Below are 44047 nucleotides of genomic sequence, written 5' to 3'. Positions count from 1 at the left end.
TAGCAATTATGGAGGGCTGTCCTTGTTTACGTTCATCTTAGCTAGAGTTCGGCGGGGGTGGGTCGGAGGGATTCCTTATGATCGTTCCGTAAATTCCATTAGGGACTTCCTCTTCCAGCAAGGCTATGGGGAAATTTGCTGTCTTTTTCAACCTTTTAGAGGAGTGTATCGGGGCTGCCGGGTTGCGTTTGAGGAAAGTACAGGATTTATTCGTACGCCTTGCTCCAGAACATCGTATTCCTTCCTAGCGGGAAAAAACAGAGGAGCGAGAGTGTGCTGATATCAACTTGCCAAACGAGAGCGCGCGTCCCAACGATAGCAGATTAGCCAAACGTAAGAGCGCATGCGAACCATAACCGCCTTGCGAAACGTGAAAGCACGTTCCAACCATAGCAGAGTAGCCAAACGTAAAACCGCATCCAGACTTTAGGCCGCCTTGCGGAACATGATAGGCCACATCCAAACCATAGCCGCCTTGCGAAATACGAAAGCGCGTCCCAACGATAGCGGACTAGCCAAACGTAAGACCGCATCCAGACTTCTGGCCGTCTTGCGAAACAAGACGGTGGCATCCACCTGGTCTGCCGCAAACAAGAAAAAGCCTGTCGACCCGCTTTTCAGGGATGGCCGGCAGGCCTCTTTTCTTCTTTTATAAATCGGCGGAACGTCGGCAGAGTTGAATGGCCATCACGATCTCGACCATGCTTGCATGATTGTCTCATGAAAGATCCACTGACTTAGTCGTCCCCCAGGCAGCAACTCCGCGAAGGCTCACTGCCATTCATCAACTCTAGCAGGTAACAACAGCTTTATGCAGCAACTCCATGAAGACCAACTGCGCCATCCGTCCGCCAGGCAGCAACTCCGCGAAGGACCACCGCTTATCCGTCAGCAAGGCAGCTTCTATAGGGAGTCACTGCCTCATCCGTCAGCAAGACTGCCTGTAAAGCACACGCTCTTGCGTCAGCCCAGCAGCTCCAGGATCACCCGGGCGCATTCGTCCGGGCTTTGGTCGGAGCGGCGTTCCCGCAGAGCTTCCCGTTTGGCGGCGAATTCGTGCCGCTCGGCGATCAGCCGCTTGAACCAGACGTCGATCGTATCCGGGGAGCTGATCGCTTCTCCGTACCCGTTGTCCACGAAATACTGCAAATTCTCCTCCTCCTGGCCGGGGAATGAGCTGTAAAACAGCATCGGGATTCCCTTCGCCAGCGCTTCCGAGCAGGTCATTCCGCCCGGCTTGGTGATGAGCAGGTCGGAGACGTCCATCAGTTTGCCGATTTCTTTTGTGTAGCCCAGGATATGAATGTTGGGATGATCCAGAAAAGGGTCCTCCGAAAGCTCTTCCCGCAGCTTCTCGTTGCTGCCGAGGCAGAGAATCAGCTGCACCCGATCGCGGTATGTACTGGCCCGGTAGATCAGTTCCTCGTTGCTGATCATTCCCCAGCCGCCGCCCATAATCAGCACGGTAGGCATGTCCGACAGGCCGAAGGCCGAACGGATCTCCTCCCGGTCGAAGGGCTGCCAGAAATCGGGGTGGACGGGCATGCCGGTCACCGTTACAATGCCGGGCGAGACGCCCTTGGCGATCAGTTTCGCCTTGACCTCCTCCGTTGAGACGAGGTATTGGTTCACCTCGGTGTCCATCCACGTTCCGTGCGCGTCGTAATCGGTGATTACGGTGATCAGCGGAATTTGCAGCCCGGCGCGTTTGAGCCGGGAGACCACGATGTTCGGAAACATGTGCGTGCAGACAATCAGGTCCGGACGGAGCTGCTCAATGATTTCTTCCGTCGCATTATAAAATATCCGGTGCAGGGCGAGCGAGGTTAACCGGTTAAGGGATTTTGCATATTGTTTTTTGTAGAGCTTGCCGAACAGCTTCGGCCGCGAGGTGACCGTCTTTCGGTAGGCGGAAAAAATCCACGGGGCCACGGTCGGATGCTGGAAGGCGCCGAGCTCGAGAACCCGGGTCCGAACCGACGTGGACAGCCGGCGAAGACCGAAGGAAATGGCGTGGGCCGCCTGCGTATGTCCTGAGCCAAATCCCTCGGACAGGATCAGAATTCTTTTTTTTCTCACAACAAGTTCACCTTGCCTTATCAGTCCAGCCTGCTTCCGTCTCATACCGTGTTCTATCATATCATGTTACTTGAACGGGAACAAAACAATTATGGCAAATAAATGGCGCTCCGGAAAGCGGAAGGGCCGAGCCTAAAAAAGGAAACCAAGCCCAAAGTGAAAAGACGTAGATTCAAAACCTATAACACTTTTTTATTCGTCTTTTTGCCGATTATAAATTGTAATCTACCCCTTGCGATGGTAAAATGAATAAAATATTTAATTACCTTCTGGCTTAGTTATTTCATAAAATTATCAATAGAAAGGTTGCGCGGGAATGAAATCGAATGGATTGCCCCCTCAGCAGGGACTGTACGACCCCCGGTATGAGCACGATGCATGCGGCATCGGCTTCGTTGCCAACATCAAGGGGAACCCGTCCCACGACATCGTCAGCCAGGCGCTTCAGGTTCTTTGCAATCTGGACCACCGCGGCGGCCAAGGATGCGAGACGAACACAGGCGACGGAGCAGGCATCCTGATGCAAATTCCGCATGCCTATCTGCAGCGTGAATGCGAGAAGGAAGGATTCCGTCTGCCCGAAGCCGGCCAATACGGCGTCGGCATGATTTTTATGCCCCAGGATAAGACGGCGCGCGAAGCTTGCGAAATCATCGTGGAGAAGATGGCCCAGGAAGCCGGACAAACCGTGCTCGGCTGGAGAACCGTCCCCACCGACAACAGCCTGCTTGGCGACACCGCGCGTTTGAACGAGCCGTTTGTGCGGCAGATCTTCATCGGCGCGAACGTGCCCGCGGGCAGCGACGAGCTTGCGTTCGAGCGCAAGCTGTACGTGATCCGCAAGCGCTCCGAGCATGCGATCCGCGAGATTCGGGAAGCCGGCGATTTTTACTACGCCAGCCTGTCCAGCCGCACGATTGTTTACAAAGGGATGCTCACGCCCGACCAGGTCGGCCAATATTACATGGAACTTCGCGATCCCGAGCTTGCCTCCGCGCTTGCGCTGGTTCACTCCCGGTTCAGCACGAACACGTTCCCGAGCTGGGAACGCGCGCACCCGTACCGCTACATGATCCACAACGGCGAAATCAACACGCTGCGCGGCAACGTCAACTGGATGAGAACGCGGCAGGTGCTGTGCGAAACCGACCTGTTCGGAGACGACTTCAAAAAATTGCTTCCTTTAATTGAGGAAGAAGGCAGCGACTCGCAGATTTTCGACAACGTCATGGAATTCCTGTCGCTGACCGGACGCTCTCTGCCGCATGCGGCCATGATGATGATTCCCGAGCCGTGGTCGAAGCACGAGAGCATGGACCCGCAAAAACGCGCGTTTTACCAATACCACAGCACCCTGATGGAACCGTGGGACGGCCCCGCGGCGATCTCGTTTACGGACGGCCGGATTATCGGAGCCGTGCTGGACCGCAACGGCCTGCGCCCCGCCCGCTATTACATCACCAAAGACGACATGATCGTCCTCGCTTCCGAAGTCGGCGTTATGGACATTGCGCCGGACCGTATCGTTCGCAAGGACCGGCTGCAGCCCGGCCGCATGCTCCTCGTGGATACCCGTGAAGGACGCATCGTGTCCGACGACGAAATCAAAAGCCGGATCATCAATGAGCATCCTTACCAGGAGTGGCTGGACCAAAACCTGGTTGCGCTCGAAGACCTCCCCGAAGCACCGGAGCAGCCCGTTGCCGAAACGGCGACGCTTACGGAACGCCAGCTTGCTTTCGGCTACAACTTCGAAACGCTGCGCAAGTTTCTTGAACCGATGGCCAAAAACGCCGTCGATCCGATCGGCTCGATGGGCAACGACGCCCCGCTGGCCGTTTTGTCCGACAAGCCGCAGCTCCTCTACAATTATTTTAAGCAGCTGTTTGCCCAAGTGACGAACCCTCCGATTGACGCCAACTTTGAGGAAATCATCACCGCCCAGGAAACGACGATCGGCGCGGAAGGGAACCTGATTCAGCCGACGCCCGAAAGCTGCCGCCAAATCCGGATCAAGACGCCGGTTTTAACCAACGCCGAACTCGCCAAGCTCAAATTTGCCGGCGAACGGGGCTTTAAGGCGGTAACGCTTCGCATGGCTTATCCGGCCGGCAGCGGAGAAGCGGGCATCGAGCAGGCCCTGGAGGAGCTGTTCGCGCACGCCGACCGCGCCATCGCGGAAGGCGCTTCGCTCCTGATTCTTTCCGACCGCGAGGTAGGCGCATCGCTGGCGCCGATTCCGGCGCTCCTGGCGACCTCCGGCCTGCACCACCATCTGATCCGCCAAGGCACCCGGACCAAGGTCGGCCTTGTGGTGGAATCGGGCGAGCCGCGCGAGGTGCATCACTTTGCGCTTCTGATCGGCTACGGCGCGGGCGCCATCAACCCGTATCTGGCGTTCGAGACGCTGGACGGCATGATCCGCGAAGGACTGCTGACCGACATCGACTCCGCCAAAGCGCATTACAATTACTCCAAAGCCGTCACGAAAGGCGTCGTCAAGGTGCTGGCGCGGATGGGCATTTCCACCATCCAGAGCTACCGGGGCGCGCAAATTTTCGAAGCCGTCGGCCTGAAAAAGGCGTTCGTTGACCGCTACTTCACCTGGACGCCATCGCGCGTCGAAGGCATCGGGCTCGACATCGTCGCCCGGGAAGTCGAAATGCGCCACAATCGCGCCTATTCCGAGCTGGAGGGCAAAGACCGGGTGCTGGATGCCGGCGGCGACCTTCAGTACCGGGCTAACGGGGAAGAGCACCTTTATTCCCCCGAAGCGATCCACGCGCTGCAAACCGCTGTCCGCAGCGGCAACTATGCGATGTACAAGAACTTCGTCAAATTCATCAACCGCGATTCGGAAAAGCAGTTCCATCTTCGCGGACTGCTGGAATTCAAGCCGGGCCGGCGTTCCGTGCCGCTCGACGAAGTGGAGCCGATTGAATCCATCTTCAAACGGTTCAAAACCGGCGCGATGTCCTTCGGGTCGATCAGCCAGGAGGCGCACGAAGCGCTGGCGATCGCGATGAACCGGATCGGCGGCCGCAGCAACACGGGCGAAGGCGGCGAGCATCCGGACCGCTTCCGGCCGGACGCGAACGGCGACCTGCGCCGCAGCTCGATCAAGCAGGTGGCCTCCGGCCGCTTCGGCGTGACGAGCAACTACCTCGTCAATGCCGACGAGATTCAAATCAAGATGGCGCAGGGCGCGAAGCCGGGCGAAGGCGGCCAGCTTCCGGGGCGGAAGGTATACCCCTGGGTGGCCGAGGTCCGCGGCGTCACGCCGGGCGTGGGCCTGATCTCCCCGCCTCCGCACCATGACATCTATTCCATCGAGGATCTGGCTGAGCTGATCCACGATTTGAAGAACGCCAACCCGAACGCCCGGATCAGCGTCAAGCTGGTATCCGAGGTCGGGGTCGGCACCATCGCCGCCGGCGTTGCCAAAGGCAAAGCCGACGTGGTCCTGATCAGCGGGTACGAAGGCGGCACCGGCGCTTCGCCGCAAACGAGCATCCGCCACGCCGGGCTCCCGTGGGAGCTGGGCCTTGCGGAGACGCACCAGACGCTGATCCTGAACAACCTGCGCAGCCGCATCACCGTGGAAACCGACGGCAAGCTGCTGACCGGCCGCGACGTCATTGTGGCGGCGCTGCTGGGAGCCGAGGAATTCGGCTTCGCGACCACGCCGCTGATCAGCCTGGGCTGCGTCATGATGCGCGTTTGCCACATGGATACCTGCCCGGTGGGCGTTGCCACCCAAAACCCCGAGCTGCGCAAGCGGTTCGCGGGCGACCCGGACCATGTCGTCAACCTGATGACGTTCATTGCCGAGGAAGTGCGCGAGATCATGGCCGAGCTCGGCTTCCGCTCCATCGCCGAAATGGTTGGACGGACCGATGTGCTGGAGCCGAAAAAAGCGGTCGACCACTGGAAAGCCAAAGGCGTGGACCTGACCCCGCTTCTGTATCAGCCGGAGGTGGCCGACAACGTGGGCCGCTCCTGTACCGAAGCCCAGGATCACGGCCTCGATCGTTCGCTGGACGTCACCCGCATCCTGTCGGTCTGCAAGCCGGCGCTGGATAACCGCGAGCACGTGCACGCGATCATGCCGATCCGGAACGTCAACCGTGTCGTCGGCACCATTCTCGGCAGCGAGGTTACCCGCCGCTACGGCGCGGAAGGGCTGCCGCACGATACGATCCGGCTGCACTTCAACGGCTCGGCCGGCCAAAGCTTCGGGGCCTTCGTGCCGAAGGGCATCACGCTGTCCCTGGAGGGCGACGCCAACGACTACATCGGCAAAGGCCTGTCGGGCGGCAAAGTGATCGTCTTCCCGTCGAAGCTGTCCGGCTTCGTGCCGGAAGAGAACATCATCGTCGGCAACGTGGCCTTCTATGGGGCCACCGACGGGGACGCCTACATCCGCGGCCGCGCGGGCGAACGCTTCTGCGTGCGCAACAGCGGCGTGCGGGCGGTCGTCGAAGGCGTAGGCGACCACGGCTGCGAATACATGACCGGCGGACGCGTCGTCGTCCTCGGCTCGACCGGCCGCAACTTTGCGGCAGGCATGTCGGGCGGCGTGGCGTACGTCTACAACGCCTCCGGCGAATTCGACAGCCGCGTCAACAAGGAAATGGTCCTGCTGGAGCAGGTTTCCGAACACTACGAAGCCAACGAGCTGCGGACGATGATCCGCAACCACTATAAATTTACCGGAAGCACGGTCGCTCAGCGCATCCTCGACAACTGGGAGGAAGAGATCTTCAACTTTGTGAAGGTCATTCCGCGGGACTACAAACGGATGTTCAACGCCATCGAAAAAGGCAAAAATTCCGGCTTGTCGAACGAAGAGGCCATTATGGTCGCCTTCGAGGAAAACATGCGCGACGCGAGCCGCGTTAGCGGAAACTGACACGGGGGAGCGAAAACAATGGGTAAGCCGACAGGGTTTCTGGAATACAAGCGCGAAGTCCCAAAAGATGACGATCCTCTCGTGAGAATCGGACACTACCGGGAGTTTCACGAGGATTTGCCGGCGGAAAAGCTCCGGATGCAGGGCGCGCGCTGCATGGATTGCGGCATTCCGTTCTGCCATTCGGGCAAAATGATCAGCGGCATGGCCTCGGGCTGCCCGGTCAACAACCTCATTCCCGAATGGAATGACCTCGTTTACCGCAACGATTGGCGCGAGGCGCTGAACCGCCTGCACAAAACGAATAACTTCCCCGAATTTACGGGGAGGGTTTGCCCGGCTCCCTGCGAAGGCTCCTGTACTGTGGGACTGAACGGGGACCCGGTCGCCATCAAATCGATCGAACGGGCCATCATCGACCGCGGCTTTGAGGAAGGGTGGATCACACCCGAGCCTCCTGCAAGCCGCACGGGCAAGAAAGTGGCCGTCGTCGGGTCCGGTCCTTCCGGACTGGCAGCGGCGGCCCAGCTGAACAAAGCCGGCCACAGCGTCACGGTTTACGAACGGGCTGACCGCGCGGGCGGACTGCTGATGTACGGCATCCCGAACATGAAGCTGGAAAAGGAAGTCGTCCAGCGCCGTGTCGACCTGCTGACGGCGGAAGGCGTCCGGTTCATCACCGGAACGGAAATCGGCAAGGACATCCCGGCCGATCAGCTGAAGAGCGAATACGACGCCGTCGTTCTGTGCGGCGGAGCCACGCAAGGCCGCGACCTCAAAATCGAGGGCCGCGACCTGGACGGCATCCACCTGGCGATGGAGTTTCTGAGCAAGAATACGAAGAGCCTGCTCGATTCCAGCCTTGCCGACGGGGAGTTCCTCTCGGCCGAAGGCAAAGATGTCGTCGTCATCGGCGGCGGCGACACCGGGACCGACTGCGTCGGCACTTCCCTGCGCCATGGCTGCAACAGCGTGACGCAGCTGGAAATCATGCCGCGTCCGCCGGAAACGCGGGCTGCCAACAACCCGTGGCCGGAATGGCCGAAGGTGTACAAAATGGATTACGGCCAGGAGGAAGCTGCGGCCAAGTACGGCAGCGATCCCCGCGAATACCTGGTCAGCTCGAAGAAGTTTGTCGGCGACGAAAACGGCCGCGTGGCCGGTGTCCACACGGTCAAAATCGAGTGGAAACGGGACGAGAACGGCCGCATGGTGCCGGTGGAAATCCCGGGCAGCGAACGGGTGATTCCGGCCCAGCTGGTGCTCCTGGCCATGGGCTTCACCGGTCCGGAAAACCCGGTGCTGGACCAGCTCGGCGTCGAACGGGACGAACGCACCAACGTTAAAGCGGCGTACGGCAAATTTGCCACCAACGTGCCCGGGGTCTTTGCCGCCGGCGACATGCGCCGCGGGCAAAGCCTGGTCGTCTGGGCGATCAACGAAGGACGCGCTGCCGCACGCGAAGTGGACCGTTTCCTGATGGGGGCTTCCAATCTTCCTTAAGGGCGGCCAACCGCAAGAGCCAGGCAACGAACGAAAGAGGCTGATTTCCGAATCTCCTTGGGGATTCTGGAAACCAGCCTCTTTTTTTATGGCGATTGCCGGACCAAGCCTCCGGTAAAGGCGGCACGGACAGGCACGGTTATGCCTTGGCCGACTCTTTGACGCGCACCCGGCCCGAGCCCGTCCGGATGCGGATTACCTGGTTGGACAAGGCTTGCTGCAGCGGAAGCCGAACCTTGCCCGAATCGGCCTGTACGTCAAAGGTACCGTTAAAGCATTCTCCGGGCGTGACGGTGACATTTCCCGACGAGCTGCGGACGTCCAGGGAGGCGGCGGAGGTATGGTCAATGCGGATGCTGCCCGAGGTGCATTTGATTTTCCCCGTTCCTCTGAGCCGGTTGAGCCGAACCTGGCTCGATTTGGCGCTAAGCAAGATGGTGCCCGCGATCTCCGACCCGGTGATTTCGCCCGATGCCGAACGGATGCCGATCTCCCGCGCCGTCAGGCCTTCCAGCCAAAGCGCGCCGGAAACGGAGGAAAGGTCGATCCGTTCCGCCCGGATGCCGTAGAGCCGGCTGTCGCCTGCACGGGCGATGAGACGGAACAGCTCGAGGCGGTCTTCTTCACCCAGCAGGACCGTGAGCTTTTGCGCCCGCCGCCGCCCCGGCAGCGTCAGCATCCGGACGTCGCCTTCTGTCCGGGCAGCCTGCAGGGAGAGCCGGCCGTCGCTCGAAAGCACCGCCGACTGGAGGGCCGCTGCGTTTTCTTGTTCGGCACACCCCTCCAGCATGACCCGGGTTTCCGCTCCGCAGCCCGCGGCAAATTCCGCCTCGACTCCGCCGGGAAGCTCAAGCGTCAATTCTTTCAGCTCTCCTGGACGGAAAGTCCAAACCTTGCGATAGTGGGCCAGGGGCCGGCGGCGGGAGCCGCGCGGGGTGCTCAGCAAGCCGGCGGCACCGGCGGCGACCAGCGCCGTGCCTGCAGCGATCCATAAGGCATCCATCCGTTTTCAAACTCCTCTCCATGGTGGCCGAAGTTTCTCTATTACCAGATTACCCGATCTTTGTCACGTGCCGATAGTGACTTCCGTCCAAACAATGTCACACTTTTCGTCCGGCGGAAAATCGCCTTTTTTCAACAAAAATTTTGATTTCCTCCTTATTTGTCTGGAGGAATTGCTCTTGCAGAGCCGAAAGGTGATTAAAGATACTTGAAAACAGCGGTTTGGAATGTGATCATGTTTATACTTTTTTCTCCGTATATCTTAATAAAGGTGATGCCTGATGATCTTGCATGCGGGACTCGACGTCGGTTCGACGACGGCCAAAATGGTTGTGGTCGACGGGACGGGAACGATTGTATACCGCTCTTATCGCCGCCATATGTCCGATGTGAAAAATACGGTGCGCGCGTTATTCACTGAAATGCGCCGGCGTTTCCCTGCGGTGTCCGCCACGCTGAATATCAGCGGCTCCGCCGGTCTTTCGCTGGCCACCCACATGGACGTTCCGTTTATCCAGGAGGTGATCGCCTGCACGCAGGCGGTCGAGCGTTTCATCCCGGAGACGGATGTTGTGATCGAGCTGGGCGGGGAAGACGCCAAAATGATTTACTTCCGCGGCGGCATCGAGCAGCGGATGAATTCGGCATGCGCCGGAGGGACGGGAGCGTTTATCGACCAAATCGCCGCGCTTCTGCAAACCGACGCGGAGGGGCTGAACCGGCTGGCGGCCGGGTACGAGACGATTTATCCGATTGCGTCCCGCTGCGGCGTTTTCGCCAAAACGGACGTGCAGCCGCTTTTGAACGAAGGGGCGCGCCGGGAGGACATCGCGGCTTCGATCTTCCAGAGCGTCGTCAACCAGACGATCGGCGGACTGGCATGCGGCCGGCCGATCCGGGGCAAGGTCGCCTTTTTGGGCGGGCCGCTCACTTTTTTGCCGGAGCTTCGCGCACGATTTACGGAAACGCTGAAGCTTGCGCCGGAGGATGCGATTTTTCCGGAGAACGCCCAGTATTTCGTGGCGCTTGGCTCCGCGTTTAACAGCGGCGCGGCTTTCCTCGCGGGCAAAGAAAAAGCGCTGACGGCCGACGAATGGTGGCGGAAGCTGCAGGCAATCGACGCCCGGACGGCGGTCCGGGAAACCGCGCCGCTGCCTCCGCTTTTTGGCGCTGCGGAGGAATTGGAGCGTTTTCGCGCCCGGCATGCAGCCGCGGCCGCTCCGCGCGGAAGGCTGGCGGATTACCGCGGCGCTTGCTACCTCGGGATCGACGCCGGTTCCACGACCACCAAGCTGGTGCTGACCGGAGATGCCGACGAAATTTTGTATACGTTTTACGGAAGCAATCAGGGCAACCCGCTTCACTCCGTAATCGGCGCACTGAAGGAGCTGTACGCGGCTCTGCCCGGAGAGGCGCGGATCGTCCGTTCGGTCGTCACCGGGTACGGCGAGGGCCTGGTGAAGGCCGGCCTGCGGGTGGACGCGGGCGAAATCGAGACCGTCGCCCACTACAAGGCGGCGCTGAAGTTCCGGCCGGATGTGGACTTTATTCTTGATATCGGCGGTCAGGATATGAAGTGCATGCGGATCAAAAACGGCACCATCGACAGCCTGATGCTGAACGAGGCATGCTCGGCGGGCTGCGGCTCGTTCCTGGAAAGCTTCGCGGCGGCGCTCGGCCTGCCGATCCGCGACTTTGCGGCGCAGGCGCTCGGCTCCGCCCATCCGGTCGACCTCGGCTCGCGCTGCACGGTCTTTATGAACTCGAAAGTGAAGCAGGTGCAAAAAGAAGGCGCTACCGTAGCCGACCTGTCGGCGGGGCTTTCGTATTCCGTCGTCAAAAACGCGCTGCAAAAGGTGATCCGGCTGCGCAGCCCGGAGGACCTGGGCGAGCGGGTCGTCGTGCAGGGCGGCACCTTCCTGAACGAAGCCGTGCTGCGGGCCTTCGAGCTGCTGACGGGCCGCGAGGCCATCCGCCCGGACACGGCGGGCATCATGGGCGCGTACGGCGCGGCCCTGATCGCCCGCGAGCAGGCGGAGGCGCTGCGCCCCGCCGGAGTATCAGCCGCGCGGCCGCCCGGCGCCGGGATCGCGTCGGGCCTGGCTGCCGGCGATGCCGCTGGCGGCGGGCCGGGCGCTGCTGCCTGCGGCCCGGGCGCTGCTGCCTGCGGCCCGGGCGCTGCTGGGGGCGGGGCTGCTGCGGGGCTAGCGGCTGGAGGAGCCGCTGGCGGCGGCCGCACTGCGGCGGAGATACCCTCCGCTTGCTCCTCCGCCGCTGCAACGCGTGCGGCCGCCCCGGCGACGGCAGAAACCATCGCGGGAGCAGGCCCAGCCGCGTATGGCTTGGCGGCGGGGGACTCTGCGGCAGCTGGCGCCGCTGCCTGCGGCCCGGATGCTGCGGCGCGTTTGGCCGCATTCCCCTCCGCCCCGGCGCCGGCGGACAAACTCGGCGTCACGCCGCCCGCCGTTCCGCCTTCCGTCTCCGCCGTGCTTCCGGCAGCGCAGCTGGATGCCTTCCGCGTCGATGTTACGCGGCGGCGCTGCGGCTTGTGCGGCAACCGCTGCCTGCTCACCGTAAACCGGTTCGAGGGCGGCTCCTCGCACATCACCGGCAACCGCTGCGAGCGTGGGGCCGGCGGGCGCCGTACCAACCGGGATGTGCCGAACCTGTTCGACTTTAAATACAAGCGGCTGTTCGCCTATGAATCTCTCTCCGCCGAAAAAGCGCCGAGAGGCACCGTGGGAATCCCCCGCGTGCTGAACATGTACGAGAATTATCCGTTCTGGCATACCTTTTTTACCGCGCTCGGCTACCGGGTGCAGCTTTCGCCGCGCTCCAGCCAAAGCCTCTACGAGAAGGGCATGGAGACGATTCCTTCGGATTCCGTCTGCTACCCGGCGAAGCTTGCGCACGGCCACATTGCGGCGCTTGCCGAAGCGGGCGTGGACTTCATCTTTTACCCGTCGGTCATGTATGAGAAGCGCGAAGAGGCCGAAGCGGACAATCACTTCAACTGCCCGGTCGTCACCTCTTATCCGGAAGTGATTCGCACCAACATGGACGTGCTGCGGGACCGTCGGATCGATTTCCGGAATCCGTTCCTGACGCTGGACAACAAAACCGCGCTCAAAAAAGAACTTAGCCGCACCTTCCCCGACATCCCCCGCCGGGAAGTCGGGGAAGCGGTGGAACGGGCCTGGGCGGAAAACGAGCAGGTGCGGCGCGAGGTGCGGGCCAAGGGCGAGGAGGCGCTGGCTTATCTGCGCGCCACGGGCAAAAAAGGCATCGTCCTGAGCGGACGCCCCTATCACGTGGACCCGGAAATCAATCACGGCATCCCGGAAATGATCGCCGGTTTCGATATGGCCGTGCTCACCGAGGATTCGATCGCCCATCTCGGCGTCATCGACCGTCCTTTGCGGGTGGTGAACCAGTGGAAGTATCACGCCCGGCTCTACCGGGCGGCGGCCTATGCCGGAACGCGGGACGATCTGGAGCTGATTCAGCTCACGTCGTTCGGCTGCGGGCTTGATGCGGTAACGGCCGATATGGTCCAGGAGCTGCTGGAGGACCGAAACAAAATGTACACCCTGCTCAAAATCGACGAGATCAACAACCTCGGAGCGGCGCGCATCCGCGTCCGTTCGCTCCGGGCGGCGATGGAGGAACGGGAACGGCAGGGCGTACGGGCAAAAGAGCTGCGGAGGCCGCCCGAGCGGCGCGTGTTTACGCCGGCCATGCGAAAGGATTACACCATTCTTGGGCCACAAATGGCCCCGACGCATTTTGAAATGATCGAGGCCGCGGCCCTCAGCGAAGGCTACCGGCTGGAAGTGCTGAAGCAAGCCGGCCGGGATGCCGTCGAGACCGGGCTGAAGTATGTGAACAACGACGCCTGTTACCCGGCCGTGGTGACCATCGGCTCGATCATGGCGGCGCTGAAAAGCGGCGCATACGACCTCGACCGCACGGCGGTCATGATGACCCAGACGGGCGGCGGCTGCCGGGCGACCAATTACACCGCCCTGCTCCGCAAGGCGTTGAACGATGCCGGGCTTTCGCATGTGCCGGTAATCGCCGTCAGCGCCTCGGGCATCGAAAAGCAGCCGGGCTTCCAGCTGTCCCCCGGCCTGATCCGCAAGGTGGTCGCGGGTGTCTGTTACGGAGACCTGCTGAACCGCGTCCTGTACCGGGTCCGCCCGTACGAGCGGACGCCGGGGAGCGCCGATAAGCTCTATGCGTACTGGCTCGACATTTGCAAGCGCTCCGTCCGCAGCCTGAGCATGCGCGAGTACCGCCGCATCGTCCGCGACATTGTAGCGGCGTTCGACGCGCTGCCGGTAGCCGGCGGCCGCAAGCCGCGCGTGGGCGTCGTGGGGGAAATTCTCGTCAAGTTCCATCCCGACGCAAACAACCGCCTGGTGGAGCTGATCGAGGCGGAAGGCGGGGAGGCGGTGCTTCCCGACCTGCTCGATTTCTTCCTCTACTGCGCGTTTAACCCGACCTACAAAAGCATGCGGATGGGCAAAAGCCTGCTGGCGGGAACGGCGGGCCGGGCGGTCGCGGGCTACCTGGAGCATTTCCGCAAGCCGGTCAAACAGGCGCTCGTCAAAAGCGGACGGTTTGGCGTCCCCCATACCATCTACGAGCTGGCCGAAAAAGCGGAACAGCTGCTCTCCGTCGGCAACCAGACGGGCGAAGGCTGGTTCCTGACCGGCGAGATGATGGAGCTTCTGGACGACGGGGTGCCCAACATCGTCTGCGCCCAGCCGTTTGCCTGCTTGCCCAACCACGTGGTTGGGCGGGGCATGATCAAAGGGCTGAAGGAGCTGTACCCAAGCGCCAACATCGCGGCGATTGATTATGACGCGGGCTCCAGCGAGGTCAACCAGGTGAACCGGATCAAGCTGATGATGTCGGTTGCGTTCAAGCAGCTGGAGGCGGAGCACGGCGGCGCGCTTGCGCCGGGCGACGGCGTCGCCCGCCTGCCGCTTCCGCAGGAACGGCTGGACGCGGAGGAAATTCCTCCGCTGCTGGGCTGACGGCAGTTATCGCGGCTTTGTGATAACCGTCTGCCGTCGGCTGCAATGGCTTTTGGCAGTTGCTAAAGGCATCTGTAAGCCGGGTGCGATGGCTTTACGTCGGCTGCTAATGGCGTCCGTCTGCAAGCCGACTGCGATAGCTGTCCGGGTAGCCGATGATGACGTCTGTATGTCGGGTGCGATGGCTTTACGGCGGCTGATCTGTCATCTGTGCGTCGGGTGCGATAAATGTACGGCGGGCAAGCACAGTAGTGGTGATGCGTTCAGGGTGGACAATGATACATCGGCGAGTGGACACTCCTCAAAAGTAGCAATCGCGGTGGCTAGCAGTACGATGAAGCGGCTTTGAATGCCGGCAGGTGTTATCTCGGCAGCAGGCGGTGGCGGTGTTATGTGGTAATCATGGCGTTATGTGCTACCCATGGGGTACCTGTGCTGCCCGTTAAACCGGAAAACCGACGCCGTCGATTTTTAACGGTTGCCATAGAGCTTATTTTGGCAAAAAGGCGGCTTCTGAAATTCTAACGGTTGTCAGCGAGGCTATTTTCTCAAAAAGTGGGTTTTTCTTGAGAAAAAGCCCGAAAAAGCTCGCTGGCAACCGTTACATTTTAAAAAAGGCCATTTTGGGCGAAATAAGCCCTGCCACAACCGTTAGATTTTTTAGGGCGGCGGGGACGCCTGTTACCACTGCCCGTGCCAACTCCAAAGGAGCGTCTTTAACCTGCCGCCTACATAACAGTTCCTCCTGCGCACTAACTGAGCGCAGGAAAACAACCCCCTGGTCGCCAAGGACCAGGGGGTTGCGTTTGAGGAGCTATAAAGCTGCGCCGGCAAAGGAGCCGTAGACTCGCCGGACAGGCCGCTCTTTTAAAGCCACATTCGCCGGACAGGACGCTCCTTTAAAGCCACATCTGCGGCACAGGCCGCCCCTTTTTGAAGCCGACGGTTCAGGTCCTTGGGAAGACAGCTTGCCGCTGTCTTTCCTTAATTCACCCCTACCGCAGTGTAAGCATTGGCAACGGAGGTTGCTTCGGCGGAGGTGGCGCCATACAGATCCTTGGCGGATTGGATGGCGGCGGCCCGCATGTCGCTGAAATCGGAATATACGGACAGGTAGTACACCAGCGCGTGGTAGTAAATCGCGACGGCTTTGTCCCGGCCGATTCCGTTGACGGTTACATTATGGAAGGTTCCGCCTTGGGCCAGCAAATAAAAGGCTTTGTTATTAATGCCGCTGTTGGTGTGCACGCCGCCGTTGTCGGAGGAGCCGGTGTAACGATTGGGGTAATAGTCCGGCTGTCCGTACAGCGTCGGGTTGGACAGGGAGCGAAGGGCGTCGCCGGAGGTGCCGGGCGTATAGATGGCGTCGCCGACCAGCCAGTTTTTCCCCTCGATTGAATTTCCGATAATGTCCGAAATGGATTCGTTCAAGGCGCCGGGTTCCCCGTAGTATTCCAGCCCAGCGGTATATTCGGTTACGCCATGAGTCAATTCATGCCCGATAACATCCAGATCGCCGGACAGAGGGATAAAGGTGCTGCCGTCCCCGTCCCCATAGACGATTTGAACGCCATTCCAAAAAGCATTGTTATAGCTTTGGGAATAGTGAACCGTCGATTTGATCAGCAGCCCGTTTCCGTCCAGACTGTTGCGCCCGAACTTGTTTTTGTAAAAATCGTATACGGTAGCGGCGTAGGCATGCGCGTCCACTCCGGCCGCATCGGTCCAGTTGTTGTTGTTCGTGCTGGTCAGAAGCGTTCCGGGCAAGGACGTGCGGTTTTTGGCCGTGAAGGTTTGAATGCCTTTGCCCCGGGTCGTGTCCTTCAACTGATACGTGGACCCGGATAGCGTGGTCGTGAACGTTTTCGTGTCGCCCAAAACGCCTTTCCCGGTTCCGGTCAGGGATTCCAGCAGGCTGTATTTCCGCACCACGTCACCGCTTACGGCGTCAATAAAATAGCGGGTGCGCACGGGAACGGGCTCCAGCGTGTTGACTTCCGTCAAGTAAACAAGCAGGGTTTTGTCCTCCAGCCGGTAAAGATAAAGGTCGGCTTGGGGAGCTTTCTCTGCGGCGCCCAGCGCTCCGGTTTCCTTTTCGGTATCGGCATTTGCGAGGGCAATGGCGCCAGCGGCGGAGAGCTTCGGCTCCAGCCCGTTTGCGCTGTTCACTGCCTCGGGAAAAACTTTTCCCAGGAAGGACGACACGCCCCCGGTCTTGTCCAGGTGCACCGTCTGCACCGCGCCGTATACCGGAATGTTCTGTACATACTGCTGCAGCTTGAAATGCTGCGTTCCCGACAGCGTGTCGAGCTGCTTCGCCTGGATTTTGAGGTTCTGCTTCAAGTCCGCGCCAAGCTGAAGGGAGCTTTTTTGCTTCTCCAGGTACTTGTACACCTTTTCTTCATCGGACAAGCCCGAGGGGGCCGTCCACCCTTCATCAAGAAAACTCGGCACCTTTGCGGCTGCCGTGGAGGGTTCCGTTGCTTCTGCCGACGCGACCGACGTTAAGAGAAAAGTGCTGGCAACCAAAAGAGAAGTCCAGGCTCGGTTCATTAATTTCACTCCATTTCATTTTTTTTTGCCTTTTGCAAGGCTTTTTTGTGAAAAACGTCGGGTCAACACAAGCGCGGCATTGGCAAAGGCGGTTTGCTGAGGGTAAAGGCAGTGGTGGGATCAAAGCGGCGGACCAATCTACTTGCTAGAGTCGATAGGCATCCCCCCTCTCAAGGCTGAAAAGACAATTCGATTCTTCCGAAACGAGGCTTCCAAAGGCATGATAGACTTTCTGACAAAAACTTCTCCGTAAGGTAGTCAAATTATAGAATATTTTTCCAGTTTGCGTCAATAGAATTTGTAATGAATAGATTAAATAACTTACATTAACATATGTTACATTAATTGTTATATATCAATCGACCGAAATGTCAAGAGTCAAAAAGAAACCGGGAGCCCGGGATGCTAGGACGGGGGGGAGTAAGGTAGATAGTAGGGCGGATAGTAAAAAGCAGATAGTAACGGATTGTATGGCGGTTGAATGAAAGGCGGACGCGGCCTGCTCCTCTCCTACTGCCCGAAGTTTCCATGTGAAAGCTCGTTGCGACAAGAAAAGGCAGAAGAAAAGAAGCCGGATGATAGGGAGAGACTCTTATAAAAGAATTGAAAAAGTATAGGCGTGTACGTTTTGTTGGGATTCGATCGGATGGGTGGAAAAATTCTGCGGCCTCATGCTACCTGGTTGATCATTTTCGATAAGGAACCGGGAGAGTAATCGGCTGACAATGGGGGCCGGGCGATTGGGCCAAGGCACATGGGGAACGGCAGGCGGCATGATAAAAGGGCTGGCGGTATAATAAAACGGCTGGCGGTATGGAAAAATGGTGGCGGTACGGTAAACGGCAGGCAGTATGAAAAATAATGAACGGTTGTCTATGCGGAACATTGACCGGAAACCGGACGTCGGATTCGGAAAAGGGCACCATAGAGCCGGATGGGCGGGAGATGCAAAGTTTGTCGGAGAGAATCGGTGCATGGCGGGGGAACGGAGTCCAACGGAGCAGGGGAGATAATTGGGACCGTCAAGGGCCCGTGTGTAGGGGGCGCAGATAGAGGCGGTGCAGCAGGAAGCTTTAAGTAAAACGGCATCCGTCAGAAGAGGGAAGCGAGGAGGCCGAGGGACGCTGAACGTGGAATTGCTAATGGAATGGGTCTGCTTGGGTGGCGTAAGTTTTTAACGGTTGCCATGGAGCTTATTTGAGCAAAAAAGCGGCTTTGGAAATTCTAACGGTTGCCAGAGAGGCTATTTGCGTAAAAATGGGGAGATTTCTTTGCAAAGCGCCCCAATAAGCTCGCTGGCAACCGTTACATTTGAAAATGGGGTGTTTTGGGCGAAATAAGCTCTGTCACAACCGTTAGAACTCCGCCCCTTTTGACCGCCTAGGCCGCAGCGAGGAATGGGGCGCAAATCGGCGAAAAGCGTTCGGAGCCTCGCTCGGCATTTCCGGCGATAGCGGGTTACGGTGTGTCATTTCGCCTGTTTTTTGACCATAGTGGGTTTTCTGTATACTTCCTGCTCCGCGTTAGCAATGGCGCACGTCATTCCGTCTGGTTTTTTTGGCCAAAATGGATTTCTGTAGGCGTCTTGCTTCGCAATAGCGCTTGCACATGTCATGCCAGCTCCGCGTTTTTGGCCGTACCGGTTTCTGGCCCTAATTCGCGCCGAATTATCTGCAGTATTGGTATGCGCCTACCATTTGGCGCTGCATTTTCGGCTATATCGGCCACCGCGTCTCACTCCGTCCGGATCTCGGAGATGATTGCTTCCCGGCACTTCGGCCCGCGCCTACGTCAACCGGCGGTCACCGACGATCGCCCCGGTCCGCGCTTTTGGCGATTCGGTTGACGGCGGCGATCACGAGCAGGAGAAAGCCGAAGAAGACATACCACAGCACCATCGACCCTTCGCTCATGGAAGAAGTCGCAATCCCTGCGGCAATGAGGGCAAGGAGGCTGCCCAGAATCGCCCATCGGGGGATGTCCCGGTCCATGAGGCGCTTGATGCGCCCGTCTTTCGGAAGCATTTTGTCAATGGCAAACAACAAGGCCATAAAAACAAGAAACCCGATGAGAACGAACCAATCGGATAAGTGATAGGCATCGATGACGGATTCTACTATGCGGACGATGACCAGCCCCAGAAAATAACCGACAATGCCGCCAACCTTCACCTTCACAGCATCATTCCCCTTCTTCCCAGCCAGCTAACCAACCGACGTCGCCGTTTATTTTTGTTCCCGCTCCGCATTTCCCAAAGGCCAATTCACCGCCGGAAGGAGCAGCAGCAGCACGCTGAGCAGAAGGCTCCACAGCACCGTCGCGCGGCCGGCCTCCGGAGTTAACGTAACAATAAGAAGAATCGGAGCAAGCCAAGTCAGCCCCGTAACCAGTATGGGGGTGTCCCGTTCGGCAAACCGCTTCACGCGAGCGGAACGCGCTGCCAGCCATTTGCCTGCGCCAAACAGGAGGGAAACAGCGGCGCCCGTCAGAACCAGGGTCACCCAAGCGGATATTCCCCAAGCTGCTTCTGCAGCATCCCTCACCCAGTAGAGGATCTGAAACAGCGTCAGGATCAAGGGGAGGAAACGGCTCATTTTCAACGCAACTCACACTCCCTTCGGTAGCCCATGCTCTGGGGCAGATGCAAGCGGCTTGTTTTCTATATAGTACCACTTTTGATGGTCTGATCCCATCCTTTCAATTGCGAACCGTTCCCCGACCTAAGTCCGGGTGGCCCGCTGGACTTCCTTCCGTACCCGGGCACCGGATTATTCGTTATGATAGAAAAGCGGAAAAACGATATCGCGAACGGCTTCGAACGTACATAAACCGGATCGGCTGACAGGAAAGGCAAACCCTGAAACTAAGGTAAGAGGAGCGATAGAATGAAACGGAAAGCGTTGCTGATTGTTTTGCTGGGGGGATGCGTGATTTTGAGCGCATTCGGAATCGGGCTTTACTCGGAGGTGTTTGGGTTTGGAGGCAATGACCAGGAAACCGGATACGCGGAGGCTTCGGAAATGGCCGTCTCCGGGGATGACGACGTGGAAGTCCAGACCTTTTCCGCGGCGGAGGTGGGCGAACTGGACGTATCCTCCACCTCGGCGGACATTTTTATCAGCCGCACCGAAGGCAGCGACATCAAAGTGACCCTCCGGGGCAAGACGAGCGGATGGGGAAACGGAACCAACCGGCTGGTTACCGAATTGAGCGGGAACAAACTGACAGCCAAGGTGGTGCAAAAGGGGACGGTTTTTGGTGGCAGCTCCCTCCGGCTGGACATTGACCTGCCGGATCAAGCCTACGAGAAGGTGCATGTGAAAACCGCGTCCGGGGTGCAGACCATTAACGAGCTGAACGCAGCACTGCTGGAGACGGTCTCAACCTCGGGCGATGTGCACGTCACCCATTTTTCGGGCGTGCTGCAGTCGAGCACCACCTCCGGCAAGGTGGAAGTGACCGACAGCATCGGAGACGCGACAGTCGGAACCATTTCGGGCGACCAGGAGCTGAGCGGCATGATGGAAGGGACGCTGACCATCTCCACCACCTCCGGCGAAGTAGACGTCATCGGAGCGGAAAAAACCAAAACCGGCTTTTCCTCCATTTCGGGCGATTTCGACTTCTCCGGAACGGCGGGCGAGCTGGCGGTCGAAACGACCTCCGGTGCGATGGAGATCGGGCTGGAGCAGCTAAACGGCGGGGTGAAGGCCACCTCCATCTCCGGCGACATCGACATCACCGTTCCGGAGGGCACTTCGTACCGCCTCGAGGCCAACACCGTCAGCGGAGACATTGAAGCCGATACCCCGGACTTCAAGGCTGCGTCGAGGTCCGAGCGCAGCCTGAAGGGAGAAGACGGCGAGGGCGGCCCCTTGATCAAGCTGGAATCCACCTCGGGCGTATTGAGCGTTACGGATTGACGCCGCGTTGACGCCGCGCAAGCGGCGAGTTAAATAAACAAGAGCAAACTGAGCGCCATCAGGGCCATGCCGGCAACCACGCCGTATATGGACAGATGGTGCTCTCCGTATTCCCGGGCCGCCGGCAGCAGTTCGTCCAGCGAGATGAACACCATGATGCCCGCCACACCGGCAAACAGAACGCCAAACAGCGTGTCGCTCATAAACGGCATCAGGATCAGGTAGCCGATCACCGCGCCGACAGGCTCCGCAAGCCCGGACAGAAAAGAGAGCACGAAAGCCTTTTTGCGCGAGCCGGTGGCGTAGTAGACGGGAATGGACACGGCGATTCCCTCCGGGATGTTGTGGAGGGCGATGGCCGTCGCGATGGCGATGCCGAGGCCGGGCTCGTTCAAGGTGGCGACAAAGGTGGCCAGCCCTTCCGGGAAGTTGTGGATCGCGATACTCAGGGCTACGAAAGTGCCGGTTTTCAAAAGCCGTTTGCTTTGGGCGGCGGTCAGTCCGGCATGGCGGATTTCGGCTACGCCGGCCTCCGGCATGTCTTCCACCTTGCGGACCTCATGAGGGTTTTCGCTGTGCGGGATGAACTTGTCGATGAGGGCGATGAGCGCCATGCCGCCGAAGAAGGAAAGCACCGTGACCCATGAGCCGGTGCGTTCGCCCAGTTCGCCTACCAGGGAGTCCTTCGCTTTCACAAAGATTTCGATCATGGAAACATAAATCATGACCCCGGCGGAAAAACCGAGCGCGAGCGAGAGATAGCGGGTGTTCGTGCGCTTCGTAAAAAACGCCAGGATGCTGCCGATGCCAGTGGAGAGCCCGGCAAACAGCGTGACGGCAAAACCAAGCCAGATTCCATCTGCCATTTGGTGCATTCGCCTCCTTCCGTTAAGTCTATGACAAAATGTTTCCCTGGGTTAAACTTTTTTCTCTTTATCAAAAAGTATAATCACCGGAGGACGAGAGTCAAGGAGCACCCGGAAAACAAGTATTTCGCCCGCGGATCGGGTACAATGGAATAAAGAACCGGAAGGACGGTGGTGCCCATGACGGAAAAACACAACCTGCTGTCACCCGAGGAATTGTCCGCCCTCCTGGAAACGCCGCAGCCCCCGGAAGAGAGCGCCGGGCGGCCGGAGGCGGAAGGCAGCGCGGGGCGGCCAGAGGCGGAAGAGAGCGCCGGGCAGCCGGAGGCGGAAGACGGCGCCGGCCGCTTTTGGAAGGAAGGCTTGCCGGCGGCTCCGGCGGGCGGCACGAGTGCGTCGTGTTCCTGCCGAACGGAGGAATTGAAGGAGACCATTCGCATGCTGGCGATCCGGGTGGATTTTCTGGAGAACCTGCTGCGGGAGCATATAAAAGAAAAAGCGGAACCCCTTGCGGGCGTCCGGCGGACAAGCTTTGCGGCTTCCGGGGGCGGGACTGCGGCGAAGGGCGAAGCAGGCTTGCGGCCGAAGGCGGAGGCGGGCAAGGAAACGGTCGGCGCGCCGGCACCGCTGCCTCCGCGGCGCGAACGGCACGGCCTGTCCGCGCGGGCCGCCCGCCGGCTGCGCCGCAAACGCGACTAAATCAGCAGGAGAGCGATACGCATGAAGGACGTACAGGAATTGATCGGCCGGCTGCTGGCCGATGGGACGCTGGCGCAGGCCGTGCTCAGCAACCCGCGTGTGAAAACGGCCGATTCGCCCAGCAAGCTGCGGGTCAAGCCCGTGCTTTTAAAAGGGGAACGGCAGTACCAGTTTACGTATACGGCAGGACCGAAAGAATTGCATGAGAACCATGCGCCGGACGAAGCGGAGAAGGTGCTGCTGGACCGGCTGGCGGAGCAGTTCAAGCAGGGGCTTTTTCAAGCGGAGGACGGCGATTATCAAGTGCTCGTCAGCAAGAAGGGGAAAACGTCGATTCTCCGGAAGCCGGCCACGAAGCAAACGGCTGCGCCCGCGGCGCATAACCGAACCAAACGGCGTTTGCTCGCCGAAGGAAAGCCGGTACCGTTCCTGGTGGAGCTCGGCGTCATGACCAAGGAAGGGAAGGTGGTCGCCGCCCGGTACGACAAGTTCCGGCAGATCAACCGCTTCCTGGAGCTGATTGACGACGTGCTGCCAGAGCTGCCGGACGACCGGACGATCCGGATCGTGGATTTCGGCTGCGGCAAATCCTATTTGACGTTCGCCCTCTATCATTACCTTGTCGCGGAGAAAAAGCGCCGGGTGGACATCACGGGCCTGGATTTGAAGGAGGACGTCATTCGCCACTGCTCGGAGCTGGTCGTCCGGCTCGGCTGCGAGGGGCTTGCGTTCCGCCGGGGCGACATCGCCGAGTACAAGGAGGCGAAGCAGGCGGATATGGTCGTCACGCTGCACGCCTGCGACACGGCGACCGACGCCGCTCTGGTTCAGGCCGTGGAATGGGACGCCCGGGTGATATTGTCCGTCCCCTGCTGCCAGCACGAGCTGTTCGGCCAGCTCGAAACGGGCGGGACGCTGGCGCCGATGCTGGAGCACGGCATCATCAAGGAACGCTTTGCGGCGCTGGCGACGGATTCCATCCGCGCCCGCTTGCTGGAGCTGTGCGGGTACCGGACCCAAATTCTCGAATTCATCGACATGGAGCATACGCCAAAAAACCTGCTGATCCGAGCGGTGCGTCAGGGGAAACCCGATGCGGCTCATCTGGGCAGGCTTGCGGTCGGTTATTTGGAAATGAAACGGTTCCTCGGTACCGATCCTTATCTGGAGCGGGGGCTTCATTCCAGACTGGCGCCGGTATTGGCATCAACCGAAACGGCGGGTTCCTCCTGAAGGAGCGGGCCGGAGACGGGCAAACGGCTCCCGCCGACCGTCTCAATGTTCTCGGCGATTTTTTCGAACAGCTCCGTGAGCTGCCGCATTTCTTCCGGACTGACGCCGTTGTACAGACGCGCCAACAGTTCATTGCGCTGGCGGCGCAGGGAAACCGACGTTTCCCGGCCGGACGGAGTGATCGCCAGGTATACAATGCGGCGGTCCTTCTCGTCGCGCACCCGTTCCGCGAAGCCGGCTTCGACCAGCCGGTCCGATATCCCCGTGATGGCGCCCGGGGTCAAATGCAGGGCGTCGGCCAGGGAAGATATTTTTTGCGGACCCTCGCGTTCGAGAATCGAGAGGACCAGCAGCTGATGCCGCGAGATGCGGCCCTCCAGCGTTTTTGTCCACAATGCCGTGAATTTTTTGTAAGCGCGGGCCATGGCTTGTTCCAGAGCGATGGCCGTTTTTTCATGTTCGGAAATGGGATTCGCCTCCTCGCGAATGGTGAACCGTGGGATGGTTCCATTTTACCAAACCTTGAAAAGCGCGAACAGGGAAGATCCCTTCCAGATGTGAAAAAGGCGGAAACCTTTGCGGCGCACATTCCGTATCTAGCAGAGGAACAAAAAGGGACAGCTGGAAGGAAAACGAGAGAAGAGAGAACAAGGAGGAGTGCGATATGGATAAGCCGACGGTTCAATTGACCGGCCTGTCAAAGAAAATCGGGTCCAAATTGATCATCGACAACCTCAGCTTCGAGGTTCCCCGGGGGGAAGTCTTCGGCTTTCTCGGCCCTAACGGGGCGGGGAAAACCACGACGATCCGGATGATGGTCGGGCTGATGAAGCCGACGGCCGGCGATGTGCTGATCGAGGGGAAAAGCATCACGCGGGAATTTGAGCAGGCGATCCGCCACGTCGGAGCGATTGTGGAAAACCCCGAAATGTACAAGTATATGAGCGGCCGCAAAAATTTGCTTCATTACGCCCGGATGGTCCCCGGTGTCACGGAGGAACGGATCCATGAGGTCATCCGGCTCGTCGGGCTCGAAAACCGGATCCGGGACAAGGTCAAGACGTATTCCCTCGGGATGCGCCAGCGGCTCGGAGTGGCCCAGGCGCTGCTGCACAAGCCGACGCTGCTGATTCTGGACGAGCCCACGAACGGCCTCGATCCGGCCGGCATCCGCGAGCTGCGCGACTACCTGCGCATGCTGGCGCACGAGGAGAACATTTCCATCGTGGTTTCGAGTCACCTGCTGACGGAAATGGAGCTGATGTGCGACCGGGTCGGCATCATCCAGAACGGCAAGCTGGTTGACGTTCGCCAGATCAAGGGAAAAAAAGCGGACTCCGTGTCCCAGCGCTACCTGTTCGAGGTGGCGAGTCCGCAGGAGGCCGCAGCGGCGCTCGCGGCCGGCAGCTGGACGGCGGCGGTGACGGCGGATGGCCTGGAGGTCGAAGCGGACCGCGAGCGGGCGGCCGATATCAACGCTTTTCTGGTCGGAGCCGGCCACCGGGTGTACGGCATTCGCCCGGTAATGCGCACGCTCGAGGATGAATTCCTGGAGATGACGGGAGGCGAGCAAATTGTTTAATCTGATCCGCAACGAGAACATGAAGATCTTCAGCCGCTTGAGGACCGCCGTGCTGCTGATTATTTTGGCTGTGGTCACCATTCTGTTCTCCTTCGCCAGCTATGCCATCTATGATTCCGGGGGTCCGGACGAGAACTGGCGGCCTAACGTCGAGCAAAGCATCGGCTCCATCCGGGAGGTGATGGAGGGGACAAGCGGCGAGCTGCGGAAGACTTACGAAAACGAGATCAAAATCGCCGAATATCGCCTTGCGCACGACATTCCGCCCAATGAAGGCGGCGTATGGTCCGGGATGCAGAACTGGGCCAGCTTTTTGATTCTCCTTGTGGGGGTATTTACCGTCATCATTGCGGCGGATATGGTCGCGAACGAATTTTCCACAGGTACGATCAAGCTGCTGCTGATCCGGCCCGCCTCCCGAAGCAAAATTTTGCTGTCCAAGTTCGTCGCCACGTTCCTGTTCAGCCTTGTGATGCTGATATTGACCTTTGTGCTGTCGTATTTGTCCCACGGCATCCTGTTCCGCTTTGCCGGCTCGGATCTGCCTTACTTGTACATAGGGGGTGACGGAGCGGTCCATGAACGGAGCATGCTGCTGCATACCTTGTCCGTTTACGGCCTGGAATGCATCAGCCTGCTGATGATCGTGACGCTGGCGTTTATGATCTCCGCCGTCTTCCGCAGCAGCTCGCTCGCCATTGCGCTTTCTCTGATCTTTTACCTGGCGGGGGGCGTGCCGGCTCTGCTGCTGCAAAAATACGAGTGGATGAAGTTTTACTTGTTCAACAATACGTCGCTGTCCGTCTACATCGACGGCACGCCGCCTTATGAAGGCATGACGATGGGCTTTTCCATCGCTGTTCTCGCCGTGCACTTCGCGGCGTTTGTCGCACTCTCCTGGTTTGTCTTCACCAAGCGGGACGTGGCGGCCTGAGCCGGACCCGGCGCGCTTTCGCAGACAGCCCCTTCTTTCCTTCCGGAAAGAGGGGCTGTTTGCGCTCAGCCGAGAATCGAGAGCACGTGATCGAGAGACTGCGGCGGGACCTGGGCGATCAGATCGCCGTGCGTCCGCAGCCGTTCCGTCATGGTGCGCAGGTTGAATTCCCGGGGATCGGCCCCCGCCTCAACCTCGTGCCAGTGAAGAGGCGCCGACACGGAGGCCGCACGCCGGGCCCGCGGGGTATACGGAGAGGAAAGCGTCTTGCCGTACCAATGCTGGAGGTAATCGACGTAGATCAGATCGCCGCGGTTTTTTTTGAGCCGCTCGATGGTGAACAGACGCGGATGCTTCTGGACCAGGTACTTGCCGAGAAATTCGCCGATGACGCGAAGCTGGGCAAAGGTGTAGCCGCGCCGGATCGGCACGTAGAGCTGCACCCCGGTCGCCCCGGAGGTTTTGGGCACCGCGCGGATGTTCATCTTGTCGAGCGCCTCGCCGATCAGCGAGACGGCGGGCATGATGCGCGGCTCCTCGTCCAGCGTGGGGTCAATGTCAAGGATCCACTCGGCCGGAAGTTCATCGCCGACCCGATGAAGCGACGGGTGGAATTCCAGGCAGGCCAGATTGCCGAGCCAAAGCAGGGTGGGCAGGGTATCGGCCACCACGTAGCGGATGCCCTGCAGCTCGGCCGTACGGACGAACGGGGGGAGCGGCTCGGGGGCGTTTTTCTGGTAAAACGACTTGCCTTCCACGCCGTTCGGAAAGCGAATCGTGGTCAGGTACCGGTCCCGGCAGTAATGCAGCAGGTAGGGAGCAAGCGCCACGAGGTGCTGGAGGAATTCCAGCTTGGTAATGCCGGGCTCCGGCCACAGCACCTTATCGGGGTTCGTCACGGCGATTTCCACGCCTTCGACGCGAACGCTTCCTTTTTCCGCCGTTTTCATGACCGAATCCCTCCGCCTTGTTCAAAGGTGCATTCCGCCAGCCGGTCCGGGACAAACGACTGGATGCTCGGCTGCCGCAGCGTTCCGTGGACGGTCCATTCCAGAAACCGGACCTTGACGGCGAACACCGGCTTCAGCCAGACGGCGCCGGCCAGCCGCGAAGGAGCTGCGGCAAAGGGCCGCTCCCGCACGGCCAGCGGCAGGGCGGCAGCCGTAAAAGCCGCCCAATCCTTGGCCGACAGCTTGCCGGTTCCCGCGTGGCCGATGTAATGGAGGCGGCCTTCTCCGTCGTAAAGCCCGAGCAGAAGGGCGTTGACCGTCTGGCCCCGCAGCGTCACCCCGCCGACGGCCGCAATCAGATCGCGGTAATGCTTGATCTTCAGCCAGCGCTTGTCTTTTCCGCCGATACTGTAAAGGGAATCGGTCCGCTTGCAGACGACGCCCTCCATCCCTTTGGCTCCCACGGCGGCGTAAAGCCCCGCCGCATCGGGGAAGCTTTGCACCGGCTGCACGGTTTCGTCCGGGCGAAGGATCGCCTGGAGCCGCTCCTGCCGCTCCGCAAGCGGACGGTCCGTCAGCCAAACGCCGTCTTCGTAGAGCAGATCGAACACCATGTAGTGCACCGGCACCGTTTGGCGGACGGAGGCGACGCGGTCCAGGCGGCGAAGACCGTCGCGCTTCATGACGGCATGAAAAGAAGGAAGCCCGTTCAGCAGGGAAACGACTTCGCCGTCCAGGACAAAACGCTTCGCGGCGCAATACGACGAATTCTCCGAAAGCTCGGGATAATGCGCGGTCCGTTCGTTCAGGCTGCGGTTAAACAAGCGTACCCCGGCCCCATCGGCGTAAGCGAGCACCCGCACGCCGTCCCACTTCACCTGGGCGGTCCAGAGCTCCCCATCGGGCGGAGCATCGGCGGACATCGGTTCGAAAGGAACGATGGGATTCATGAACAGCCTCCTTCTTTTAAAGTGATAATTATTCTCAAATAATTGTTGAACTATTCTGAATCGCGGGGTATAATGAAAACAGAACTTGTGACAAATATCACAATTATAAGTGATGAATTTCACGAGAGGAAAAGAGAAACCCTACCTTCAAGGAGGAATCCCAATATGAAAATCGCGGTTATTGGATGCACCCACGCCGGAACGGCGGGCATCGTCAACATGGCGGCTTTGTACCCCGAAGCGGAAATCACGGCTTACGAACGAAACGACAACGTTTCCTTTTTGTCCTGCGGCATCGCCCTTTATGTAGGCGGCGTGGTAAAAGACCCGCAGGGGCTGTTTTATTCCTCGCCCGACAAGCTCCGGGAGCTGGGCGTGACGATGAAGATGCGGCATGAGGTGCTGCATGTCGATACCGAGGGCAAAACCTTGAAGGTGCGCGATCTTGCAACAGGACGGGAAAGCACAGACACGTACGACAAACTGGTGATGACGACGGGCTCGTGGCCGATTGTGCCCCGTTTCGAGGGAATTGACCTCCCCCGTATTATGCTCTGCAAAAACTGGAATCACTCCAACGAAATTATCGAGCAGGCCAAAGGTGTCGACAAAATTACCGTTGTCGGAGCGGGTTACATCGGCATTGAGCTGGTGGAAGCGTTCGAGCAGAACGGCAAGCAGGTGACGCTGATCGACGCCGCCGACCGGGTGCTGAGCAAATACCTGGACCCGGTGATGACGGACGCCGTGGAAAAAGAGCTTTCGGCGCGCGGCATCCGGCTGGCCCTGGGCCAAACCGTCACCCGCTTTGAAGGGAACGATGCGGGCGTAACGAAGGTGGTCACCTCGAAAGGCGAATATGAAACCGAAATGGTGGTGCTCTGCATCGGGTTCCGGCCGCAAACGGACCTGCTCAAGGGAAAGGTCAAGATGCTGGACAACGGCGCGATCGTGGTGGACGAATACATGCGGACGAGCGTGCCCGATGTTTTCGCCGCCGGCGACAACTGCGCGGTCCTTTACAATCCGACCAAGCAGCCGGCCTATATTCCGCTCGCCACCAACGCGGTGCGGATGGGTACGCTGGTCGCCAAAAACCTGACGGGCGAAAACGTCCGCTACCGGGGGACGCAGGGTACGTCGGGCATCAAAATTTACGAGGACAACATTGCCGCTACCGGTTTGACGGAACAATCGGCTCAAGCCATGGGCATTAATGTGAAGAGTGTCACAATTGTGGAAAATTACCGGCCCGAATTTATGCCCACGCACGAATCGGTTACCCTCAAAGTGGTTTACGGGGAAGGGGACGGTAAAATTCTCGGCGCCCAGCTCATGTCCAGGGCCGAGCTCACGCAATCGATCAATACCTTGTCGGTCTGCATTCAGGCAGGCATGACCATGGAAGAGCTGGCGTTTGCCGATTTCTTCTTCCAGCCGCATTACAACAAGCCGTGGAACTTCTTGAATACCGCCGGGCTGGAGGCGGTGCGGGAACGGACAAAGCCGCTTGCCCCGGTTCCGGTTCACGCCTGATTGCTCCGCCAAACCGAAAGGCCGCCGGGATTCGGCGGCCTTTTTGCTGTTCTTCCAGGGCTAACGGCCCGCCGGAGCGGGCGTTTCGCTGTTTTTCGCCTTTCGAAATTCCATGAAGGCGCTGGCCAGGGAAAGGACGAGACAAAGCCAGTAGCCCCAGGCCACGTAAGTTGCCGCAGTTTGATAATACAGCCCCAGCGCGTAACCGAGGGCGATAAAGCCGACGGCTGCAACGAGAAGCCAGTTGGTCAGCTTCCGCCACTGATGGCCGGACCAGCCGGCGAACATTCCTTTGGAACGGGAGCCGGGGGATTGCCGGCCGTCTTTCTGTTTGGACGGCTCAGGAGCGCCCGCACCATTGTCCGCAGCTGGATAGGGCCCCGAAACGTCGCTGGGCCCGCCTGAACGCGGCGGCGTTGGTTCCGCCTTCTGACCTTTGCCCTCCGCATTTTTGTGCCGCTCGATCTCCTTCAAGCCGCTGACCGCCGCCGGCATCGGATACGGATGCTTGCGTTTGGCATTTTTGCGGACCAAATACATAACCCGGAACGTGATCGAAAGGACGGCGACCGGCTGGACAATCAAATAAAACACCGGAAGGCCGAAATTGGAGAACAGGTGCACATCCGCTGAGCCGCGAAAGGCAAAGATCGCAGTAATCAGAAGCAGCAGGCCGCAGCTTCGCCGGACAACGGACTGGTCCCCGGATTTCGTGTAGCTGGCGATTCCCATGGCAATGGAGATGTAAATCACCGCAGTCGCCGCCACGGCGATCGGAAAATAGACCCAGAAGAAAGGAAGCTCCACCCGGTCCAGAAAATCCGTCAGGAAAATTTGCAGCGTCAGCGAGTATATGGGGTACACCTGCTTGGCGGTAACGGTAGCCCCGTTCACTATCATGCACAGCTCGACCAGCACGGTGCTGATAAAGGTAGCGATCAGGACGGCGAAGCGTCCCGCCGCGCGCAGCTGGTTCGGGTTGTTGAGGCTGTTCATGAAAGCGCCAAGAATGACGATGTTTCCGTACCAGGAGGAGCCCGTTAACCCCGCCGCGGCAAGCCGCAGGGGAGATTCCACGAAAAACGGATCGAAGCGGTAGACGGAGAACTGGTTCGTCAAGGCGAGCGGCAGAATCAGCTGGGACAACAAAAGCAGAGGATAGACCAGCTCAATGATGCGAACGGACGGTTCCACGGAATTTCCCGCCAGGTAGGCCACTACACCAAAGAAGAGAAGCAGAATAATCTCCAGCGGCGTATGGGGCAAAAGGGAAACCTTGATGAACAAAACGATCAGCTGGATGTCCCGGACGAAAACGAACCAGATGGTCAAAAGCGCAACCAGGTTAATGCAGCCGCCCAGCACCGGGCCAAAAATAATCCGGTGAATTTCAAACAGGTTTTTGCCTGGATAGTGCTTGGCCAGAGCAGCGAAAAAGGCCACCAGGCAGAACCCGTAAAAAACGGGGACGATCAAGGAAAACGCGCTGTCCCCGGCCGCCACCCTTGCCAAAAAGGCGGGCAGATTGACAAGGGACGTGACCGTCAGCAGCGCCGCGGTCAGAAAGGCAAATTGCCGTTGGCTTATGACAATCCGGGTCATATGTACAGCCACTCCTTTGCGAAAACATAGAGGGGAATCGCGACCTGGTCAATCAGATACCGGGTCGGCATCTCCACCTCGACCCCGAGAGCCCGCAAGCCAAGAATAATCACAACCAAGCCGTCAAGGACAAGCAGCACCGCTTTGTCGGTTTTGTCGACCCGGCGCTTGCGCAGGAATGCCAGGTCGTAAAGAAATACGCCGGCAATTAGGCAGATCAGCGTAATGTTAAACAGCCCGCTTATCATTGATTGCCGACCTCCTTGGCGACGTTGTTGTTCGTCAGCCCGGTATGAGTAATTCTGCTCTGAACATGAATGTTCAAGTCGATGCCGGCAAACGCTTTGCGCCAGTCTTTTGCGAAGTAGTCCCTCCACTGTCCCGGGTATTTCCGGAAAAAGCGGTTGGACATGCCGACCGAATCCGTCTGTTTTTCCTGCATTTGAGCAAAGGCCGCTTCTACCGAAAGACGGATCTGCTTCTCCACTTCGGCGCAGATTTTGTTGATGTTTCGCGGATCGTTCAACTCAAGGATCCCGTAATTCTCCAACACGGCGCCTACAGTCTGCACGTCAAGATCAAATCCGATTTTGTTTCCGGGGAGAATCCGAGGCTTCAGGACGCTTTTCCCTTCAATAAGGCTCACTGTTATGTATTGGCCCGGGATGACGGAAACCTCGACTTCGTGGGGAACGAATTCGCCGGACAGCCAGTGAAGGCCAATCATGGCTTTATCTTTAAAAATCCCGACCATTTTGTCGTCCTTGAACTGGGCGTACCCGAGCAGCTTGATTTGCTGCGTGGTTTCCCCAACGCCCTCGTCCATGTTTTCATCCAGCCCCATATAAACAATGACCGGATCGACATGGGGGGTGCCGAAGGCCTGGGCGACATTTTTCATGTTATTGAGCGCTCGGCCCCGTCCGCGCACAATTTCCCGCAGCGATTCCCAGCTGTAGATGTCGATGGGCGATTCGCCCACCAGCAGCTCCTTGCCTTTTCCCTGCGAAACCATGATCAGCCCGTTCAACCGGTTTTCCGGCAGCCGGGCGAATACGTCAAATACTTCCCGAATGCCCCGTTTTGCCATGTCCTCCCCGATCACCACGACACGGCGGTGGGCGGTGGTGCTTCGTCTGGCAAGACGAAGCTGGACGCTTTGCATGGCGTCCCGGAGCGTCTTGCCCGTTTCATCCAAAAGGTCGAAGGGCTTGCCTTGTCCGCCTCCTCCGCCTCCTTCGGGTCCCCCCATTTTTGATGGAATCGGATAGATGCAGCCAAGCTCCACCGTTCCGTTTGGAGCAATGTCAACGGAGGAAGCCAGCGCAAACGCCATGTCGTTCAGCTCGGTACGGTCCCAGCAGCCGCTGAGCAGCGGAACGGCAAGCACAAGCGGCCACAGGCGCGCCGCCGATCGCTGCGCCGTTTTTCCTTTCGGGGCTTCAGCGTTTGTCTTGTTCCGGTTTCGCACCGCCGGGTTCCTCCCTTCCGGATTGCGGTTGTCCGCTTTTCTTAGCGGAACCGCCGTTCTCTGAATCGGCTTGTTTTCCGTCCTCCGCGACTTCTTCGGGAACTTCCTTCATGCCCTTTTGCTTTAAAATCCACTTCTCGGTTTGGACGCCGCGGCGCACCATGTCCTGGGGGTGAAAGAAGCCGGGGCGGGTGGTGGAAGCCCAGTTGGGCAGCCGGATCAGGGCGGATTTCGCATCGATGCCCGAGTAGGGAGCGGCCGGCGCCAGATAGGACACGCCAAACGACCGAAGCTGCGCCATATGCCCCAAGATCAGCACCGTGCCGATCACTACGCCATAGAAGCCGAACATGGAGGCGAGAATGATCAACGGGAACCGGAGCAGCCGGAGCGCCACCGCGCCGTTGTACTGCGGGATGGTAAAAGAAGCGATCCCCGTGATGGAAACGACGATGACCACGGGAGCCGACACGATACCGGCCTGCACGGCGGCCTGCCCGATGATCAAAGCCCCCAGGATGCTGAGCGCCGAGCCGATCTGCTTGGGCAGCCGGATCCCGGCTTCCCGCAGCGCTTCAAAAATAATTTCCATCAGAAGCACCTCGACCACCGCCGGAAACGGAATTCTTTCGCGAGACGCTGCGATGCTGAGCAGCAGGCTGGTCGGAATCATTTCCTGGTGAAACGTTACGGCCGCGACATAGGAGGCGGGCACGAACAGGGACAAAATCAGGAAGGTATAGCGCAGCCAGCGCAGAAAGGTGGCGAATTGAAACCGTTCATAATGGTCTTCGACGGACAGCAAAAAGTTCAGGAACACCGTAGGCACAATGATCACCATCGGCGTGCCGTCTACGAAAACGGCGACCCGCCCGTTCATCAGGGCGGCGGCGACGGCATCGGGACGCTCCGATATTTGCGTCTGCGGAAAAGGAGAAAAGGCGCTGTCCTGAATATATTCCTCGATTTGGCCGGTTTCGAGAATCAGATCGACGTCAATCATCTTCAGCCGTTTTTCCACTTCCTTGACAATGGCGGGGTCTGCAATGCCTTCCATATAGCTGATCACCAGATTGGTGCGGCTGTGCCGGCCGAGGACCATCGGCTTCATCTTCAGGTTCGGCGATTTGATTTTCCGGCGCACCAGCGATGTGTTGACCCGGATGCCTTCGATGAAGCCTTCCTGCGGGCCGCGCACAATTTCCTCGGTCGAAGGCTTGCTGACCGAACGCATGTTAAACCCGCGAATCTCCATGAGAATGGCTTTTGTGTTGCCCTCCAGCAGAATGGCGGTGTCCCCGCTCATCACGCCGTCCAGCAAATCCGCATAATTGTCGACCAGCTTGATCTGCGTGACCGGGAGCACCTTTTCCTTGAGCGATTCGACGTCCGGCTTTTCGCCTTTCCAGTACAGCATCAGCATTTCCAGCTGCCGCTGAATCTGATCGGATTTGACGAGGCCGTCCACCATAACCGCGAGCGCCTTCACGCCGGGATCGGCTTCAAAAGGGCGCAGGACGACATCGGAGCAGTCCTGAAACAGCTCTTTCAGGTAGCTCATGTTGGGCTCCAGCTTTTCTTGAATGCCGACGTCCTTCAGTTCGGTGACATTGGAAAAGTGAACCGGTCCGATCGCCTCATGCCCGTTTTGCTTTTTTTCTTCCTTTGTTTTGCCGCGTCTGCGAATCAATGGGATCACCTGCTTTGGTTCCGTTTGGCGCCGGCGGGAGGAACTGGCACGGCGGGAAATCGCCGTTAGTGTCTCCGGCCCCAGGGAAAATATGTACCGGCCCAAACAAAAGGAGCCTGAACGGCTCAGGCTCCTGTTTTCTTCCGTTTTCCGCGCGCCGCGCCTTTCGCGCCTGCGGCCTTCTTGTCGCTTTTGTCCGCCGGAATTGCGGCGGGCCGGGTCGCATCCAGACTGGCCTGGAGCGCCGCCATCAAATCAATGACATTCGCCCGCTCCGGCTCCGGCGCCGCACGGATTTCTTCGCCGGCGATTTTCTTGTCGATGGCTTCCATAAGGGCGGTCCGGTATTCGTCTTTGTATTTTTGGGGCTCGAACGGAGTGGACAGCTGCTCGATCAGCGCTTTGGCCATCGCCAGCTCCTTTTCGTTGACGGCGCCTGCCTCCGGCAGATTCGGCACCTGGGCGACCTGGCGGATTTCGTCGGGGAAAAAGATCGTCTCCATCGCCAGACAGCGGTCGATCACGCGGATGGCGGCCAGGCTGCTTTTGGAACGGAGGCTGACGGAGGCGATGCCGATTTTCCCTGTTTGCTTGATGGATTCCAGCAGCAGGCGGTAGGCGTTCGAGCCTGTGTCCCCGGGGCCCAGATAATAAGTTTTCTGAAAGTAGATCGGATCGATTTCCGCCAGGTCGACGAAATCCAAAATTTTGATTTCCCGGCTTGCTTCACCGGCCAGCGCCTCCAGCTCGTCCTTCTCGAAGAGAACGAACCGGCCGGGCTCGTATTCGTAGCCCCGGGTAATTTCCTCCCAGGCGACTTCCTTTTTGCAGGTGGGGCACGTACGAACGTAATTCAGCGGGGTGGAGCAGGCCTTGTGGATGTAGCGCATGGAGATGTCCTTGTCCTCGGTGGCGGCGAACATCCGGACCGGCACGTGCACCAGTCCGAAGCTGATCGCCCCTTTCCACATGGTATGCATGAATGCCCTCCTTTCGGGTCGCGCTTTCCCGTTTCAGTATCCCCACGCCGCGGCGGGACTATGAGGCGCCGGATGAATTGTTTCCTTGATAGGCCGGGATGCGAAGGCTATAATAATGGGTACTGACGATAGCCGAAAGAGGAGCGGAAGGAATGAGCGGAACGCCGCGCTACGAATACCGGTCGAAGGGGCTTGCGGACACCGCGCGCCTCGCCCGTGCGCTCGCCGGGGAGGCGGAGCCGGGGATGGTTATCGCTCTGGAGGGCGATCTCGGGGCGGGGAAAACCGCCTTTTCCCAGGCGCTTGCCGCCTCGATCGGCGTAACGGATGTGGTGAACAGCCCGACGTTTACCATTATTAAAGAGTATGAAGGCGCCGAGTTGCCCTTCTATCATATGGATGTGTACCGGCTGACCGCCGACGAGGCGGCTGAGCTCGGACTGGACGATTATTTTTATGGCGACGGGCTGACGGTGGTGGAGTGGGCGAGCCTGATCGAGGAGCTTCTTCCCCCCGAGCGCCTGAACGTCCATATCGGGTATGAAGGCCCGGAGGAACGCCTTTTCGTGCTTGAGCCGAAAGGCGAACGCTATGCGGCCTGGTGCGAGTCCGCGATACGGAATGGAGTTTTGAAATGAAAACGGAAACGGAACAAGCGAATCACGGCCTGGAAACGGTTCAAGCGGAAGGGCTTTTGCTGGCGTTCGACACGTCCACGGTTTCGATGACGGCGGCGCTCATGGCCGGCGACCGGCTGCTCGGCGCATCCGAGCGCCACGCCGAGCGCAACCATTCCATTTACCTGCTGCCCATGGCGCAGGAGCTCATGCAGTCGCTCGGCGTGACGCCGGACAGGCTGGCGGGCCTTGCCGTCGGAATCGGCCCGGGCTCGTACACCGGCGTGCGCATCGGCGTTACGGCCGCCAAGACGATGGCCTGGGCGCTCGGCCTGCCCGTCGCGGGCGTATCCAGCCTGGCGGCGCTGGCGCTCGGAGCGATGCGGCCGGCGGAGAGCGAGGCAGCGGGGCTGGCGTCCGGCGCGGTGTGGCCGGCGGAGAGCGAGGCAGCGGGGCTGGCGCTCGGCGCGATGCGGCCGGCGGAGAGCGAGGCAGCGGGGCTGGCGTCCGACGCGGAGCGCGCGGCGGATGGCGAGGCAGCGGGGCTGGCGTCCGACGCGGGGCGAGCGGCGGAGAGCGAGGCAGCGGGGCTGGCGCCTGACGCGGGGCGAGCGGCGGATGGCCGAGTGGCAGCGCAGGCGCCTGACGCGGAGCGCGCGGCGGATGGCGAGGCAGCGGCGCCGGCACAAACGTCTGGCGGCAGGGACTGGCTGGTGCCGCTGATGAACGCGCGTCGGGGCCAGGTGTACACGGCTCTGTTCGCGGCGTCCGCTGACGGGCCCGATTCCGCGGGAGACCTCGGGCAAACGGGGGACGCGGCGGATACGCTTGTGGGCGCCATCGGCGACACCAACGGTGCTGCCGAGGAAAGCCTGCTTTATGCCGACGACCGGCTCTCCTTCCGTCGCGTGCGGGAGGACGGCATCCGGCTTCTGGAGCCTTGGCTGGAAGAGCTGTCCAGCCAGGCTGCCGCTGCTGCGGAGCCGCCGGGCCGTATTTTGTTCGTCGGAGAAACGGAGCCGTTTGCGGAGGAGCTGAACGCGTTTACGGCGGGCCGACCGCCGGGCGCGACGGCGGTTCTTCCCCTGGAGATCCACGCCTATTCGGTCGGACTCTTGGCCGGAAGGGCGATGCGAACCGGACGAATTTCCGATCCGCATGATCTGGTTCCGAACTATACCCAGCTTGCGGAAGCGGAAGTCAAGCTGCTCGCCAAGCGGAGAGGGGAGGCGCGCTGATGGAGGAGCGGGTTTGGCGCGATGAGCTGCCGCTGACGTTTCGGCGCATGAAGCTGGACGACATCGACCGCGTCTGCGCCATCGAAAAGGAAGCGTTCACCACGCCCTGGTCGGCGGGCGCATTTTACAACGAGCTGATGAACAACCATTTTGCCCACTACATGGTCATGGAGTCGGGGCTGGAGATCGCGGGCTACGCCGGCATGTGGCTCATCATGGACGAAGCCCACATCACCAACATCGCCGTCCGAAAAATTTACCGCGGGCGCAAGCTGGGCGAACGCCTGGTGAGCGAGCTGCTCAAAACCGCCAGCTTTATGGGTGCCGCCAAAATCACACTGGAGGTGCGGGTGACCAATCACATCGCCCAAAACCTGTACCGTAAAATGGGGTTCCGCGACGCGGGGCTCCGCAAAGGCTATTACACGGATAATAACGAAGACGCCCTGATCATGTGGGCGGATCTCGAACCGTATATGCGCAAGTGAAGGAGAGTGCCAAAATGCTCGAGGAGAAGGGGCGGACCGACCGCCCCTGCTATATTCTCGCCGTTGAAACGAGCTGCGACGAAACGTCGGCCTCCATTGTGGAGGACGGCAAGGTCACCCGGTCCAACGTGGTATCGAGTCAGATCGAAACCCACAAGCAGTTCGGAGGGGTCGTGCCGGAGATCGCTTCGCGCAAGCACGTCGAATCGATCACGCGGATCATCGGACACGCCATGGACGAGGCGGGCATTCGGCCGCAGGAGCTGTCGGCGGTCGCCGTGACGCAGGGGCCGGGGCTCGTCGGCTCCCTGCTCGTGGGACTTGTCGCGGCGAAGTCGCTGGCGCTTTCCCTGGGCATCCCGCTGATTGCCGTCCATCACATTGCGGGCCACATCTATGCGAACGCGCTTGTGCATGAGCTGGAGTATCCGCTGGTGACGCTTGTGGTGTCCGGCGGCCACACGGAGCTGGTCGTGATGGATGCGCCCGGCCGTTTCCGGATCATCGGGCGGACTCGGGACGACGCGGTCGGCGAAGCGTACGACAAGGTGGCGCGGGCGCTCGGGATGCCCTATCCCGGCGGCCCGCATGTCGACCGGCTGGCCCGGGAGGCGGATGAAGGCATCCCGATGCCGCGCTCCTGGCTGGAGCCGGACTCCTATGATTTCAGCTTCAGCGGGCTGAAATCGGCGGTGCTCGCGGTGCTGAATCAGGCCCGCATGAAGGGCGAGACGCTTGACCCGGCCCGCGTCGCGCGGGGCTTCCAGGAATCGGTCACGGAAGTGCTGACCGAAAAAGCGCTGCGCGCGGTTCGCGCTTACGGCGCAAAGCAGCTTTTGCTCGCGGGCGGCGTTGCCGCCAACCGCGGCCTGCGCGAGCGGTTGACCGCCCGCTGCCGCGAGGCCGGTATCCCGCTGCTGGCGCCGCCGCTCGATCTGTGCACCGACAACGCGGCCATGATCGGCGCGGCCGCTTACCTCAAGTGGCAGCACGGGCAGTACGCGCCGCTGGAGCTGAAAGCGGAGCCCCTGCTTTCGTTGGAGGAATGGTCCGTACCTTAACGGGCACGTGACATTCATACGTCCGATGCAGCGATTCTGCCGGTCCCCCGCCTCTGTCCCATCGAGACTGATGAGGAAAGTTGAGGCTTCCGCTGTCCTCAGCGGGCACCTCCCGGAACAGCATCCTCCGTTACTTTTTCAGCAAGAACCGTTCCTTCGTTGATGGCCATCCATTTTAACGAATGGGACGGTTTTTTCGCATTTTTGTGCAGGGAAACGATGGCGGCATGCTGCGTTCTAAATTCTAACGGTTGCCACAGGGCTTATTTGGCTCAAAATGTTCCGTTTCAAATTCTAACGGTTGCCACAGAGCTTATTTGGCTCTTTTTCTCAAAAAATCCTCGGTTTTCGCGTAAATAAGCCCGCTCGCAACCGTTAGAATTCCAAAAGCCGCGTTTTTGACCAAATAGCCTCTGTGGCAACCGTTAGAGTAGCCCGCCTTCTCTAGAGGATCATCGGGCCCGCCTTCTCTGGACTCGCNATTCCAAAAGCCGCGTTTTTGACCAAATAGCCTCTGTGGCAACCGTTAGAGTAGCCCGCCTTCTCTAGAGGATCATCGGGCCCGCCTTCTCTGGACTCGCAGGATCACCAGACGGGCTGTCCCCGAACTCGAGGATCATCGAGCCGGCGTTCTCTGAACTCGCAGGATCGCCACGCGGACTGTCCCCGAACTCGAGGATCATCGAGCCTGCGTTCTCTGAACTCGCAGGATCACCAGGCGGGCTGTCCCCGAACTCGAGGATCATCGAGCCCGCGTTCTCTGAACTCGCAGGATCACCAGACGGGCTGTCCCCGAACTCGAGGATCATCGAGCCCGCCTTCTCTGGACTCGTAGGATCACCAGGCGGGCTGTCTCCGAACTCGAGGATCACCGGGCTCGCTCTTCTCTGAACTTGAGGATCATCGAGCCCGCCTTTTCTGAATATTCCGAACCCTATGCCATGTTCCGCCGGCCCAAATTTCCCGATTTCCCGCCTCATCTGCACGTTCATTCCCTCATCCTCCAGAACGCGCACACCGAGCAGGACTAACCTTGTCCGCGTGACATTCGTGCATTCCCCTGGTATTTCTTTGAACATTCATCCTTCTCTTCCGCACTCCGCCGCCTGTCCAACGTTTATCGCACACCATCAAGCGCCCATTCTTCCTCCGTATGTGCGGAGTGCGAATCGCCATTCCACAAAATGAGCATAAACGCTCTTCCCTCCATACTACATGCTATGGAAATGCCTCATTCGCTGGACGCATGTCACGCCTCTTTTCATGGACGCATGACACGCCTCATTCGCTGGACGCATATCATGCCTTTTTCCATGGTCGCTTTCCATGCTTCTTTCCATGAACGCTTTCCATGCCTCTGTCACGGAAGCCCGTCTTTTTTCGCCGCGCAGGTTCTTCTTCCGCTAACCGGGTAAAAGTGACAAACCGCCTTGTCCCGCTATGTCGAAATCGAGACGGCCTGCGGAATGGCGCGGCTCCGCCTGAAACTTTTTCCTCTTCCCGTTCGTTATGTTAAGGAAAGGAAGAAACTGAATTTCACGGAGGGATTATCCACATGAGCACATACGGCTACGGAAGAAAAAGACACACACGCGGGCTTACTTATTCCGCACTTTTGACGGCTTTTATGCTTTCCGTTTTGCTGGCGGGCTGCGATTCGGGCGGAGCAAAGGAGACGGGAGCCGGTGTTTTGCCGACAGGCGAACAGACCGCTTCATCAACGGCAGCACCAGTTACCCCCGCACCGTCTGCGGCCCCTTCGGAGGCGGCAACCGCCTTGCCGGGAGGTGCGCCGGACCTGAACGGGGACGGCCAGCCCGATGAGCTGCAGTTTGAAGGCGAAAAAGGCGCCGATGAATTCTGGCTTCGTGTCGGCGAAGAAAGCTACCATGGCACCGGTTCAAATTTAACGGGCACTTACGACATTGTGGACATCGACAAGGCTTCTCCGCTTAAAGCGATTGCGGTTTACGAAGACGGTCCCAGCTCGGACCCGGTTGTGCATTACATTTTCTTCGACGCGGCAAAAGAGTTTTATTCCGTCGGGGAAGTCAGCGGAGAACCGGAGGACATTACGTATCACGGGGACGGAACGCTGACCACCTCGCATTACCGGGGGAATCTGCTGCAAACCTGGTTTTACAAAAAAACGTTCCGCCTCGAGCAGGAAAGCCAGCTGGTCGAAGTGCCGGCGGAGCTGTATGACATGAACACGCCAGTCACCCTGCTGCAGGACCTCCCTCTGGTCAAGGAGAAAAACGGAGACGAAGCAGGCCCTGTTCTCCGCAAAGGCGAAAAAGCGGTTATTTTGGCCTCCGACGATCAAGTGTGGTGCCTCGTTGAAAATGCGGCAGGCGAGCAGGGCTGGTTTGAGGTGGAGTCTTTTTCACGGATCAAGGCGCTTGGTGTCGAAGCCGGCGAAGTGTTTGAGGGACTTTCCTACGCGGATTAACGTTTGGATATGAGGCGCAGAAAGTCTGCGGGAGAAAGAAGTGCTGAAAAACGGAAACCCCATCCTCGCGCGAATGTGGACAAATTTATCCACACCCATTGTGGATAATGAGGATAACTAGAAAAAAAGCCGTAACTGTGAGCAATCCCGATGTGGATAATAAAAATGAGTAACGTGGAAGGCAAATATGTGGATAATGTGAACAACTGCCGGGATAACCGCAAAAAGTGTGAAATATCCGAGAGAATAGGGACGAGGAAATGGGGATAAACTTGTGGACAACAAGAATTGCTCCGCTCAGACAGCAAAACGCCGTCCGCTCAGGCATGCATAGAGGCTTGCTGACCCCAAAGTAGTCGCATGAAACGGGAATAGCCAAAAAAGGACCTCGAAATCCACAGCAAAGTGGAGAACGAGGTCCTTCCTTTTATTCGTCTACTTTCCGATTACCCTTCCAACAGGCTTTCCCACTCGGCAAAAACGGTTTCCAGCTCCGCATGCTTTGCTTCCAGCGCCGTGTTGGTTTCCTGTACCTTCACGTAATCGTTGTATACCTCCGGCGAAGCCAGATTTTCCTCGAGTGCGGCGATCTCTTCCTCCAGCCGGGCGATGTCCCGCTCCAGCTGCTCCAGCTTGCGCTGGCGGCTGCGCTCCTCGCGTTTGGCCTGCTTGTCGGCTTCGTAATCGCCGGTTCGTGCAGGCGCCATTCCGCCGGCTGCCGGTCGTGCGCCGGCCTCCTCACCGGCGGGGCGATTCCCGCCCGCTGGCGCCGCACCGCCGCCGGCCGTTCCGCCCCCGCGCACCGCGCCTCCGCCGGCGGCGGCTCCTTCGCCGGCGAGCTCCGCCGCGATTTCGGCCAGTTCTTTCTTTTTCTCGACGTAATCGTCGTAATTGCCCAGGTATCCGGTAATGCCGTCCGGATGAAGCTCCAGAATGCGCTCGGCCATTTTATTAAGGAAGTACCGGTCATGGGAAATAAAAAGCAGCGTTCCTTCGTAATCGATAAGCGATGCTTCCAGCACTTCCTTGCTGAAAAGGTCCAGGTGGTTGGTCGGTTCGTCCAGAATCAGCACATTGGCATTCAAAAGCATCAGCTTGGCCAGCGAGACACGCGCCTTTTCACCGCCGCTTAGAGCGGCTACTTTTTTGAAGACGTCTTCGCCGCTGAACAGAAAATTGCCCAATACAGTCCGAATGCGCGCTTCCTCCAGAAGGGGATAAGCGCTCCACAGCTCTTCAAGCACCGTGTTGTTCGGATTCAGGTCCTTCTGCTCCTGATCGTAATAGCCGAGCTTGACGTTCGTTCCCCACAGCAGCGAGCCTGTTTGCGGCTGCCGCTGACCGGTCAGCACCTTCAGCAGAGTGGATTTGCCGATCCCGTTGGGGCCGATGAGAGCGACGGTTTCCCCACGGTTCAGACGAAACGCCGCATTTCGGAAAAGCGGAGCGCCGTCTCCGAAGGAAACCGAGATTCCTTCGGCATGCAGCACGTCCTTGCCGGAGAGCCGGTCGATCTCGAAGGAAAAGGACGCCTTTTTGAGATCGCCGAGCGGCTTCTCCAGGCGGTCCATCTTTTCCAGCGCCTTGCGGCGGCTTTGCGCCCGTTTGGTCGTCGAAGCCCGCACAATGTTGCGCTGCACAAAATCCTCCATGCGGGCGATTTCGTCCTGCTGCTTTTCATACTGCTTCAGCTGCGATTCGTATTCGGTCGCCTTGAGTTCGATGTAACGGGAATAATTGCCCGTGTACCGTTTAGAAGCGTGCCGCTCGATCTCATAAATGGTTCCTACCAGAGCGTCCAGAAAATACCTGTCGTGGGACACGACCACAATCGCGCCGGGATACCCGCGCAGGTAATCCTCCAGCCAGGTCAGCGTATCGATGTCGAGGTGGTTGGTCGGTTCGTCCAAGAGCAGCAGATCGGGCTCGCGCAGCAGCATCTTGGCCAGGGCCAGCCTCGTCTTTTGTCCGCCGCTCAGCGTATCGATGACCGTGTCCTGGGGGAAGTCCCCGAACCCCATGCCGCTCAAAATGCCGCGGATTTTCGCTTCGATGCCGTAGCCGCCCTTTTCCCGGAACCATTCGGAACGCACGGCGTACCGGCTCATCGTTTCTTCATAGCGCTTCTCGTCGTGCGCCAGGGCGGGGTCGGCCATGGCTTCCTCCAGCCCGCGGAGTTCCTTTTCGACGGCCAGGAGCTCCGTAAACACCTCCAGCATTTCCTCCCGGATGGTGCTGCCCGAATTCAGGCCGCTGTTTTGGGCCAGATAGCCGATTGTCGTTTCTTTCGCTTTGTAAATTTCCCCGCTGTCATACGACATTTCCCCGGCAATAATTTGCAAAAAAGTCGATTTACCCGCACCGTTGACGCCAACAAGCCCGATCTTTTCCCGCTCATTGACCAGCATCGTTATATTGGTAAGTACGGCCCGTACGCCGTAATTCTTGCTGATGTTCACCGCTTGCAGCAGCATCGTTATGAATCCTCCACCATGATAATTGACTGTCTTCTTCTCTTCAGTTTACCTGAAACCGAACGAAAGCAGAAGCGGGGGAAACGGATGAAGGCAAAAAATCCTGCCGTCACGGCAGAAGCCGGTTCGCGAACGCAAAAGAACAATGCGGAAACCAGCCTTTTTTTTTCATAAAACGCTATGCTACAATAGAGGGTGGCAACCCTTGCT

Annotated in this window: 30 protein-coding genes; 14 read left to right on the top strand and 16 right to left on the bottom strand. The window is 59.2% G+C overall.

The genetic code is table 11. The features are described 5' to 3' along the window. Positions 1–963: 963 nt before the first annotated feature. Positions 964–2079 (bottom strand): MGDG synthase family glycosyltransferase, encoded by a 1116-nt coding sequence (locus AC6I6H_RS10465; protein WP_497953706.1) that lies wholly within the window; start codon positions 2077–2079, stop codon positions 964–966. Between the two features lie 316 nt (positions 2080–2395). Between AC6I6H_RS10465 and gltB the strand changes: the two genes are divergently transcribed. Then, the gene (gltB, locus tag AC6I6H_RS10460; protein WP_497953705.1) at positions 2396–6991 is read left to right on the top strand and encodes a glutamate synthase large subunit; all 4596 of its coding nucleotides are present in this window, start codon (positions 2396–2398) and stop codon (positions 6989–6991) included. An 18-nt stretch (positions 6992–7009) separates the two neighbouring features. Beyond that, positions 7010–8494, top strand: a complete 1485-nt coding sequence (locus tag AC6I6H_RS10455) for a glutamate synthase subunit beta (protein ID WP_497953704.1) — start codon at positions 7010–7012, stop codon at positions 8492–8494. Positions 8495–8633: 139 nt separating this feature from the next. On the opposite strand, the gene AC6I6H_RS10450 is transcribed toward AC6I6H_RS10455, so the two are convergent. Beyond that, positions 8634–9497, bottom strand: coding sequence for a DUF4097 family beta strand repeat-containing protein (locus tag AC6I6H_RS10450; RefSeq protein ID WP_497953703.1), 864 nt, complete (start codon positions 9495–9497; stop codon positions 8634–8636). A gap of 283 nt (positions 9498–9780) precedes the next feature. Here AC6I6H_RS10450 and AC6I6H_RS10445 point away from each other — a divergent pair, with 283 nt between their 5' ends. Continuing rightward, on the top strand, positions 9781–14538 hold the full coding sequence (locus AC6I6H_RS10445; RefSeq protein ID WP_497953709.1) for an acyl-CoA dehydratase activase-related protein: 4758 nt from the start codon (positions 9781–9783) through the stop codon (positions 14536–14538). A 984-nt stretch (positions 14539–15522) separates the two neighbouring features. On the opposite strand, the gene AC6I6H_RS10440 is transcribed toward AC6I6H_RS10445, so the two are convergent. The 3 genes from AC6I6H_RS10440 to AC6I6H_RS10430 all read right to left on the bottom strand — a co-directional run bounded on the left by AC6I6H_RS10440 (position 15523) and on the right by AC6I6H_RS10430 (position 19691). Then, positions 15523–17091 carry a M4 family metallopeptidase gene (locus tag AC6I6H_RS10440; RefSeq protein ID WP_497953702.1) on the bottom strand — a complete coding sequence of 523 codons (1569 nt, stop codon included), beginning with the start codon at positions 17089–17091 and terminating at the stop codon, positions 15523–15525. Between the two features lie 1802 nt (positions 17092–18893). Continuing rightward, on the bottom strand, positions 18894–19268 hold the full coding sequence (locus AC6I6H_RS10435; RefSeq protein WP_497953701.1) for a hypothetical protein: 375 nt from the start codon (positions 19266–19268) through the stop codon (positions 18894–18896). A gap of 48 nt (positions 19269–19316) precedes the next feature. Beyond that, positions 19317–19691 (bottom strand): hypothetical protein, encoded by a 375-nt coding sequence (locus AC6I6H_RS10430; RefSeq protein WP_497953700.1) that lies wholly within the window; start codon positions 19689–19691, stop codon positions 19317–19319. Positions 19692–19976: 285 nt separating this feature from the next. On the opposite strand from AC6I6H_RS10430, the gene AC6I6H_RS10425 reads away from it, so the two are divergent. Continuing rightward, entirely contained in the window at positions 19977–21014 is a 1038-nt protein-coding gene (locus tag AC6I6H_RS10425; protein WP_497953699.1) for a DUF4097 family beta strand repeat-containing protein, read from the top strand. 29 nt (positions 21015–21043) lie between these two features. Here the strand turns inward: AC6I6H_RS10425 and zupT are convergent, their stop codons facing one another. Then, a complete protein-coding gene (gene zupT, locus AC6I6H_RS10420; RefSeq protein ID WP_497953698.1) occupies positions 21044–21880 on the bottom strand; it encodes a zinc transporter ZupT in 837 nt (278 codons plus the stop codon). Positions 21881–22060: 180 nt separating this feature from the next. Between zupT and AC6I6H_RS10415 the strand changes: the two genes are divergently transcribed. Next, positions 22061–22579: a hypothetical protein gene (locus tag AC6I6H_RS10415; RefSeq protein WP_497953697.1), complete on the top strand. Its 519-nt coding sequence runs from the start codon at positions 22061–22063 to the stop codon at positions 22577–22579. A 21-nt stretch (positions 22580–22600) separates the two neighbouring features. Continuing rightward, entirely contained in the window at positions 22601–23812 is a 1212-nt protein-coding gene (locus tag AC6I6H_RS10410) for a class I SAM-dependent methyltransferase (protein WP_497953696.1), read from the top strand. Here AC6I6H_RS10410 and AC6I6H_RS10405 read toward each other — a convergent pair. Continuing rightward, complete coding sequence (locus AC6I6H_RS10405; protein WP_497953695.1) at positions 23758–24237, bottom strand: MarR family winged helix-turn-helix transcriptional regulator; 480 nt, start codon at positions 24235–24237, stop codon at positions 23758–23760. The two genes, AC6I6H_RS10410 and AC6I6H_RS10405, sit on opposite strands and share 55 nt — an antisense overlap. A gap of 239 nt (positions 24238–24476) precedes the next feature. On the opposite strand from AC6I6H_RS10405, the gene AC6I6H_RS10400 reads away from it, so the two are divergent. Then, positions 24477–25394 carry an ABC transporter ATP-binding protein gene (locus AC6I6H_RS10400; protein WP_497953694.1) on the top strand — a complete coding sequence of 306 codons (918 nt, stop codon included), beginning with the start codon at positions 24477–24479 and terminating at the stop codon, positions 25392–25394. After that, positions 25387–26328, top strand: coding sequence for an ABC transporter permease (locus AC6I6H_RS10395; protein ID WP_497953693.1), 942 nt, complete (start codon positions 25387–25389; stop codon positions 26326–26328). The genes AC6I6H_RS10400 and AC6I6H_RS10395 overlap by 8 nt, the downstream gene beginning before the upstream one ends. A gap of 65 nt (positions 26329–26393) precedes the next feature. Here AC6I6H_RS10395 and ligD read toward each other — a convergent pair whose 3' ends face one another. Further along, positions 26394–27278: a non-homologous end-joining DNA ligase gene (gene ligD / locus AC6I6H_RS10390; RefSeq protein ID WP_497953692.1), complete on the bottom strand. Its 885-nt coding sequence runs from the start codon at positions 27276–27278 to the stop codon at positions 26394–26396. Then, entirely contained in the window at positions 27275–28228 is a 954-nt protein-coding gene (locus AC6I6H_RS10385) for an ATP-dependent DNA ligase (protein ID WP_497953691.1), read from the bottom strand. Before AC6I6H_RS10385 ends, ligD begins: the two co-directional genes overlap by 4 nt. Positions 28229–28393: 165 nt before the next feature. Between AC6I6H_RS10385 and AC6I6H_RS10380 the strand changes: the two genes are divergently transcribed. After that, on the top strand, positions 28394–29764 hold the full coding sequence (locus AC6I6H_RS10380) for an FAD-dependent oxidoreductase (protein ID WP_497953690.1): 1371 nt from the start codon (positions 28394–28396) through the stop codon (positions 29762–29764). A 60-nt stretch (positions 29765–29824) separates the two neighbouring features. On the opposite strand, the gene AC6I6H_RS10375 is transcribed toward AC6I6H_RS10380, so the two are convergent. From AC6I6H_RS10375 to ku, 5 genes are all read right to left on the bottom strand, one after another. Further along, positions 29825–31366, bottom strand: a complete 1542-nt coding sequence (locus AC6I6H_RS10375) for a GerAB/ArcD/ProY family transporter (RefSeq protein WP_497953689.1) — start codon at positions 31364–31366, stop codon at positions 29825–29827. Beyond that, a complete protein-coding gene (locus AC6I6H_RS10370; RefSeq protein WP_497953688.1) occupies positions 31363–31614 on the bottom strand; it encodes a hypothetical protein in 252 nt (83 codons plus the stop codon). The genes AC6I6H_RS10375 and AC6I6H_RS10370 overlap by 4 nt, the downstream gene beginning before the upstream one ends. After that, positions 31611–32837 carry a Ger(x)C family spore germination protein gene (locus AC6I6H_RS10365; protein ID WP_497953687.1) on the bottom strand — a complete coding sequence of 409 codons (1227 nt, stop codon included), beginning with the start codon at positions 32835–32837 and terminating at the stop codon, positions 31611–31613. Before AC6I6H_RS10365 ends, AC6I6H_RS10370 begins: the two co-directional genes overlap by 4 nt. Next, entirely contained in the window at positions 32809–34536 is a 1728-nt protein-coding gene (locus AC6I6H_RS10360) for a spore germination protein (RefSeq protein ID WP_497953686.1), read from the bottom strand. The genes AC6I6H_RS10365 and AC6I6H_RS10360 overlap by 29 nt, the downstream gene beginning before the upstream one ends. A gap of 116 nt (positions 34537–34652) precedes the next feature. Beyond that, complete coding sequence (ku, locus tag AC6I6H_RS10355; RefSeq protein WP_497953685.1) at positions 34653–35507, bottom strand: non-homologous end joining protein Ku; 855 nt, start codon at positions 35505–35507, stop codon at positions 34653–34655. 152 nt (positions 35508–35659) lie between these two features. Here ku and tsaE point away from each other — a divergent pair, with 152 nt between their 5' ends. The 4 genes from tsaE to tsaD are packed head-to-tail and all read left to right on the top strand — an operon-like array spanning position 35660 to position 38911. Further along, positions 35660–36145: a tRNA (adenosine(37)-N6)-threonylcarbamoyltransferase complex ATPase subunit type 1 TsaE gene (gene tsaE, locus AC6I6H_RS10350; RefSeq protein ID WP_497953684.1), complete on the top strand. Its 486-nt coding sequence runs from the start codon at positions 35660–35662 to the stop codon at positions 36143–36145. Next, on the top strand, positions 36142–37362 hold the full coding sequence (tsaB, locus tag AC6I6H_RS10345) for a tRNA (adenosine(37)-N6)-threonylcarbamoyltransferase complex dimerization subunit type 1 TsaB (RefSeq protein WP_497953683.1): 1221 nt from the start codon (positions 36142–36144) through the stop codon (positions 37360–37362). Before tsaE ends, tsaB begins: the two co-directional genes overlap by 4 nt. Continuing rightward, positions 37362–37850, top strand: a complete 489-nt coding sequence (rimI, locus tag AC6I6H_RS10340; RefSeq protein WP_497953682.1) for a ribosomal protein S18-alanine N-acetyltransferase — start codon at positions 37362–37364, stop codon at positions 37848–37850. The genes tsaB and rimI overlap by 1 nt, the downstream gene beginning before the upstream one ends. A 14-nt stretch (positions 37851–37864) precedes the next feature. After that, entirely contained in the window at positions 37865–38911 is a 1047-nt protein-coding gene (gene tsaD / locus AC6I6H_RS10335) for a tRNA (adenosine(37)-N6)-threonylcarbamoyltransferase complex transferase subunit TsaD (protein ID WP_497953681.1), read from the top strand. 545 nt (positions 38912–39456) lie between these two features. Here tsaD and AC6I6H_RS10330 read toward each other — a convergent pair. Continuing rightward, the gene (locus AC6I6H_RS10330; RefSeq protein ID WP_497953680.1) at positions 39457–39990 is read right to left on the bottom strand and encodes a hypothetical protein; all 534 of its coding nucleotides are present in this window, start codon (positions 39988–39990) and stop codon (positions 39457–39459) included. 476 nt (positions 39991–40466) lie between these two features. Between AC6I6H_RS10330 and AC6I6H_RS10325 the strand changes: the two genes are divergently transcribed. Continuing rightward, the gene (locus AC6I6H_RS10325) at positions 40467–41363 is read left to right on the top strand and encodes an SH3 domain-containing protein (protein ID WP_497953679.1); all 897 of its coding nucleotides are present in this window, start codon (positions 40467–40469) and stop codon (positions 41361–41363) included. Positions 41364–41809: 446 nt separating this feature from the next. Here the strand turns inward: AC6I6H_RS10325 and AC6I6H_RS10320 are convergent, their stop codons facing one another. Next, the gene (locus tag AC6I6H_RS10320) at positions 41810–43837 is read right to left on the bottom strand and encodes an ABC-F family ATP-binding cassette domain-containing protein (protein ID WP_497953678.1); all 2028 of its coding nucleotides are present in this window, start codon (positions 43835–43837) and stop codon (positions 41810–41812) included. Positions 43838–44047 lie beyond the last annotated feature (210 nt).

Source organism: Gorillibacterium sp. sgz306347, assembly GCF_059735245.1.
Note: the sequence above shows the minus strand (reverse complement) of the source record. Positions and strands in the feature narration are given on the sequence as shown.

Bases quoted from the DNA above. Each gene is read 5' to 3' on its own strand.
- gltB (WP_497953705.1), top strand. From the start codon at position 2,396: ATGAAATCGAATGGATTGCCCCCTCAGCAGGGACTGTACGACCCCCGG.
- AC6I6H_RS10455 (WP_497953704.1), top strand. From the start codon at position 7,010: ATGGGTAAGCCGACAGGGTTTCTGGAATACAAGCGCGAAGTCCCAAAA.
- AC6I6H_RS10450 (WP_497953703.1), bottom strand. From the start codon at position 9,497: ATGGATGCCTTATGGATCGCTGCAGGCACGGCGCTGGTCGCCGCCGGT.
- AC6I6H_RS10440 (WP_497953702.1), bottom strand. From the start codon at position 17,091: ATGAACCGAGCCTGGACTTCTCTTTTGGTTGCCAGCACTTTTCTCTTA.
- AC6I6H_RS10425 (WP_497953699.1), top strand. From the start codon at position 19,977: ATGAAACGGAAAGCGTTGCTGATTGTTTTGCTGGGGGGATGCGTGATT.
- zupT (WP_497953698.1), bottom strand. From the start codon at position 21,880: ATGGCAGATGGAATCTGGCTTGGTTTTGCCGTCACGCTGTTTGCCGGG.
- AC6I6H_RS10415 (WP_497953697.1), top strand. From the start codon at position 22,061: ATGACGGAAAAACACAACCTGCTGTCACCCGAGGAATTGTCCGCCCTC.
- AC6I6H_RS10410 (WP_497953696.1), top strand. From the start codon at position 22,601: ATGAAGGACGTACAGGAATTGATCGGCCGGCTGCTGGCCGATGGGACG.
- AC6I6H_RS10405 (WP_497953695.1), bottom strand. From the start codon at position 24,237: ATGGCCCGCGCTTACAAAAAATTCACGGCATTGTGGACAAAAACGCTG.
- AC6I6H_RS10400 (WP_497953694.1), top strand. From the start codon at position 24,477: ATGGATAAGCCGACGGTTCAATTGACCGGCCTGTCAAAGAAAATCGGG.
- ligD (WP_497953692.1), bottom strand. From the start codon at position 27,278: ATGAAAACGGCGGAAAAAGGAAGCGTTCGCGTCGAAGGCGTGGAAATC.
- AC6I6H_RS10385 (WP_497953691.1), bottom strand. From the start codon at position 28,228: ATGAATCCCATCGTTCCTTTCGAACCGATGTCCGCCGATGCTCCGCCC.
- AC6I6H_RS10380 (WP_497953690.1), top strand. From the start codon at position 28,394: ATGAAAATCGCGGTTATTGGATGCACCCACGCCGGAACGGCGGGCATC.
- AC6I6H_RS10375 (WP_497953689.1), bottom strand. From the start codon at position 31,366: ATGACCCGGATTGTCATAAGCCAACGGCAATTTGCCTTTCTGACCGCG.
- AC6I6H_RS10370 (WP_497953688.1), bottom strand. From the start codon at position 31,614: ATGATAAGCGGGCTGTTTAACATTACGCTGATCTGCCTAATTGCCGGC.
- ku (WP_497953685.1), bottom strand. From the start codon at position 35,507: ATGCATACCATGTGGAAAGGGGCGATCAGCTTCGGACTGGTGCACGTG.
- tsaE (WP_497953684.1), top strand. From the start codon at position 35,660: ATGAGCGGAACGCCGCGCTACGAATACCGGTCGAAGGGGCTTGCGGAC.
- tsaB (WP_497953683.1), top strand. From the start codon at position 36,142: ATGAAAACGGAAACGGAACAAGCGAATCACGGCCTGGAAACGGTTCAA.
- rimI (WP_497953682.1), top strand. From the start codon at position 37,362: ATGGAGGAGCGGGTTTGGCGCGATGAGCTGCCGCTGACGTTTCGGCGC.
- tsaD (WP_497953681.1), top strand. From the start codon at position 37,865: ATGCTCGAGGAGAAGGGGCGGACCGACCGCCCCTGCTATATTCTCGCC.
- AC6I6H_RS10330 (WP_497953680.1), bottom strand. From the start codon at position 39,990: ATGTTCAAAGAAATACCAGGGGAATGCACGAATGTCACGCGGACAAGG.
- AC6I6H_RS10325 (WP_497953679.1), top strand. From the start codon at position 40,467: ATGAGCACATACGGCTACGGAAGAAAAAGACACACACGCGGGCTTACT.
- AC6I6H_RS10320 (WP_497953678.1), bottom strand. From the start codon at position 43,837: ATGCTGCTGCAAGCGGTGAACATCAGCAAGAATTACGGCGTACGGGCC.